The organism is Pseudomonas sp. LARHCG127, from assembly GCF_052871455.1.
This window is the reverse complement of sequence record NZ_JBIXJT010000003.1, coordinates 64632-121059: the sequence shown is the minus strand read 5'-3', so window position 1 is coordinate 121059 and position 56428 is coordinate 64632. Positions and strand designations below refer to the sequence as shown.

The 56428-nt window shown below is 61.6% G+C and carries 53 protein-coding genes and 3 tRNA genes (2 of these 56 only partly in view); 21 read left to right on the top strand and 35 right to left on the bottom strand.

Features of this window, described 5'->3' with window-relative positions:
* Window positions 1-2248 carry the 5' portion of a nitrite reductase large subunit NirB gene (gene nirB / locus ACIPQ1_RS06400; RefSeq protein WP_411384615.1) on the bottom strand. The gene continues 314 nt to the left of window position 1, outside the view, so the window shows 2248 of its 2562 coding nt (coding positions 1-2248); its start codon is at window positions 2246-2248; its stop codon lies beyond the left edge, outside the window.
* Window positions 2249-2806: 558 nt separating this feature from the next.
* Between nirB and ACIPQ1_RS06395 the strand changes: the two genes are divergently transcribed.
* Window positions 2807-3220: a CBS domain-containing protein gene (locus tag ACIPQ1_RS06395; protein ID WP_411384614.1), complete on the top strand. Its 414-nt coding sequence runs from the start codon at window positions 2807-2809 to the stop codon at window positions 3218-3220.
* A 29-nt stretch (window positions 3221-3249) separates the two neighbouring features.
* Window positions 3250-4233, top strand: coding sequence for an SDR family oxidoreductase (locus ACIPQ1_RS06390; RefSeq protein WP_411384613.1), 984 nt, complete (start codon window positions 3250-3252; stop codon window positions 4231-4233).
* Here ACIPQ1_RS06390 and ACIPQ1_RS06385 read toward each other — a convergent pair.
* The 3 genes from ACIPQ1_RS06385 to ACIPQ1_RS06375 all read right to left on the bottom strand — a co-directional run bounded on the left by ACIPQ1_RS06385 (window position 4222) and on the right by ACIPQ1_RS06375 (window position 8362).
* Window positions 4222-5829: an alpha-amylase family protein gene (locus tag ACIPQ1_RS06385; protein ID WP_411384612.1), complete on the bottom strand. Its 1608-nt coding sequence runs from the start codon at window positions 5827-5829 to the stop codon at window positions 4222-4224. The two genes, ACIPQ1_RS06390 and ACIPQ1_RS06385, sit on opposite strands and share 12 nt — an antisense overlap.
* 10 nt (window positions 5830-5839) lie before the next feature.
* On the bottom strand, window positions 5840-7366 hold the full coding sequence (locus ACIPQ1_RS06380) for an alpha-amylase family glycosyl hydrolase (RefSeq protein ID WP_446533771.1): 1527 nt from the start codon (window positions 7364-7366) through the stop codon (window positions 5840-5842).
* A 324-nt stretch (window positions 7367-7690) separates the two neighbouring features.
* The gene (locus ACIPQ1_RS06375) at window positions 7691-8362 is read right to left on the bottom strand and encodes a Bax inhibitor-1/YccA family protein (protein ID WP_014338124.1); all 672 of its coding nucleotides are present in this window, start codon (window positions 8360-8362) and stop codon (window positions 7691-7693) included.
* Between the two features lie 124 nt (window positions 8363-8486).
* Here ACIPQ1_RS06375 and ACIPQ1_RS06370 point away from each other — a divergent pair.
* The 3 genes from ACIPQ1_RS06370 to ACIPQ1_RS06360 all read left to right on the top strand — a co-directional run bounded on the left by ACIPQ1_RS06370 (window position 8487) and on the right by ACIPQ1_RS06360 (window position 11614).
* Window positions 8487-8574, top strand: a tRNA-Ser gene (locus ACIPQ1_RS06370).
* Window positions 8575-8698: 124 nt separating this feature from the next.
* On the top strand, window positions 8699-9553 hold the full coding sequence (locus ACIPQ1_RS06365; RefSeq protein WP_250964684.1) for a prohibitin family protein: 855 nt from the start codon (window positions 8699-8701) through the stop codon (window positions 9551-9553).
* 264 nt (window positions 9554-9817) lie between these two features.
* Complete coding sequence (locus ACIPQ1_RS06360) at window positions 9818-11614, top strand: DAHL domain-containing protein (RefSeq protein ID WP_446533770.1); 1797 nt, start codon at window positions 9818-9820, stop codon at window positions 11612-11614.
* Window positions 11615-11783: 169 nt separating this feature from the next.
* Here the strand turns inward: ACIPQ1_RS06360 and ACIPQ1_RS06355 are convergent, their stop codons facing one another.
* Both ACIPQ1_RS06355 and ACIPQ1_RS06350 read right to left on the bottom strand, forming a co-directional pair.
* Complete coding sequence (locus tag ACIPQ1_RS06355) at window positions 11784-11975, bottom strand: DUF2188 domain-containing protein (protein ID WP_411384609.1); 192 nt, start codon at window positions 11973-11975, stop codon at window positions 11784-11786.
* 85 nt (window positions 11976-12060) lie between these two features.
* Window positions 12061-12960: a polysaccharide deacetylase family protein gene (locus ACIPQ1_RS06350; protein ID WP_411384608.1), complete on the bottom strand. Its 900-nt coding sequence runs from the start codon at window positions 12958-12960 to the stop codon at window positions 12061-12063.
* 238 nt (window positions 12961-13198) lie between these two features.
* On the opposite strand from ACIPQ1_RS06350, the gene ACIPQ1_RS06345 reads away from it, so the two are divergent.
* The 3 genes from ACIPQ1_RS06345 to ACIPQ1_RS06335 all read left to right on the top strand — a co-directional run bounded on the left by ACIPQ1_RS06345 (window position 13199) and on the right by ACIPQ1_RS06335 (window position 14381).
* Window positions 13199-13453 carry a DUF6555 family protein gene (locus ACIPQ1_RS06345; RefSeq protein WP_047226592.1) on the top strand — a complete coding sequence of 85 codons (255 nt, stop codon included), beginning with the start codon at window positions 13199-13201 and terminating at the stop codon, window positions 13451-13453.
* 150 nt (window positions 13454-13603) lie between these two features.
* Window positions 13604-13834: a hypothetical protein gene (locus ACIPQ1_RS06340; RefSeq protein WP_057450824.1), complete on the top strand. Its 231-nt coding sequence runs from the start codon at window positions 13604-13606 to the stop codon at window positions 13832-13834.
* Between the two features lie 121 nt (window positions 13835-13955).
* Window positions 13956-14381, top strand: a complete 426-nt coding sequence (locus tag ACIPQ1_RS06335) for a hypothetical protein (RefSeq protein ID WP_250964679.1) — start codon at window positions 13956-13958, stop codon at window positions 14379-14381.
* A gap of 29 nt (window positions 14382-14410) precedes the next feature.
* Here the strand turns inward: ACIPQ1_RS06335 and ACIPQ1_RS06330 are convergent, their stop codons facing one another.
* Both ACIPQ1_RS06330 and ACIPQ1_RS06325 read right to left on the bottom strand, forming a co-directional pair.
* On the bottom strand, window positions 14411-14638 hold the full coding sequence (locus ACIPQ1_RS06330; protein ID WP_207965897.1) for a PLD nuclease N-terminal domain-containing protein: 228 nt from the start codon (window positions 14636-14638) through the stop codon (window positions 14411-14413).
* 85 nt (window positions 14639-14723) lie between these two features.
* Entirely contained in the window at window positions 14724-14909 is a 186-nt protein-coding gene (locus ACIPQ1_RS06325) for a hypothetical protein (protein WP_186705734.1), read from the bottom strand.
* Window positions 14910-15190: 281 nt separating this feature from the next.
* Between ACIPQ1_RS06325 and ACIPQ1_RS06320 the strand changes: the two genes are divergently transcribed.
* Window positions 15191-15553, top strand: a complete 363-nt coding sequence (locus tag ACIPQ1_RS06320; RefSeq protein WP_250964678.1) for an NUDIX hydrolase — start codon at window positions 15191-15193, stop codon at window positions 15551-15553.
* Between the two features lie 93 nt (window positions 15554-15646).
* On the opposite strand, the gene ACIPQ1_RS06315 is transcribed toward ACIPQ1_RS06320, so the two are convergent.
* The 3 genes from ACIPQ1_RS06315 to ACIPQ1_RS06305 all read right to left on the bottom strand — a co-directional run bounded on the left by ACIPQ1_RS06315 (window position 15647) and on the right by ACIPQ1_RS06305 (window position 16689).
* Entirely contained in the window at window positions 15647-16114 is a 468-nt protein-coding gene (locus tag ACIPQ1_RS06315; RefSeq protein ID WP_250964701.1) for a hypothetical protein, read from the bottom strand.
* Window positions 16115-16342: 228 nt separating this feature from the next.
* Window positions 16343-16429 (bottom strand) — tRNA-Leu (locus ACIPQ1_RS06310).
* Window positions 16430-16615: 186 nt separating this feature from the next.
* A tRNA-Cys gene (locus ACIPQ1_RS06305) sits at window positions 16616-16689 on the bottom strand.
* Window positions 16690-17051: 362 nt separating this feature from the next.
* Here ACIPQ1_RS06305 and ACIPQ1_RS06300 point away from each other — a divergent pair.
* The 3 genes from ACIPQ1_RS06300 to ACIPQ1_RS06290 all read left to right on the top strand — a co-directional run bounded on the left by ACIPQ1_RS06300 (window position 17052) and on the right by ACIPQ1_RS06290 (window position 20122).
* Window positions 17052-17873 carry an SRPBCC family protein gene (locus tag ACIPQ1_RS06300; protein ID WP_446533769.1) on the top strand — a complete coding sequence of 274 codons (822 nt, stop codon included), beginning with the start codon at window positions 17052-17054 and terminating at the stop codon, window positions 17871-17873.
* The gene (locus ACIPQ1_RS06295; RefSeq protein ID WP_411384606.1) at window positions 17873-19045 is read left to right on the top strand and encodes a zinc-dependent alcohol dehydrogenase; all 1173 of its coding nucleotides are present in this window, start codon (window positions 17873-17875) and stop codon (window positions 19043-19045) included. Before ACIPQ1_RS06300 ends, ACIPQ1_RS06295 begins: the two co-directional genes overlap by 1 nt.
* A 297-nt stretch (window positions 19046-19342) precedes the next feature.
* A complete protein-coding gene (locus ACIPQ1_RS06290; protein WP_250964675.1) occupies window positions 19343-20122 on the top strand; it encodes a TSUP family transporter in 780 nt (259 codons plus the stop codon).
* Here the strand turns inward: ACIPQ1_RS06290 and nudC are convergent.
* The 23 genes from nudC to ACIPQ1_RS06175 form a co-directional block, all read right to left on the bottom strand.
* The gene (nudC, locus tag ACIPQ1_RS06285) at window positions 20090-20920 is read right to left on the bottom strand and encodes an NAD(+) diphosphatase (RefSeq protein ID WP_411384605.1); all 831 of its coding nucleotides are present in this window, start codon (window positions 20918-20920) and stop codon (window positions 20090-20092) included. The genes ACIPQ1_RS06290 and nudC overlap by 33 nt on opposite strands.
* 6 nt (window positions 20921-20926) lie before the next feature.
* The gene (locus tag ACIPQ1_RS06280; protein WP_411384604.1) at window positions 20927-21739 is read right to left on the bottom strand and encodes a crotonase/enoyl-CoA hydratase family protein; all 813 of its coding nucleotides are present in this window, start codon (window positions 21737-21739) and stop codon (window positions 20927-20929) included.
* Window positions 21740-21970: 231 nt separating this feature from the next.
* On the bottom strand, window positions 21971-23452 hold the full coding sequence (locus ACIPQ1_RS06275; RefSeq protein ID WP_446533768.1) for an efflux transporter outer membrane subunit: 1482 nt from the start codon (window positions 23450-23452) through the stop codon (window positions 21971-21973).
* Window positions 23449-26553, bottom strand: a complete 3105-nt coding sequence (locus tag ACIPQ1_RS06270) for an efflux RND transporter permease subunit (RefSeq protein WP_411384602.1) — start codon at window positions 26551-26553, stop codon at window positions 23449-23451. The genes ACIPQ1_RS06275 and ACIPQ1_RS06270 overlap by 4 nt, the downstream gene beginning before the upstream one ends.
* A gap of 151 nt (window positions 26554-26704) precedes the next feature.
* Window positions 26705-29800: an MdtB/MuxB family multidrug efflux RND transporter permease subunit gene (locus tag ACIPQ1_RS06265; RefSeq protein WP_434706263.1), complete on the bottom strand. Its 3096-nt coding sequence runs from the start codon at window positions 29798-29800 to the stop codon at window positions 26705-26707.
* The gene (locus ACIPQ1_RS06260) at window positions 29797-31113 is read right to left on the bottom strand and encodes an MdtA/MuxA family multidrug efflux RND transporter periplasmic adaptor subunit (RefSeq protein WP_446533767.1); all 1317 of its coding nucleotides are present in this window, start codon (window positions 31111-31113) and stop codon (window positions 29797-29799) included. Before ACIPQ1_RS06260 ends, ACIPQ1_RS06265 begins: the two co-directional genes overlap by 4 nt.
* A 191-nt stretch (window positions 31114-31304) precedes the next feature.
* On the bottom strand, window positions 31305-31805 hold the full coding sequence (tpx, locus tag ACIPQ1_RS06255) for a thiol peroxidase (RefSeq protein ID WP_018602018.1): 501 nt from the start codon (window positions 31803-31805) through the stop codon (window positions 31305-31307).
* Between the two features lie 254 nt (window positions 31806-32059).
* A complete protein-coding gene (locus tag ACIPQ1_RS06250) occupies window positions 32060-32731 on the bottom strand; it encodes a DUF3313 domain-containing protein (RefSeq protein ID WP_446533766.1) in 672 nt (223 codons plus the stop codon).
* A 119-nt stretch (window positions 32732-32850) separates the two neighbouring features.
* A complete protein-coding gene (locus ACIPQ1_RS06245; RefSeq protein WP_250965827.1) occupies window positions 32851-33345 on the bottom strand; it encodes a hypothetical protein in 495 nt (164 codons plus the stop codon).
* A gap of 97 nt (window positions 33346-33442) precedes the next feature.
* A complete protein-coding gene (locus tag ACIPQ1_RS06240) occupies window positions 33443-33940 on the bottom strand; it encodes a GNAT family N-acetyltransferase (RefSeq protein WP_434570597.1) in 498 nt (165 codons plus the stop codon).
* Window positions 33941-34222: 282 nt separating this feature from the next.
* Window positions 34223-35203, bottom strand: coding sequence for a LysR family transcriptional regulator (locus ACIPQ1_RS06235; protein WP_446533765.1), 981 nt, complete (start codon window positions 35201-35203; stop codon window positions 34223-34225).
* Window positions 35204-35294: 91 nt separating this feature from the next.
* Window positions 35295-36239 (bottom strand): peptidylprolyl isomerase, encoded by a 945-nt coding sequence (locus ACIPQ1_RS06230; RefSeq protein ID WP_446533764.1) that lies wholly within the window; start codon window positions 36237-36239, stop codon window positions 35295-35297.
* Window positions 36236-36715, bottom strand: a complete 480-nt coding sequence (locus tag ACIPQ1_RS06225) for a YbjN domain-containing protein (RefSeq protein ID WP_446533763.1) — start codon at window positions 36713-36715, stop codon at window positions 36236-36238. Before ACIPQ1_RS06225 ends, ACIPQ1_RS06230 begins: the two co-directional genes overlap by 4 nt.
* A gap of 22 nt (window positions 36716-36737) precedes the next feature.
* Window positions 36738-37385: a DNA repair protein gene (locus ACIPQ1_RS06220; protein ID WP_446533762.1), complete on the bottom strand. Its 648-nt coding sequence runs from the start codon at window positions 37383-37385 to the stop codon at window positions 36738-36740.
* 15 nt (window positions 37386-37400) lie between these two features.
* Window positions 37401-39092 (bottom strand): putative porin, encoded by a 1692-nt coding sequence (locus ACIPQ1_RS06215; protein ID WP_411384595.1) that lies wholly within the window; start codon window positions 39090-39092, stop codon window positions 37401-37403.
* Between the two features lie 39 nt (window positions 39093-39131).
* Window positions 39132-39836, bottom strand: coding sequence for an energy transducer TonB family protein (locus tag ACIPQ1_RS06210; protein ID WP_446533761.1), 705 nt, complete (start codon window positions 39834-39836; stop codon window positions 39132-39134).
* Window positions 39837-39838: 2 nt separating this feature from the next.
* Complete coding sequence (locus tag ACIPQ1_RS06205; protein WP_003201710.1) at window positions 39839-40264, bottom strand: ExbD/TolR family protein; 426 nt, start codon at window positions 40262-40264, stop codon at window positions 39839-39841.
* Between the two features lie 10 nt (window positions 40265-40274).
* Window positions 40275-42074, bottom strand: coding sequence for a DUF2341 domain-containing protein (locus ACIPQ1_RS06200; protein WP_446533760.1), 1800 nt, complete (start codon window positions 42072-42074; stop codon window positions 40275-40277).
* A gap of 17 nt (window positions 42075-42091) precedes the next feature.
* A complete protein-coding gene (locus ACIPQ1_RS06195) occupies window positions 42092-43654 on the bottom strand; it encodes a ShlB/FhaC/HecB family hemolysin secretion/activation protein (RefSeq protein WP_446533914.1) in 1563 nt (520 codons plus the stop codon).
* A 68-nt stretch (window positions 43655-43722) separates the two neighbouring features.
* Window positions 43723-44325, bottom strand: coding sequence for a transposase (locus tag ACIPQ1_RS06190; protein ID WP_411384592.1), 603 nt, complete (start codon window positions 44323-44325; stop codon window positions 43723-43725).
* Between the two features lie 548 nt (window positions 44326-44873).
* The gene (locus ACIPQ1_RS06185) at window positions 44874-45671 is read right to left on the bottom strand and encodes a transglutaminase family protein (protein ID WP_250965476.1); all 798 of its coding nucleotides are present in this window, start codon (window positions 45669-45671) and stop codon (window positions 44874-44876) included.
* Window positions 45668-46618: an alpha-E domain-containing protein gene (locus ACIPQ1_RS06180; RefSeq protein WP_003201699.1), complete on the bottom strand. Its 951-nt coding sequence runs from the start codon at window positions 46616-46618 to the stop codon at window positions 45668-45670. The genes ACIPQ1_RS06185 and ACIPQ1_RS06180 overlap by 4 nt, the downstream gene beginning before the upstream one ends.
* 3 nt (window positions 46619-46621) lie before the next feature.
* Window positions 46622-48031, bottom strand: a complete 1410-nt coding sequence (locus ACIPQ1_RS06175) for a circularly permuted type 2 ATP-grasp protein (protein ID WP_411384591.1) — start codon at window positions 48029-48031, stop codon at window positions 46622-46624.
* 719 nt (window positions 48032-48750) lie between these two features.
* Between ACIPQ1_RS06175 and ACIPQ1_RS06170 the strand changes: the two genes are divergently transcribed.
* The 7 genes from ACIPQ1_RS06170 (at window position 48751) to ACIPQ1_RS06140 (ending at window position 54115) form a co-directional block, all read left to right on the top strand.
* Complete coding sequence (locus ACIPQ1_RS06170; protein ID WP_003182108.1) at window positions 48751-49341, top strand: amino acid synthesis family protein; 591 nt, start codon at window positions 48751-48753, stop codon at window positions 49339-49341.
* Between the two features lie 45 nt (window positions 49342-49386).
* Complete coding sequence (locus ACIPQ1_RS06165) at window positions 49387-50220, top strand: alpha/beta fold hydrolase (RefSeq protein ID WP_250965473.1); 834 nt, start codon at window positions 49387-49389, stop codon at window positions 50218-50220.
* Window positions 50217-51698 carry an aldehyde dehydrogenase gene (locus tag ACIPQ1_RS06160; RefSeq protein ID WP_411384589.1) on the top strand — a complete coding sequence of 494 codons (1482 nt, stop codon included), beginning with the start codon at window positions 50217-50219 and terminating at the stop codon, window positions 51696-51698. Before ACIPQ1_RS06165 ends, ACIPQ1_RS06160 begins: the two co-directional genes overlap by 4 nt.
* Before the next feature lie 12 nt (window positions 51699-51710).
* Complete coding sequence (locus ACIPQ1_RS06155; RefSeq protein ID WP_186710455.1) at window positions 51711-52196, top strand: flavin reductase family protein; 486 nt, start codon at window positions 51711-51713, stop codon at window positions 52194-52196.
* A 135-nt stretch (window positions 52197-52331) separates the two neighbouring features.
* Window positions 52332-52736 (top strand): carboxymuconolactone decarboxylase family protein, encoded by a 405-nt coding sequence (locus ACIPQ1_RS06150; protein ID WP_003201685.1) that lies wholly within the window; start codon window positions 52332-52334, stop codon window positions 52734-52736.
* A 60-nt stretch (window positions 52737-52796) separates the two neighbouring features.
* Window positions 52797-53549, top strand: coding sequence for a GntR family transcriptional regulator (locus tag ACIPQ1_RS06145; RefSeq protein ID WP_039589596.1), 753 nt, complete (start codon window positions 52797-52799; stop codon window positions 53547-53549).
* A 2-nt stretch (window positions 53550-53551) separates the two neighbouring features.
* The gene (locus ACIPQ1_RS06140; RefSeq protein ID WP_446533759.1) at window positions 53552-54115 is read left to right on the top strand and encodes an NUDIX hydrolase; all 564 of its coding nucleotides are present in this window, start codon (window positions 53552-53554) and stop codon (window positions 54113-54115) included.
* A 116-nt stretch (window positions 54116-54231) separates the two neighbouring features.
* Here ACIPQ1_RS06140 and ACIPQ1_RS06135 read toward each other — a convergent pair whose 3' ends face one another.
* Window positions 54232-54528: a DUF1330 domain-containing protein gene (locus tag ACIPQ1_RS06135; protein ID WP_250965470.1), complete on the bottom strand. Its 297-nt coding sequence runs from the start codon at window positions 54526-54528 to the stop codon at window positions 54232-54234.
* A gap of 80 nt (window positions 54529-54608) precedes the next feature.
* Between ACIPQ1_RS06135 and ribBA the strand changes: the two genes are divergently transcribed.
* Complete coding sequence (ribBA, locus tag ACIPQ1_RS06130; protein ID WP_411384587.1) at window positions 54609-55718, top strand: bifunctional 3,4-dihydroxy-2-butanone-4-phosphate synthase/GTP cyclohydrolase II; 1110 nt, start codon at window positions 54609-54611, stop codon at window positions 55716-55718.
* A 333-nt stretch (window positions 55719-56051) separates the two neighbouring features.
* On the top strand, window positions 56052-56428 hold the 5' end (the start) of the coding sequence (locus tag ACIPQ1_RS06125; RefSeq protein ID WP_446533758.1) for an ABC transporter substrate-binding protein. It continues 649 nt past the right edge of the window; only the first 377 of its 1026 coding nucleotides appear in the window; the start codon lies at window positions 56052-56054; the stop codon falls past the right edge of the window.

Genomic DNA, 56428 nt, shown 5'->3' with positions numbered 1-56428 from the left:
CGGTGCGGATGTAGAACATCAGGAAGCGGTCGATGTAGCGGATCAGCGTGGCGTCGTCCAGGTCCGTGGCGAACAGCTCGGCGTGACGCGGACGCATGCCACCGTTGCCGGCCACGTAGAGGTTCCAGCCCTTCTCGGTGGCGATCACGCCGACGTCCTTGCTCTGGGCCTCGGCGCACTCGCGGGTGCAACCGGATACCGCGAACTTGAGCTTGTGCGGCGAGCGCAGGCCTTTGTAGCGGTCCTCGATGGTCAGTGCCATTTGCACGCTGTCTTGCACGCCGTAGCGGCACCAGGTGCTGCCCACGCAGGATTTCACCGTGCGCGTGGATTTGCCGTAGGCGTGGCCGGTTTCGAAGCCCGCTTCGATCAGCTCGGACCAGATGTCCGGCAACTGGTGCAACTGGGCGCCGAACAGGTCGATGCGCTGGCCGCCGGTGATCTTGGTGTAGAGGTCGTATTTCTTGGCGACCACACCGATGGCGATCAGTTTGTCAGCGGTGATCTCCCCACCGGCAATCCGCGGCACCACCGAGTAGGTGCCGTTTTTCTGCATGTTCGCCATGAAAGTGTCGTTGGTGTCCTGCAACGGCACCAGGGACGGGTCCATGATCGGCTGGTTCCAGCACGACGCCAGGATCGAGCCCACCGCCGGTTTGCACAGGTCGCAGCCGGTGTGGCCACGGCCGTGCTTGGCCAACAGTTCTTCGAAACTGATGATGCCTTCCACCCGCACCAGTGCATACAACTCCTGGCGGGTGTAGGCGAAATGCTCGCACAGGCTCTTGTCGACACTGACGCCACGGGCAATCAATTCATGCTCGAACACCTGCTTGACCAGTGCCGCGCAACCACCGCAACCGGTACCGGCCTTGGTGTCGCATTTGAGCTGGCCAAGATCGGTGCAACCGCCGTCGATGGCCGAACAGATCGAGCCCTTGGTGACGTTGTGGCACGAGCAGATAGTAGCGGTTTCGGGCAGCGCCGCCGGGCCCAGGGTCGGAGCGCCCTCGGACGATGGCAGGATCAGGCTGGCGGCATCCTTGGGCAAGGCGATGCCGTTCTGCATGTATTGCAGCAAGGTGTCGTAGTAGCTGTTGTCACCCACCAGCACTGCGCCGATCACGTGCTTGCCGGCGGCGTCCACCACCAGTCGCCGGTAGCTGGCGCTGGTTTCATCGATGAATTGGAAGCTGCGCGAACCCGGCGTGTTGCCATGGGCATCGCCAATGGAGCCGACATCCACGCCGAGCAACTTGAGTTTGGTGGACATGTCGGCACCGGTGAAGGCTTCAGCGCTTGCGCCGCACAGGGTGGCCGCGACATTGCGGGCCATCTGGTAGCCGGGGGCGACCAGGCCGAAAATGCTGCCGTTCCAGGCCGCGCATTCGCCGATGGCGTAGATGTCCGGATCGCTGCTCTGGCAATGATCGTCGATCACCACGCCACCGCGTGGACCGATCTGCAGGTCGCTCTGGCGAGCCAGGGCATCCTGGGCGCGGATACCTGCGGAGAACACAATGAGGTCGGTTTCCAGGAAATCGTCGTCACCGAAATTCATCCGATAACGGTACTGCTCACCGGCACTGATGGACTGGGTGCCCTTGGACAGGTGCACGCCGACGCCCAGGCTTTCGATGCGTGCCTTGAGGGCCAGGCCACCCTGCGGATCCAACTGCACCGGCATCAGCCGTGGGGCGAATTCCACCACATGGGCTTCCAGGCCGAGGGTCTTGAGGGCGTTGGCCGCTTCCAGGCCCAGCAAACCACCCCCCACCACCACGCCACGGCGGGCATTGCTGGCGGCGGCGCGGATCGCGTCCAAGTCTTCCAGGGTGCGATAGACCAGGCACGAATCGCCTTCAGCGCCCTGGATCGGCGGCACGAAGGGATAGGAACCGGTCGCGAGCACCAGTTTGTCGTAGCTGACACGCTCGCCGGCTGTCACGACTTCACGGGCCTGGCGGTCGATTTCCAACACAGGTACACCCAGGTGCAACGTGACGCCCGGGGTCTGGTACAACGACGCTTCGCCCAAGGCCAGGGACTCGGCATCACGCCCGGAGAAATACTCGGACAGATGCACGCGGTCATAGGCACGCATCGGCTCTTCGCTGAACACATGCACGCGGTAATGATTGAGGGCACCGCGCTCGATCAACTGTTCGACGCAGTGATGGCCGACCATGCCATTGCCGATCACGATCAGCGTTTGCAGCTTGTTCAGGGAAGCAACGTTGGAATTCATAAAAAGCACCCGACAAAAGCCCATCACGATGTTGAAAGCAAAAAAAAGACGCCTGAAACCTTGCGGTTCCAGGCGTCTTTGCCTGTTCTGTGCGGTATCGGCCCGGCGACTGCGCCCCGACCTACCGTTATCCCCCGGCCTGCTGGCACTCGATCTTCGTTGACCGACGGGGCTGCCCACTCGACTGTGTTCACGGCGGGCCTGGATAGCCTCTTGCAGCGAGCGTGCCAAACCTCATCGGCAACCCTGTCCACGCCCTCCCCGCCACCGACGATCCCCTGTGGGAGCGGGCTTGCCCGCGAAGACGCCCGCTCAGTCACCGCAAGCCGAGCGGTATTCGCTTCGGTCTCGCAAGCGCCAACAACTGCCTTGCGATGGTGCGAGCCTGCACGAGCGGCTTCATAAAAGTGCAGCCTTTCAACCCCTCCAGCAAAAATCCTGAACCATCGCCAACCCCGATTTTCACAATAAGTGAGGAGCCCGTCCGGTCGCCGTAAAACCACTCACGACGCCCGGGCCGTGGCTTGCTGTCAAACCCGAGAGAAAGGAGATTCAACGATGAAAATCAATGAAATCATGAGTCGGGAAGTACGCACGATCTCTCCCGATACCTCCCTGAGCGAAGTGGCGCAGATCATGCGCCAAGCCGACATCGGCGCCTTGATCATCAACCAGGACGACCGCATGGCCGGGATGATCACCGACCGCGACCTGGTGGTCCGGGCCATGGCCGACGGCATGGACCTGAGCACGCCCGTCAGTCGGATCATGAGCGATGAGGTGCGCTACTGCTTCGACGACGAAGAGATCGACCATGTGGCCAAGAACATGGCCCAGATCGAAAAACGCCGCCTGCCGGTGGTCAATCGCGACAAGCGCCTGGTGGGCATGGTCTCGCTGGCCAATGTCGCCAGTTGCAACGCCGACAAGCTCAGCGCCAACCTGCTGCGCGGCGTCGCGCGGCCTCACTGACTCAGCCAAGGAACTGCGGAGCGAGCGCCATGGAGGAACAAAGCCCACCTGTCGTGGTGATCTGTGGTGCCACCGCCGGCGTCGGCCGCGCCACGGCGCATCGGTTTGCCGTCGCCGGCTACCGGGTTGGGCTGCTGGCCCGGGGCGAACAGGCGCTGGCGGCCACGGCAGAAGAGTTGACGCAATTGGGGGCGACCTGCCTGGCAATCAGCGTCGACGTGGCCGATGCCCAGGCGGTAGCCGACGCCGCACAGCGAATGGAGCGAGAACTCGGCCCGATCGGCGTCTGGGTCAATTGCGCGATGGTCACTGTGTTCTCTCCCATTCGCCAACTGAGTGCCGACGAGATCCATCGGGTTACGGACGTGACCTACCTGGGCACCGTGCACGGCACCCTGGCGGCGCTGCAGCTCATGGCCCCGCGTAATCGCGGCGTGATCATCCAGGTCGGCTCCGCGCTGGCCTACCGCGCCATTCCGCTGCAAGCAGCGTATTGCGCGGCCAAGTTCGCGGTGCGGGGCTTCACCGACTCACTGCGCTGCGAACTGCTCCACGACCACAGCGACATCCGGGTGTGCATGGTGCAACTGCCGGCGATCAACACACCGCAGTTCGATTGGGCACGCAACAAGTTGAGCAAGCGCGTGCAGCCGGTGCCGCCGATTCATGATCCGGACGTGGCCGCCCGGGCGATTTTCAGCGTGGTCAAGCGCACACCCCGGGAGCTGTGGCTCGGCGCCGCCTCCGTGAAGGCCATCGTTGGCACCTGCCTGTTGCCGGGGCTGTTGGACCGCCTGATGGCTCGCAGCGCCTATGCCGGACAAAGGACCGACGAAGATGACAACAGCCAACGGCCGGACAATCTGTTCGAATCGCAGGAATCCCTGCACCGCACCCGTGGGCGGTTCATTGGCCGCTCGCGAGATTCGGCGCTAGCCCTCAGTTCTACCCAAGTGTCGGCGCTGTTGCTGGCTATCGGCGGGGTGTTGGCCGTAGTGCTGCTATTGTTCTGATCCGGTGCGGCGCCACCACCGATAGCCATAGCCATTCAAGGTCAGTTGCCGATCGATGGCGGCCGGGTATTGGCTGTCCGAAATGATTTCCTTGAAGCCTTGCAAGTCCAGGCCGTCCAGCTTCACGGTCAGCGTGTCGTTGCTCAGGTTGGCCAACATCACCGAGGTGGCCTCGCCCACATGGGCCACGGCGAATACCGCCGGGTGATCGACCGTCAGCAGCCGGGCTTCGCCGTCGCCCACCTCAGGCAGGCCGGCACGGGCCAACAGCAATGGCCGCACCCGGCTCAACAACGACTCAGGTGCATTCAGCTGGTCCTCGACATTGAGCTGGGTGTAGGCGAAGGCGCCTTCATCGATCACCGGAGCGACGAGGCGCTGGGCCGATGAAAAGCCGGCGTTGGCCTGGCTGTTCCACTGCATGGGCGTGCGCACAGAGAGCCGCTCGGGACGGGACAAATCGTCGCCCATGCCGATTTCTTCACCGTAACGCACGATGGGCGTGCCGGGCAGCGACAACAGCAAGGCCTGGGCCAGCGCTTGATGGCGCACATCGCCGTCCAGCATCGGCGCCAGGCGTCGGCGAATACCCCGGCCATACAGGCGCATGTCCGGCTCCGGGGCGAAGACTTGCATCACTTCCTCACGTTCCTCAGCGCTCAAGCGCTCCAGGTCGAGTTCGTCATGGTTGCGCAGCCACACCGCATAGCTGGCACCGTCCGGCGGTGCGGGACGCCGGGCGATGGCACGCTGTAAGGGTTCGGCCTGGCCGCGAGCCAACGCCAGGAACACATGGTTGTTGACCCAGAAATCCAGCACCAACCCCAAGCGTTCGCCGTTTCCGAAGTAATGGCTATAGCGCTCCGGTTCGACGTCGACCTCCCCCAGCAACACGCCTTCGGGGTTGATGGCGGTCATGCACTTGAACAGCCGGTCCAGTACCCAGACGCCCTTCTCTTCATCTTCGCCACCGGCCTGTTCCACCAGGTGCGAAGCGGCATCCAGGCGAAAACCGGCGATGCCGAGCTCGAGCCAGTGGACCATGATGCGCTCGATTTCCTCGACCACACGTGGGTTCGCCAGGTTGAGATCCGGCTCATGGCGATAGAACAGATGGCGGTAGTACTGCCCGGCTTGTTCGTCCCATTGCCAGATGCTGTCTTCCACCGACGGAAAGATCGGTTGGTTGCCGTCGTCCACCGGAGTGTCGGACCACACGTAATAATCCCGGTAGACGCTGTCCTTGTCGCGCCGCGCCCTCTGGAACCAGGGATGTTGGTCGCTGGTGTGTTGCGCCACCAGTTCAAGGATGACGCGCATGCCGCGCTCCCCGGCCTGGACAATCAACTGGCGCAGGTCTTCTTCGCTGCCGAAGCGTGGGTCCAAGGCCATGAAATCGCTGACGTCATAACCCGCGTCCTTGAATGGCGAGCGGTACACCGGCATCAGCCAGAGCGCGCCAACGCCCAGTGCCTTCAGGTAATCCAAGCGCTGGATGATGCCCTTCAGGTCGCCGCGGCCGTCGCCATTGCTGTCGGAAAACAAGGACGGATCGATCTGGTAAATCAGGGTCTTTCGGTGCCAGTTGGCTTTCATCGGTCACTCCTCATCGGCACAGGATCACAGCCTGCTCGGCAGCCAGTCGGCCACTGAATACTTGACCTTCGCCCGCCCCGTCGCTGGCGATTTCGACCTGCCAGGCGTCGGCCAGGGGGAACGTATGTTCGCTGTCGGCGAAGTTGATGCAGACCAGCCGCTCATCGCCCTCACAGTGGCGACGATAGGCCAGCACTTGTGGGTGCGATGGCAGTTCCTCCCAGGCGCCCAGGCGCAACGCCAGGCTGGCGCGACGACAGGCCAGCAGGCGCCGGTACAGCGCCAGGGTGGAATCGGCGGCGCCTTCCTGTGCCTCGACGGCCAACGCGTCGGCATCCGGCGCGAAGGGCAACCACGGCGCGGCCCCGGCCCAGCCATGGGGCGCCTGGACGGTCCAGGGCAACGGCGCCCGGCTGCCATCCCGGCCGCCCGGATCGACGCGGGTCTGGGCCGTGACCACGGTGTCTTCCAGGCCCAGTTCTTCGCCTTGATAGATAAACGGCGTGCCGCGCAGTGTCAGCAGCAGGACCGCAGCGGCTTGGGCCCGGCGTAGCGAACCGCCGTAGCGGCTGCGGTGTCGGCTATTGTCGTGATTGGACAGCACCCAGGTTGGCCACGCCTGCAACGGGCCAAGATCGTTCTCCACCTCGCGTATGCACATGCGGAATACCACCGGATCCCAGGGGGCGTCCAAAGGCGGGAAATTGAACGACATGTGCAGTTCGTCACTGGCCCCATAATAGGCCGCCACCTGGGCCGTGGAGCGAATGTTCACCTCGCCGATCAACACCCGCTCGCCGGAGTAGCTGTCCACCAACCGGCGCAAGCCACGCAACACTTCGTGGCTGTACGGCTGGTCGTTGATCTTGACCATGGTTTCACCGGCCATGCAGCGCGGATCATCGGCAAAGCTCGGGTCCTTGCCGACGCAATGCACGACATCGACACGGAACCCGTCCACGCCTCGCTCCAGCCAGAAATGCAACACCTGGTGCATGGCCGCCACCACGTCGGGGTTGTGCCAGTTGAGGTCGGGTTGTTGCGGCAGAAAAAAATGCAGGTAGTACTGCTGGCTGGTCTCGTCCCAGGTCCAGGCGCTGCCGCCGTCGATCGAGGCACGCCAGTTGTTCGGCTGGTCGCGCCAGATGTACCAGTCGCGCTTGGGGTTGTCGCGGCTTGCGCGCGACTCGATGAACCAGGGATGTTGGTCCGAAGTGTGGTTGGGCACGAAATCCAGCAACACCTTCAGGCCGCGCGCGTGGGCTTGGGCGATCAATTCATCCAGGTGAGCCAGGGTGCCGAACAGCGGGTCGACATCGGTGTAGTCGCAAATGTCGTAGCCCGCGTCGCACATGGGGGAACGAAAGACCGGGGACAGCCACAACGCGTCGACGCCCAGGAGTTGCAGATGATCCAGGCGTGCGGTCAAGCCGGAAAGATCGCCGATGCCGTCGCCGTTGGCATCGGCAAAGGAACGTGGATAAACCTGGTAGATCACAGCGTTCTTCCACCAGGGCGAAGGGAAGGAGTTGGGCATGTCGCCTCCTTTGATCGCAGTGTTTGGTGGGCAAGACCGCAGCCCCGCCGGACGCCCCGTTTATCGCGGAACATAGTGTAAGAACCCGATAAATCACTTGGGGTTCGTTTTTTCTTGCGGGGCCAGGCGACCCTACAGTCGGCTGGGGGTTGTTGACGATGTTGCTGCGGCCCCCTGAGCGGCCGTTACCGAAAAAACGGATATACCCGTCATTCCTTCCAAAATGCGCCAAAAAAAACGGCGCTTCCCATTGCTGAAAGAAGCGCCGTTGTCTCTATGTGAACAGCATCACGCCAAAGCGGACTCTTCACTCATCGCATGCAATCAGTCGTCACGCCCCATCAGGCCAAACAGCTGCAGCAAGCTGACGAACAGGTTGTAGATCGATACATACAGGCTGACAGTCGCCATGATGTAGTTACGCTCACCGCCATGAATGATGGCGCTGGTCTGATACAGGATGCAGACCGACGAAAACAGCACGAAGCCGGCGCTGATCGCCAGTTGCAGGCCGCTGATCTGGAAGAAGAAGCTGGCCAGCACCGCGCCCAGCAGGACGAAGAAACCTGCGGTGATGAAACCGCCGAGGAAGCTCATGTCCTTGCGGGAAATCAGCACGTAGGCCGACAGGCCACCAAATACCAGGGCGGTCATTGCAAAGGCCGAGCTGACCACTTCGGCGCCGCCCTGCATTTGCAGGTAGCGATTGAGGATCGGGCCGAGCAGGAAACCCATGAAACCGGTCAGGGCGAAAGCCGACACCAGGCCCCATGCCGAGTCACGGAGTTTGTTGGTAAGGAAGAAAAGGCCATAGAAACCGATCAGCACGACGAAGATGTTCGGGTAACCCACCCGCATCTGTTGTGCGACGTAGGCCATCACACCGCTGAAAGCGAGCGTGAGTGCCAGCAGGCCATAAGTGTTGCGCAGGACGCGGCTAACCTCTAGCTGCTCAGCCTGCACGCTGTTGTTCACTGCGTAATCCTGTTCGCGCATGGCGACACTCCTCCGGTTTTGAAACATTCAGTGGCAAGGATCATAACAGACGCTCTGTAACAAGCTACGTAGAGAGTTTGACAGTGTGTTTCATTCGGGTATTATGGCGCCCGCAACGCAATACGGAGGTGTGGCCGAGTGGTTTAAGGCAACGGTCTTGAAAACCGTCGACTGTAACAGGTCCATGAGTTCGAATCCCATCGCCTCCGCCATCTTCTAACGTTAAAGCCCTGATTTATCAGGGCTTTTTCGTGTCCGGCATTCAGAATGCCTATTGCAGCTTCAGCATCGGACAACGCTATGGCCAACCCCACCCCGCCACTCAAGGAAAGAAAAGTGACCAGCAAAACCATCGGCTCCATCGTTGCTGCAATCATGGGCATCGTCCTGTTGTGTGTATTGTTCGGCAGCTGGTACACCGTCGACGAGACCGAGCGCGGTGTACTGCTGCGCAACGGTGCGCTGGTCGGGGTGGTTGAACCGGGCCTGTCCTTCAAGACGCCATTCATCGAATCCGTACGCATGATCAGCGTCCAGAGCCAGGTCACGGCCTACGAAGACCTGCAGGCCTACAGCAAGGATCAACAGTCCGCCGAGCTCAAGGTGTCCGTGTCCTGGCATATCGCGCCTTCCGATGTGGCGAAGGTCTACACCCAGTTCAAGGACCTGGAAGGCATCCGCGACCGAATGATCAGCCGCCAGGTGCCGACCCAGGTGGAAAACGTCTTTGGCAAGTTCAACGCCGTGGCTGCCGTGCAGAACCGCGTCCAACTGGTCAACGATATTTCCACGGCTATCAAGGCCACCATTACCGGTCCGGTCATCATCGACAGTGTCCAGGTCGAGAACATCGATTTCAGTGACGCCTACGAAAAGGCCATCGAAGCGCGCATGGCCGCGGAAGTCCAAGTCAAGACCCGCGAACAACAGCTCGCCACCGAGCAGGTCCAGGCGCAGATCCGGGTAACCCAGGCCCAGGCCGAAGCTGACTCGCAAGTGGCCCAGGCCAAGGCAGACGCGCTGGCGACCGAACTGCGCGGCAAAGCCGAAGCCGAGGCCATCAAGGCGCGGGCCCAGGCCCTGGCCAGCAACCAGAACCTGGTGGAGCTGACCAAGGCCGAGCGCTGGAATGGCGTGCTGCCAACCACCGTGCTGCCGAACAGCGCCCTGCCCTTCATCGACATCAAGTAACGCCATCGGCGCGGCCTGCCTGGCCGCGCCTGCTCCATCCCGGGAGCGCCCCCGACAGACATCATCCCGCTCGTTAGCGCTACACTCGGCAATGAACCCGACGTTCATCGTTAGCAGGGAGCTCAACGTGCATCCAGGCAAAAGCAGATCGACACGACCCACCGTACGACGATTACCTCGCCTCCCCTTCGGCTCAAGTCTTGAGCATCTCCCGCCTCGGGAATTCACCTACGCATTGATCAGCACCCCGCATAGGAGAACAGCGTGACCACGCTTATAAAAAAATATAAATGGCCCGCCCTGTTGGCCGTCGCGCTTATTGTGTTTTCTGCGCTGATATTCTTTCTGATCAAGTCATACACGTACGACTCATCGACCTACTTCGAATCCCGCGACTTCATTCGCCAACTCAAACAATCCGATGCGAACTGGAACAGCAAGATCCTGAGGAAAAAGATCGGCATCAACAACAACCTCTCCCTGGCCCCGCCACCAGAGGCCGACAGTCGCTGGCAGCAATTGGAGCAGCTCAACAACACCGGCCCCTTGGCGACACTTTGGATGTCCCGTCGCCAGGGCTATGTGGAAGCCGTCAAGAACAAATCCTTGCTGGTGGAGCAATTCGAACGACACAACGCCCATCTACGCACCTCCCTGGATGCGCTGCCGCAGGTTGAAGACCAGATACAAACGCGGCTCACGGACATGAATATCGAAAGCCCGCTGGAACGCATGACCGTGGCGTCCAATGTGCTTGAGTTGACCCTGACAACATTGGAGTTCGCGCTTTATGTCACGACGGACAAAGCCAGGGAGTTGCAAGGCAAGTTAACTGAGCTGGAGCCTTACATCGAACGATTGCCCGCGACTGACCAGGCGCCCTTCATAACCCTGACCCAGCACGTCAAGACCATCGTTCAGGAACAACCGGTCGTCAATGACCTGCTTGACCGCATCAGCGTCATTCCGGTTGCCCAGGAACTGGACAGTATCAATGAATTGTTGAACGAGACACAGCGCAGGACCGCCGCAACGGACCGTCAATACCACATCTACCTGGCCGTGTGCGCAAGCCTGATGGCGCTGTTGATGATCTACCTGGCGGTGCGGTTGGTTCGCAGCTACGCCACGATCAACCAGATCAACCAGGCGCTGCAATCGTCCAACGAACGCCTCGAAGAGCGCGTGCAGGAGCGCACGCGTGAGCTGATGGAAGCCGAACGCGAGCTGGTGGAGGCGGCCCGGATGGCGGGCATGGCCGAAATCGCGACGAACGTGCTGCACAACGTCGGGAATGTGCTCAACAGCGTCAATATTTCAGCCGAGGTGGTAACCCGCAAGTTGAGGCACAGCAAGACGCTCGGGCTCACCAAAGCGGTCAATATGATGAATGAACACGCCGAGGACCTTGGCCACTTCATTAGCCACGATGAAAAAGGCCGCTTGCTGCCACGCTATTTCAACGAGTTGGTCGACTCCATCGCCGCCGAACAGGCGCTGCTGATCGATGAATTGGCGCAGTTGACCAAGAGCATCGATCACATCAAGGAAATCGTCACGACCCAACAAACCTATGCGGGCGCCGCCAGGCTGATCGAACCGCTCAAGGTCAGCGACCTGTTCGAAGATGCCCTACGAATGAATTCGGGCGCCCTCAGCAGGCACCACGTCACCGTCATCAAGGATTACCAGGACGTTCCCATGATCATGGGCGACAAGCACAGGCTGTTGCTGGTCCTGATCAATCTGATCAGCAATGCCAAGTTTGCGATGTCGCACACTGAAGGGTATCCGCGTGAAATGACCTTGGGAATCCGCATTCTCGACGAAACGACGCTTTGCCTGAGCGTCAAGGACCGTGGCGAAGGCATTTCCGCAGAGAACCTGGCGCGCATCTTCAATCACGGTTTTACGACACGCAAGGACGGCCACGGGTTTGGCCTGCACAGCTGCGCCCTGGCGGCGGTAGAAATGAATGGCCGCTTGCATGTCCACAGCGATGGGCCGGGGCAAGGTGCGCTGTTTACCTTGGAGATCCCGTTGGAGTTGGCGCGTACCTGACTGCCGCCTCGCGAACAAGCTCGCTTCCACAGGTGAAACTGGTGGACACGCTACTCATGAACACCCGGGAAAAACTGTGGGAGCGAGCTTGCTCGCGATAGCGGTGTGCCGGTCACCGGGACGTTGGATGTACCGGCCCAATCGCGAGCAAGCTCGCTCCCACAGGGCGCTATTTCGTGTTCCCAACGCGGCCGCTACGGTTTCTCCGAGTCGGCAACGCGGCGGCGAAGGCCAGCGCTTCCTCGCGGGAAGCGAAGGAGCCCAACCGGTCAGCCTGGGTGCAGACTCTCCACGGACCGCTGTTTACGCTGAGCACGTCATAACCATTGATGTGCATTTTCGTCATCATCGCAGTACTCATAGTCACCTCCGACTTCAACCAAGGGTGCATCGCCTACCATACACGCTGATTGTCCAGGGGTAGCGACCGGACGTCGGTCGCGACCTCAGTGGGCGTCGGAATTCCACAACCAGTCCCACAGCCCCGGCAAACGTACAGGCTCAGTGCTGTGATCGACCGTCCGGGCCAGCGCCGCTCGCTCCAGCGCCTGGCGGTCATCATAGAATGGCCTGGCGGCGGTCCTCATGCCGGTGGCGTTGGCGCTGTCGAGCAGTATTTGCAGGTATTCGCGGGCATGCCGGGCGGTATAACGATTGATGTCATGAAACGTCACCACCACCGGGATCACCCCGTCCACCGCGGGCAGTTGCCCGGCCGCGATGCGCTCGCGCACCTCAGAGAGTTGTCGGACCAGGTTGATGCGCCGCCGGGGGCTCATCGTGATACCCCAGACCTTGCCATCATTTGCGCTCAAGTCGGTCAGCAGAATGTGCAGGCCATGTGCTCGGTAAGCCGCCGCAGTGCGCCTGTCGAAGCTCCAGAACGGTGGCCTGACCAGGGACGGCGCCGCGCCGGTCATGGCGGCAATATCATTGCCACCGTGGGTGAGCGATTGCTCCAGCTCATCAGGGCTCAGGAACCGGTGATTGGTGTGCCAGTAGGTGGCCGTATGAAAGGCCAACACATGGCCCTCCTCCTGCTGCCGATGCATTATCGAGCGGCCAATATCGCTGCCACCGGCGCGTGGCGAGCGGGTCTGCAGGAAAAACACTGCCTTGATGCCGGGCTGTACCGGGTTGTCCACGAGGGCGTCCAGCACCGCCAGGCTAGGGTTCCAGAAAGACGATGCGCTGGGCCCATCATCGAATGTCAGCAGGAAACGGATCGGGGGTTGTTCACGCAAGCGTTGCTCGGTTTGCGGCGTCAGTTCGATGGGGGCGCCAATGCAGCCCGACAAACCGATGGCGAGGGCTGCGATGAACAGCACCCTGGCGATGTTTTTCATGTTTTGCCTTTAATTGATGCCGCGTTGCCTCGCCTTAGATCCCTGGCCGACGGTGTTGAAGCCCACCTTGGAGAAGGGTAACCGGGTTTGGTTCCTTGCTGTGAATAATGGCTGCTCGCAAAGTTTGCGCTTGCCCCGCGCTTGAGCCTCGGCGGCATAAATTTGACCGTCTGGAAATTCGATGGAATTTTCCGAATGCCTTTGTATCCATCCGTATAGGACTAATTAGGGAGGATTTATGGGCGGGCCATCGCTTTACATCATTGACTACATGCTTCATGGCGAACCCAAGTCATTCATTATTCGTGCAGAAGTGATGAATAACTCCGAGGCTTGGCATTGGGCCAGCTGCGATGCGGGGGTCGGACGCATACCGAAATTCGGCAGGGAGAAGGTCAAGCGGGTTTCCAAGCCCCTTGCGGAAAAATACGGCATTACCGACGTGCGCTGGCGGGCGAGCGTCGCGCCGGCCTGGGTCAAGGAATCCGGCTGAAATATCACGCACCGTTTCCGGCCACCGGTTGTCCGACCGGGCGCCGGTTTCTTCGACAGATCCGAAATAACTCAACTACGCTTAAATCACAGCAAGACCCGCCCATGGCGGGTCTTGTGCTGCCTCATCAACCCTGAATGGAGGTGTGACATGTCCGAAAAAGAGTCCATCACCACCCTGCTCACCTTGCTGGAATCGCGTCAGGCCAGGCTCACGGCAGCCTGCAAGGAAATCGCCGACTGGGTCGACCATCAAGGCGGGCACCCCACCGCCGTGCGCATTCGAGACCGGCTCAACGACATCGACAAGGACGCGCCGTCGATCCAGAGCGCACTGACCTCGCTCAAGCCCACTGAACCGCCGCTGCCCAAGTTCCGCTGACGCGCCATGCCAGCGATGTTTCCCCCTGAGTTCTACCGGTTGGAAAACTGATGGAACGCGGGCTTTTTTTGCGCCTCGAAATGGATAGGCACCGGTGCAAATGCCGCAAAGGGAGAATCATATGAATGCCAGAATCCTGCTATTGATCGCTTGTGCGAGCCCCACCGCCGTCATGGCCCAAGGCTGCGACGTCATCACCCGATCCCAGAGCCAGTCGGTTCCGGTAATCGAAAGCCATAGCTGCTACGAATACAAAGGCGTGCCCGCCGAAACCCTGGACTGGTCTTGCAGCAATGAAAGCAAGGGAACGGTCAGTACCCAGAAGCGCAAAGTCGAGCGTTGTGACGAGGGGTATGTGGCGACATGCCAAGCCAGGCTGACCCAGGAAGCGTTGGCCAACCCGCGCTCAACCAGTAAAGACAAGAGCGGTGGGTCGGCCAACCTTCCCGACAACGCCAAAGTGACGTGGTACTACTATGGGGTCGAGCAGTTGCAGCAGGCTCAGCAAGACTGCGAAACCACCGGCGGCGAGTGGAAGAACCAGTGACAGGCCGGCCACGCAGCGCAGTGTTCTCGCTAGCCCTTGCTGTGCTCCGGTGACGACGGTGGTTCCTTGACGCCGCGCGGCCCGGCCACGCCCCAGATGACCAGACCCAACACCGGCAGGATGATCAGCAGCAGCGCCCAGCCAGCCTTGGTTCCGGCCGACTTGTCGCTTCGAAATACGCTGATGATCGCCCATAGGTCCACGAGCAGCAGAAGCACCGCGACGGCGATCCAGAAGTAACTGGCTAATTCAGACATGGCTCAATCCTCTTGGCGGTTTAAGGATTAGGCACAGACGCTCAAGCGCCGTTCAAAGAATTTGCGCCCAGGCCGGGCGTGGCGCCTATTCCCGCCCATTCAGATAAGCGACCCATTGCTCATAGGCTTCATGCTGACGCTGGACCGCCTCATCCCAGGTCGATCCGCTCATTTGATGGACACATATGAGCTTCATCATTTCCGCTGTGGCCGTATCGAGCTCCACCAGGAGCTCATGGGATTTGATCTTGAAGTCTTCAACGGTGGTCATCTGTCGGTCCTTCCCCTGCCGGGGCCAGCCATTGCACCCAACATGGATTCATTTTTTTGCAGCTGATTCAATTTGAGGCGATAACCGGTCGAAAGCCCGGCGCTGGCGGTCGAGCAGACCGATCAGAAGGATGACAGCGCAAATGAACTCAGTCTTTCCCACCCCGCCACGGTCGTACTGATAAGACTCTGAAAAAATCACATTTGAACGAGCAGGTAATGCCAGGCTCAAATATTGCAGATATATTTCAGTTTAATGACAGTCACAGATCGAGTACCGCCATGAAAATTCGAGCGACCGTCATCTGCGAGGACAATCGCCACATTTTGCTGGTTCGCAAAGCCAACAGCCGCTGGGCCCTGCCAGGCGGTACCGTTGAACGCGGCGAAACCCATGCCGGGGCAGCCATCCGGGAACTGGCAGAAGAAACGGGCCTGGACGTCGAAAACCTGCTCTACCTGATGCGAATCAATGACGGGCAAACCGAGCATCACGTATTCGAAGCGTCGGTCAGCGACTTGACCGCGGCCAGGCCACAGAATGAAATCAGCGATTGCCTCTGGCATCCGCTGGATGCCATTGCCCAACTGCAAATGAAAAAGGGCACGCGGGATATTCTTGAGGCGTTTCGCCGACGATTGTGAAAGCCGGCACCGATGGTTTACACCTGACAGGTTGCATGAGAATACTCACACAACCTATTGTTTAGGCTGGTAAACAGATTTTTTACGCCGGATTCACTGCTTGCGCCAAGCGGTACTGATGGGATTGAGCACCGTATTCTTTTCCTGCGTATAGGTCCCGTTCTGCTGCGCTATGGCCTCGCCAGTGTCGACAATCGCGTTCTGGATAAACACGTTCTGCCCATCACCTCGAATGAAGGTGAGCTGGTGAAACGCAGTTTTATTTCCCCAGTCCGGGGAAGGCAGCGAGATAAACTTCACCGTGTAGGTCTCGTCAGTGTGTTGACCCTGCAAGACGTAGACACCGTAGTGGTTCTCTCCCTGGGAGATGATTTTGTACAAACCGTTGCTGTAGTAATAAATTTCCGCATCGGGAAAGGGCTTCTTGTCGTACATTTTCCGATAGTGCAGCACTTGCTTGACGGTCGGCTCGCCAAAGTTAACGGCAAGGGTTTTCCCATCGGCGGACGTTGTCTCCCCAGCGTATGCGGCGCCGCTGCTCATCAAGGCCAACAGACTCATCGTTGCGATTGTTTTCACTTGATACCTCTCCATGGTCAAAGGATTAGCGCACCGGGCTGGCCTGGACGGAAGCTACCGCCTGGCCACACCTTGCTAATCTCAACGCCGAGTGTAGAGGTTTGCCCACGAAAATACCCGGAGGCTGGGCTCCGTTTTTTCGGCAGTTTTCAGCAGCAGAAACAAACAAGGGTTTGCATTAGCTTTCGCCCGCAAACCCTTGATTTTAGATGGTGCCCGAAGCCGGAATCGAACCGGCACGCCCTTACGAGCGGGGGATTTTAAGTCCCATGCGTCTACCAGTTTCGCCATTCGGGCGGTAGCGCGGTTAGCCTTGGGGGCATCGGCAGAATCCGATGGCCTGGCTGGTGCAGCAAGAGGGGGAATATATACATCCCTCCTCTTTGAAGCAAGGCAGCTTATGCCCTTTTCAAGACAAAACCTTTCAATGCTTCGAAAATAAAAAAGCTCTGTAAATCATAGATCTACAGAGCTTTTTAATAGTGGAGGCCGAAGTCGGAATCGAACCGGCGTAGGTGGATTTGCAATCCACTGCATAACCATTTTGCTATTCGGCCTCAAGACGCTTGATGCGATGTCGCTACATCAACCGCGGTACAAACCTGGTCAGGAAACAGGACACTTACTCAGCGCTATCTCCTTGAAAACATTGAGATTTTTTACGTCCCAGTGCGTTCGATGGGCGCAATTATGTACTCATTTGCCTAGGCTGACAACCCCTTGATTTCAAAAAAAAATCGTCGAACGGTCGGCCTGCCCTTCCCTGGCTAAACCTGCCGGCGAATCCCGGACTGTCCTGGCGAACGCTTTAACCGTAGCGCCAGGATTCGCCTCATCGGAAAGCCCGTACGTTGATGGAACAACCGCGCCTCCCCTCGGTTCATTCCTTATGTCGCCCCTGGAGAATGAGGAAACCATCATGTCCGAACGACCCCAACTGGTTGCGAGCCGGGCTACGGTGCCGACCCCGTCGCACCCCAATCTCGGCACGCCGGAACGTGCCGTATCGCTACTGGCCGGCACGTTGTTGATCGCTAAAGGCCTACGCCAAGGCGGGCTCCAAGGCTGGCCGCAGGTGCTGCTCGGCGCCTGTGCCGCCTGGCGCGGCTATTCAGGCACATGCAGGATCAAGCACGCGCTGACCCATAGTCCGTTCGAACAAGCCTTTGAACAGGATCGGGACTGGAGCGGCAGCAAAGTGATTTCTCGCAGCATTACCGTGGGCAAACCCAGGGATGAGGTCTTCGCGTTCTGTTGCAACCCGGGCAACCTGGGTGCGCTGGTGCCCTGGGTCGATGCCATCGAACAAACCGGTGAAGGCACTTACCGCTGGATCGCCCACGGCCCGATGGACAAGACCCTGCACTGTGACATCCAACAGGACGAGCCCAAGGACGGTCGCAAGCTGCACTGGACTGCCGGCCCGGAGACACGATTCAAGCATGACATCCAGATGCACTTCAGCGACGCGCCGGCCGGCCGTGGCACGCAGCTAAAGGTCATCGTCGCCTGCCAAGCGCCCCTCGGTGCCGCCGGTTATGCCTTGGCCGCGGCGATTTCCAAGTTTTCGGACAAAGCCTTGTTGCACCTGCTGCGCAGCATCAAGCAACAACTGGAAACCGGCGAGGTGAGCACCAACCGCATGCACGCCGCTGGCACGAAGGATTTCCTGTTCGTTCATCCGGCCACAGAGGCCCCTCACACATCCGCCCACACGCCTTCCACCGGAGGTAACGCCTGATGCGCGCATTGACTTGGCAAGGCCCGAACAAGCTACAAGTTGAAACCGTCGATGATCCGTCCATCCTCAACCCACGCGACGCGATCGTGCGGGTGCAGATGTCGTCGGTGTGCGGGTCAGACCTGCATTTGCTGGGCGGCTATGTGCCGACCATGCAGGCCGGCGACATCATTGGCCATGAATTCATGGGTGAAGTCGTGGAGATCGGCTCGGCCGTCAGGTCTTTCGGCAAAGGCGACCGGGTTGTCACCGTTTCGATCATCGGTTGCGGAGAATGCGAACATTGCAGGCGCTCGGATTTTTCCTGCTGCGACAACTCCAACCCCAATCCCAGCGCAACGGACATCGCTTACGGCCAACCGGCGTGCGGCATCATCGGCTACAGCCATGCGTTTGGCGGTTATGCCGGCAGTCACGCAACCTATATCCGCGTGCCGTTTGCTGACGTCAACCTGTTCAAGATCCCCGAGGGCATCACTGACGAACAGGCAGTATTCGTCTCCGATGCGGTGCCCACTGGTTATTTCGCCGCCGATAACGCCGACATCCAACGGGGCGATACCGTGGCGGTATGGGGTTGCGGCGGGGTCGGGTTGATGGCGATTGCCAGTGCCTATCTGCTGGGGGCCGAACGAGTGATTGCCATCGACCGCCTGCCTGATCGCTTGCAATTGGCGGAAGAAAAGGCCGGTGCCATCGCCCTTAACTATGAAACGACTGACGTGCATGCCGCCTTGCTGGAACTGACCGGTGGTCGGGGCCCGGATCGCTGCATCGACTGCGTGGGCATGGAGGCCCATGGCACAGAGATCGACTATTTCTACGACAAGACCAAGCAAATGATGCGTCTGCACACCGAACGCGGGACGGTGCTGCGCCAGTCGATCCGCGCCTGTCGCAAAGGCGGCACTGTCTCGGTGGTCGGTGTCTATGGCGGCCTGCTGGACAAATTCCCCATGGGGGCCATCGTCAACAAATCCCTGACCCTGCGCTCCGGCCAACAGCCTGGACAGCGTTATGTGGGACGGTTGTTCGAGCACATCCAGAAAGGTGAACTGGACCCGTCCTATCTGCTGACCCATCCGATGGGGCTGGAGCAGTCGGTGGAAGGTTATGCGATGTTCAAGGAGAAGACGCAGAACTGTCTGCGAGCGGTGTTTCGGCCGGAGTGACGATCGAACCTGTGGCGAGGGAGCTTGCTCCCGCTGGCTGTAGGAGCTGGCGAAGCCTGCGATCTTTTGATCTTTCGCTTGAGACTCAACTGGATGGGGGAAGATCGCAGCCTCGTTGCACTCGACAGCTCCTACACAGCTCCTACACGCTCCTACGCGGTTCCTACAGGCCCAGCGGGAGCAAGCTCCCTCGCCACGGGAATGTCACAGGCCTTAGACAGTCGCAGCCCTGCACCATTATGGGTAACATACCGGCCTTCCCGCAGCCCTTCTGCGTCCTGCCAAATAAGCCATTCCATGCCTTTCGAACTCAGCGTTGACCTCACTACCCTCGCTATCCTCGCCGTTGTCGCCTTCATTGCCGGTTTTATCGATGCCATTGCCGGCGGCGGTGGGCTATTGACCACGCCTGCGCTGCTAACTGCGGGTTTGCCGCCCCACCTGGTCCTGGGGACCAACAAGCTCAGCTCGACCTTTGGCTCGGCAACGGCCAGCTTCACGTTCTACAAGCGCAAGTTGTTCCACCCAAGGCAGTGGACTCATGCCCTCGTCGGCACACTGGTCGGCGCCCTGGCCGGCGCCATCGTCGCCCACTACCTGCCAGCCGAGTGGCTGAACAAGATGTTGCCGGTGATCGTCTTCGCCTGCGGCCTGTACCTGTTGTTTGGCGGCACGCCCAAGGCGCCGCTGGACAGCGATGCGCCGATCAAGAAGACGTGGCAGTCGACCCAGGGTTTCAGCCTGGGTTTCTATGACGGCGTGGCCGGGCCGGGTACCGGTGCGTTCTGGACCGTCAGCAGCCTGCTGCTCTACCCCATCGACCTGGTCAAGGCCAGTGGCGTGGCTCGCAGCATGAACTTTGTCAGCAACATCGCGGCGCTGTCGGTGTTCATTTTTTCCGGGCAGGTAGACTGGGTCATCGGCCTGAGCATGGGCCTGTCGGTGATGGTTGGCGCGTTCTTCGGCGCTCGCACCGCCATCAGCGGCGGCGCGAAGTTCATCCGACCGGTGTTCATCACCGTGGTGCTGGGCTTGACCGTGCGCCTAGCCTGGCAGCACTGGTTCAGCGTGGCCTAAGCGCCGCGCCACGTACAGGTCGATCAGGTAGCGGGCGATCGAGCGCGAGGCCGGCAACGGTGGCAGGTCGTGGACGTTGAACCATTGGGCGTCCTCGATCTCATCTTCCTGGGGCACGATGTCGCCGCTGGCATATTCAGCGTGGAAACCGAGCATCATCGAATGGGGAAACGGCCAGCACTGGCTGCCCATGTACTGGATGTTCTTCACCTCGATACTGACTTCTTCACGCACCTCGCGGACCAGGCAATCCTCGGCCGACTCGCCGGGCTCGGCAAAACCCGCCAGGGTGCTGTAGACACCCGTGACGAAACGCGGCGAACGAGCCAGCAGGACTTCATCGCCACGGGTAATCAACACGATCATGCTCGGTGAAATCCGCGGATAGTGACGCAGGTCGCAGGCATCGCAATACATCGCCCGCTCCAGTGGAATCTGGCTCATGGCTTTGCCGCAACTGCCACAGAAGCGATGTTCCCGGGCCCAGGTGCCAATCTGTGCCGCATAACCCAACACCTTGTACAACGTGTGGTCGTCCTCGAGCATGAACGCCCGCAGGCCTTTCCAGTTGCAGCCGGGGATGTCCAGCGGGCTGTGCAATTCCAGCAGGTAGACCGGCTCGCCATCCAGGTGACCGATGCCGTGTTCGGCGAGGATCGACAGGTCCTGGCGCTTGAGCCATTCGCGGGGAAACAGCGCGCCGTTGTCATCGAACAGAAAGCCTTCCGGGCTGCGGGCCACGGCCCAGCCGCCGGGAACGTCGGTGTCGAGTACTGCGGTGGTCCAGCGTGAAATCATGGTCAGTCAATCCAGAAATTCGGGTTTCTGTTTGCTCATATGGGCGGCCATGGCCACGCGCAGGTCGGTCGATTGCAACATGGCGGCGTTCCAGGTGGCGACGTATTCCAGGCCGTCATCGATGCTGTGGTCGCGCATGTAGCTGATCATTGCCTTGGTGCCGGTCACGGCAATCGGCGACTTGGCGGCGATGTCCCGGGCAATGCCCATCACACCGTCGAGCAGCCTGGCGGAGTCGCTGTAGACACGATTGACCAGGCCGATGCTGCGCGCTTCGTCGGCACCAAAAGTGCGCCCCGTATAAGCGAGTTCACGCAGCATGCCGTCCCCGACGATCCTCGGCAAGCGTTGCAATGTGCCAACGTCGGCGGCCATGCCGATATCGATTTCCTTGATGGAAAATTGGGCGTCCTCGGTGGCATAACGCATGTCGCAAGCAGAGATCAGGTCAATGGCACCGCCCAGGCAATAGCCCTGGATGGCCGCGAGCACCGGCTTGCGGCAATTGTCCACGGCATTGAACGAGGCTTGCAGCTGCAGGATCTTGCGCCGCAGCAACCGCGCATTGCGCCCCACGTCCTTGCCCAGTTCGTTGGCCACGCCTGCCAGCATCATCAGGTCGATGCCGGAGGAAAAATGCTTGCCGGCACCGCTGAGCACCACCACCCGCGCTTCATCGGTGTCGTCGATCCATTGGAAGATCTCGATGATCTCGCGCCAGAAGGCAGCGTTCATCGCGTTGATCTTTTCCGGCCGATTGATCTGCACATGGGCGATGTTGTCTGCAAGTTCGACGTTGAACGCTTGGTATTGCGACATGGCAGTGATCCTTTACCGGCTGAAAAGAGGCCTGAACTATAACAAGCCATCGCGATGGGACGTAGGCAGTGCATCGGCCAAAAGCGGGACTGTTTGACAGCCATTAACTCTGTGGCGAGGGAGCTTGCTCCCGCTGGACTGCGTAGCAGTCCCCTATTTTATGAGCGCTGCGCACTCAAGCGGGAGCAAGCTCCCTCGCCACAAAAGCATTTTGCGGCGCTACCCAATCACTCAGGGTTTCTCCTCCGCCTGCAACTGCCCATCCCAGCCCCCGCCCAGCGCCGCAATCAATTGCACACTGGCAATCAAGCGGCTCTGTTGCAGGCTCAGCACGCTGCGTTCGTTGCTCAGCGCCGTGGCCTGGACAGTCACGACGTCGAGGTAGGCGATCAGCCCGGCCCTGTACTGGTTCTGCGTCAGGCGCAGGGATTCCCGGGCGGCGTCCAGGGCTTCCTGGCGCACGCGGGCTTCGTCTTCCAGCACCTTGAGTTGGATCATATAGTTTTCCACCTCCCGCAGGCCGTCGAGCACCGTCTGGCGGTAGGTGGCGACGGTCTGGTCATAGGCCGCGACGGTGCGGTCGACTTCCGCCGAACGCTGGCCGCCATCGAACAATGTCATCGCCAGTTGCGGGCCTACCGACCAGAAGCGGTTCGGCACGCTCACCCAGTTGTCATAGGTACTGCTGCTGTAGCCGCCGCTGAGGCTCAGGGTCAGGTCCGGGTAATACGCGGCCTTGGCGACGCCGATGTTGGCGTTGGCGGCCATCACCGAGCGCTCTGCCGAGGCGATGTCTGGCCGGCGTTCGAGCAGTTGCGAGGGCAGCGCCACCGGGATCTGTGGCAGTGTCGGGATGTCTTGGGTCTCGGCCAGGTTGAATTCGGCCGGTGGCAGGCCGATGAGCACGGCGATGGCATTTTCAAACTGGGCCCGTTGCCAGATCAGGTCGATCAGGTCGCCTTGGGTGGTCTTGAGCTGGTTCTGCGCCTGGGCCACCGCGTCCTTGCCGGACACCCCGGCGCGGTACTGGTTTTCGGTCATTTTCAGGGAGCGCTGGTAGTTGTCGACGGTGGTCTGCAACAAGCGCTTCTGTTCGTCGATCACCCGCAACTGCAAGTAATTCTGCACCAGTTCCGATTGCTGGCTCAGGCGCATCGCCGCCAGGTCGGCGAAACTGGCTTGGGCGCTCGCCTCGTCGGCTTCCAGGGTGCGGCGCAACTTGCCCCACACGTCTGCCTCCCAACTGACACCGGCCTGGGCGCTGTAGGTGTCGCGAATGCCGCTGGACGAACTGCTCAGGCTTGAACTGCTGCTACCGGTGCCCTGGCTGGAGCGCGTCTTGCCAACGGTCAGGTCCACGGTGGGGAAAAAGGCGCCACGGGCATTGCGTACCAATGCCCGGGCCTGCCGGTACTGGGCTTCGGCCTGGGCCACGGTCTGGTTGGATGCGTTGAGCGTGTCCACGAGGCCATTGAGTTGCGCATCGCCGTACAGCTCCCACCAGGCGCCCCGGGCCATCGCATCGCTGGGGTTGGCCTGGCGCCAGCCCTGGGCCTCCTTGTACTGCACCGGGGCGGCCGCCGCGGGACGCTGGTAATCCGGGCCGATGGCGCAGGCGCTGAGCATCGCCACGCACAGCGCCAGGCTCAGCACCCGCGAGCCACGGGCGGTCGCCAGCACGGCGGCAAGATTGAAAGGCGAACGGTCGGTCATAGCGGAGTTTCCAGGGCAGCATCAGTGCGCACGCCACGCCAGCGGTTGAAGCGATGGCGCAGCTTGTCGAGATAAAGGTAAACCACTGGCGTGGTGTAGAGGGTCAGGACCTGGCTGAACACCAGGCCCCCGATGATGGTCAGGCCCAGCGGCTGGCGCATTTCCGAGCCTTCGGCGGCGCCGAGCAGCAACGGCAAGGCGCCAAGGATCGCCGCCAGCGTGGTCATCAGGATCGGTCGCAACCGCAGCAGGCAAGCGCTGCGGATCGACTCCAGCGGCGTCTGCCCGGCACGTTCCAGTTGCAAGGCCAGATCGATCATCAGGATGGCATTTTTCTTCACCACGCCGATCAGCAGGAACAGCCCCAACAACGAGATCAGGCTGAACTCGCTGCCCAGCGCGTAGATCGACAGCAACGCGCCGACCCCGGCCGACGGCAACGTGGACAGGATGGTCAGCGGATGAATGTAGCTTTCATACAGCACCCCCAGCACCAGGTACACCGCAAGCAACGCGCCCAAAATCATGAACGGCTGGCTCTTCTGGGTGGCGGCGAACGCGTCGGCGGTGCCAGCCATTTTCACGATGACATCCTCGGGCATCCCGAGCTTGGCGATCGTCCGCTCGATGGCCGCGGTGCCCTGCTCCACCGTCACGCCTTCGGCCATGTCGAAGGAGATGCCCTCGGAGGCGAACTGGCCTTCATGGCTGACCCGGTCGTCCTCCAGGCTGTTCTCGTAATGGGCAATGGCCGACAACGGCACCCGCGCGCCATCGGCAGTGATCACCTGGACCTGTTCGAGGGTGCTCGGGTCCTGGGCATACTTGGGATTGACCTCCATCACCACCTGGTACTGGTTGAGGCTGTCGTAGATGGTGGAAATCTGTCGTTGGCTGTAGGCGTTGTTGAGCACCGCCGTGACCATGTCCATGTCGATGCCCAGGCGCTTGGCCTGGTCGCGGTCCACCACCAGTGTCACCTGCTGCGCCCCGCCACCGTCGCGGGCGTCGATGGCGGTCAGCTCCGGCAAGGCCCGGAAGGCCGCCACGACCTTGGGGTACCAGGTGCGCAGCGACGCCAGGTCGGCGCTTTGCAGGATGTAGGAATATTGGGAGGTGGTCTGCTCGCGACCGCCACCGAACTGCAGGTCCTGGTCGGCCATCAACATCAATTGCGCACCGGGAACCTTGGGCATGTCCTTACGCAGGCGCTCGATGACCTTTTGCGCGGAAATATTACGTTCCTTGATCGGCTTGAGACGCACCAGCATGAACGCGTTGTTGGTGCCGTTGTTGCCGCCAATGAAGCCGGCAACGCTTTGCACGGCCTCGTCCTTGAGCACGGCGCGGCGGAAGATTTCCATCTTCGGCTGCATCACGCCGAACGACAGCCCATCGTCGCCACGGACAAAACCGATCAGTTGGCCGGTGTCCTGCTGGGGCATGAAGGTCTTCGGCACCACCACATACAACGCGACGTTCACGCCGATGGTCACCAGCAGGCTCAGCAAGGTCAGGCGTCGATGGCGCAGCACCCAGTCCAGGCTGGTGGCGTAACCACGGACCATCCGTTCGTTGATCCCCTGGCTCCAACGCTGCAAGCGGTTTTCCTGCCCGGGCACATGGGGCTTGAGCCAGCGGGCGCAAAGCATCGGCGTGAGGGTCAGCGAGACCACCAGCGACACCACGATGGACGCCGCCAGGGTGATGGAAAATTCACGGAACAGGCTCTCGACGATGCCGCCCATGAACAGGATCGACAGGAACACCGCCACCAGCGAGACGTTCATCGAAAGCAGGGTAAAGCCCACCTCCTCGGCCCCCCGGTACGCCGCCTGCATCGGTGGCACGCCTTCGTCGATGTGCCGGGAAATGTTCTCCAGCACCACGATGGCGTCGTCCACCACCAACCCGGTCGCCAGGATCAACGCCATCAGCGACAGGTTGTTCAGGGAAAAACCGTACAGGTACATCACCGCAAACGTGCCCACCAGGGACACCGGCACCGCCAGGGTCGGGATCAGCGAAGCGCGGAAGTTGCCGAGAAACAGGAACACCACCAGCACCACCAGGGCCACGGCGATCAGCAAGGTCATTTCCGCTTCATGCAGGGTGGCCTTGATCACGGGCGAGCGGTCCATCGCCAGGTTCAGCTTGACGCTGGCCGGCAGCACCGCCTGTAACGCCGGCAGTTGCGCCTTGATCTCGTTGACCGTCTCGATGATGTTGGCGCCTGCCTGGCGGTTGATCACCAGCAATACGGCGGCATCGTCGTTGAAGAAACCGCTGTTGTAACGGTCCTCGACGCTGTCGGTGACTTTCGCCACGTCCTTGAGCCGCAGCACCGAGCCATCCTGGTAACGGATGATTAGCGTTTCGTAGTCCTTGGCCTTTTCCAACTGGTCGTTGGCCTGGACTTGCCACATGCGCCGGTCGTCCTCCACCGAGCCCTTGGGCCGGCGCACGTTGCTGTCGGCAATGGCGGTGCGTACATCGTCCAGGGCGACGCCGTACTGATTGAGCAACTGCGGCTCCAGTTCGATGCGCACCGCCGGCAACGAGCTGCCGCCAATCTGCACCTCACCCACGCCCGACACCTGGGACAGGCTCTGGGACAGGATGGTCGACGCCAAGTCGTAGAGCTGGCCTTTTTCCAACACATCCGAGGTCAGCGACAGCACCATGATCGGCGCCTGGGACGGGTTGACCTTCTTGTAGGTGGGCATGCTGCGCATGCCGCTGGGCAACAGGTTGCGCGAGGCATTGATGGCCGCCTGCACCTCCCGGGCCGCGCCGTTGATGTCGCGGTCCAGGTCGAATTGCAGGATGACCCGCGTGGAGCCCTGGCTGGAACGGCTGCTCATGGTGTTGACCCCGGCGATGGCGCCGAAGGAACGCTCCAGCGGCGTGGCCACCGTCGAAGCCATCACCTCGGGGCTGGCGCCTGGCAGGTTGGCCTGGACCACGATCACCGGGAAATCCATTTGCGGCAGGGGCGAGACCGGCAGCAGGCCGAAGCACACGCCACCGAGCAGCATGATCGCGAAGCTCAGGAGCATGGTCGCTACGGGGCGGCGGATGAAGGGGCCGGAGAGGTTCATCGGCCACAGCCCCTTGCTTCAATGGACAGGCTTTTGTGGCGAGGGAGCTTGCTCCCGCTTGAGTGCGCAGCGCTCACAAAAGGGGCCGCTACGCGCCCCAGCGGGAGCAAGCTCCCTCGCCACAAAAGCCCGCTACATTCCAGGGAAGCGGTCATACCCGCACCTCATCCGCCTCAGGCCTGGCAAACCGACGCCCCAGTCGATCGAAATACAGGTAGATCACCGGCGTCGTGAACAGCGTCAATACCTGGCTCACCAACAACCCACCCACCATCACCAAGCCCAGGGGCTGGCGCAGTTCGGCGCCGGAGCCGGTGGCGAGCATCAGCGGTACGGCACCGAACAACGCCGCCAGGGTGGTCATCAGGATCGGGCGGAAGCGCAGCAACGCCGCCTGGTAGATCGCCGTCTGCGGGTCCATGCCCTGGTTGCGTTCGGCGTCGAGGGCGAAGTCGATCATCATGATCGCGTTTTTCTTGACGATGCCGATCAGCAGGATGATGCCGATGATCGCGATCATGCCCAGGTCATTGCCGCTGAGGATCAACGCCAGCAAGGCGCCGATAGCCGCCGAGGGCAAGGTGGAAAGGATGGTGATCGGGTGGATGTAGCTTTCGTACAACACGCCCAGGACGATGTACATGGTCACCACCGCCGCCAGGATCAGCAGCAAGGTACTCGACAACGACGCCTGGAATGCCTGGGCCGCGCCCTGGAATTCGGTCTGCACCCCCACCGGCATGCCGATGTCCTGCTGGACCTTTTCGATCACCTCCACCGCATGCCCCAGGGCCACCCCCGGTGCGAGGTTGAACGACATCATCACCGCGGGAAACTGACCAATGTGGGCAATCGCCAACTGAGCCTGACGCTCTTCGACCCGGGCCAGGCTCGACAGCCGCACCTGCCCGCCATCGGTGGTCTTGACGTGAATCTGGTCCAGCGCCTGCGGACCGATCCGTTCCCCGGCCTGGGCTTGCAGCACCACGCGGTACTGGCTGGCCTGGGTGTAGATAGTGGAAATCTGCCGCTGGCCGAAGGCGTCATACAGCGCATCGGTGATGTTCGACACCGAGACGCCCAGGCGTGACGCCGCGTCGCGGTCGATCACCAGGTAGACCTGCAGGCCCTTGTCCTGCAAATCGCTGGCGACGTCGGTGAGTTCCGGCTGGCGGCCCAGGGCCTCGACCAGGCGCCCGCTCCAGAGACTGAGCAACTCGGCGTCCGGCGAAGACAGGCTGAACTGGTACTGGGTACGGCTGACCCGGTCTTCGATGGTCAGGTCCTGCACCGGTTGCATGAACAGGCGAATGCCCACCAGCCGGTCCAGTTGTGGCTGCAAACGGGCAATGATTTCGGTGGCGCTGTCATCCCGCTCGCTATGGGGCTTGAGGTTGATCAGCAGGCGCCCGCTGTTGAGCGTGGCGTTGTCGCCGTCCACGCCGATGTAGGACGACAGGCTCTGCACCGCCGGATCGGCGAGGATCACCTTGGCCAGTAGCTGCTGGCGCTCGCTCATGGCGGCAAAGGAGATCGATTGCGGCGCTTCGGAAATGCCCTGGATGACCCCGGTGTCCTGCACCGGGAAAAAGCCCTTGGGCACGGCCAGGTACAGCACCACCGTCAGCACCAGGCTACCCACGGCCACCAGCAGGGTCAGCGGCTGGTGCTTGAGCACCCATTGCAACTTGCGCCCGTAGGCGGCGATCAGCCAGTCGATCCAGGCGCCGCTGGCGCGATAGAAACGGCCCTGCTCTTCTGCCTTGGGCTCGCGCTTGAGCAAGCGAGCACACATCATCGGCGTCAGGGTCAGGGACACCACCAGGGAAATCAGGATCGCCACGGCCAGGGTGATGGCGAATTCGCGGAACAAGCGCCCGACCACGTCGGCCATGAACAACAGCGGGATCAGCACGGCAATCAGCGACAGCGTCAGGGAAATCAGCGTGAAGCCAATCTGCTTCGCGCCCTTGAGCGCAGCCTGCATCGGGCTGTCGCCCTCTTCGATGAAACGGGCGATGTTCTCCAGCATGACGATGGCATCGTCCACCACGAAACCGGTGGCGATGGTCAGGGCCATCAAGGTCAGGTTGTTGATGGAGAAACCGGCCAGGTACATCACGCCGAACGTGCCGATCAACGACAACGGCACGGCCACCGACGGAATGATCGTGGCACTGACGCGACGCAGGAACAGGAACGTCACCATCACCACCAGAGCGATGGCGATCAGCAATTCATGCTGCACATCGGTGACCGAGGCACGGATGGTCTGGGTACGGTCGGTCAGCACAGTGACGTCCAGGCCGGCCGGCAGGTTGTCGGTAATGCTCGGCAGCAGGGCCTTGATCCGGTCCACCACCTCGATGACATTCGCGCCGGGCTGGCGCTGGATGTTCAGCAGCACGGCCTGGTTTTCGTTGGCCCAGGCGGCAAGGCGTTCGTTTTCGGCGCCGTCGACGATCTGCGCCACGTCCTTGAGCCGCAACGGCGCGCCGTTGGCGTAGGCCAGGATCAGTTCGGCGTAGTCCTTGGGCGACGTCAACTGGTCGTTGGCGTCGAGCATCGAGACCCGCGTCGGGCCGTCGAAATTGCCCTTGGGCTGGTTGACGTTGGACGCACCGATCAGCGTGCGCACATCCGCCAGGTTGAGGCCGTTGGCCGCCAGGGCCTCGGGGTTGACCTTGATGCGCACCGCCTGGCGCTGGCCGCCAGCGATGGTGACCATGCCGACGCCACTGATCTGGGCGATTTTCTGCGCCATGCGGGTGTCCACCAAGTCATTGAGCTTGGGCAGCAGCATGGTCTTGGACGTGATCGCCAGCGTCAGCACCGGGGTGTCGGCCGGGTTGACCTTGTTATACACCGGCGGCGCCGGCAGGTCCGTGGGCAGCAGGTTGGTGGCCGCGTTGATGGCGGCCTGCACCTGCTGCTCGGCGACGTCCATGTTGATGTCGAGGTTGAAGCGCAGGGTGATCACCGAGGCGCCGCCGGAACTGGTGGAGGCCATCTGCGTCAGGCCTGGCATCTGCCCGAACTGCCGCTCCAGGGGCGCGGTGACCGCGCTGGTCATCACGTCGGGGCTGGCGCCCGGGTACAGGGTCATCACGCGGATGGTCGGGTAATCGACCTGGGGCAACGCCGACACCGGCAGCAGCCGATAGGCGATCAGGCCGGCCAGGATGATCGCCAGCATGCTCAGGGTGGTGGCGACCGGGCGAAGGATGAACAGCCGCGAGATATTCATGCGCCGCCCTTGTTCGCCTTGTCGGCCGCGGCCGGCTCAATCGGTGCTGCCGCGGACTTGCCCTGCAGGTGCTCGGTGGGCGTGGTGGGCACGTCCTGGCTGTCGTTGACCACTTCCACTTCGCTGCCCTCCTTCAAGCGATCGGTGCCTTCGAGCACCACCCGGTCGCCGGCGGCCAGGCCTTCGGTGACCACGGTGTTGGTGCCGTCGCTGGCGCCGATCTTCAACTGCTTGATGGTGACCTTGTTGTCACCTTCCAGGGCATAGACGAAGGTGCCGTTGGTGCCGAACTGGATGGCGGCCGTCGGCGCCAGGGTCACGCCTTTGAGGGTGTCGGCCAGCAGGTGGACATTGACAAACTGGTTGGGGAACAGCGACTGGTCGCGGTTCTCGTAGCGGGCCTTGAATTTCAGGGTGCCGGTGGTGACGTCGATCTGGTTGTCCAGGCTCTGCAACACGCCACTGGCCTGGCGCTTCACGTCGCCGCGATCCCACGCTTCGACGGGGAGTTTCGCCCCGCTGCGGTAACGGGCGAGCACCGTGTCGAGGTTGTTTTCCGGCAAGGTGAAGACGACGCTGATGGGTTGGGTCTGGGTGATGACCGCCAGGGCGGTGGTGTCGTTGGCCGACACCAGGTTGCCGACGTCCAGTTGACGCAAGCCGACGCGGCCAGTAATCGGTGCGCGGATCTTGGTGAATTCGAGGTTGAGCTTGGCGTCGTTGACGGCCGCCTGATTGGTCTTGACCGTGCCTTGGTACTGGCCCACCAGCGCCGCGGCGGTGTCGAGGGTCTGCTTGGCAATGCTGTCTTCGGCGTACAGGCCGCGATAACGCTCAAGGTCTACCTGGGCATTTTTCAGCTGGGCCTGGTTCTGCAACAGCGTGCCTTCGGCCTGGAGCAAGGCGTTCTGGTACGGGCGTGGATCGATCTCGGCCAGCAAGTCCCCGGCCTTGACCATTTGCCCCTCTTCGAAGGCGATCTTGACCAGTTCGCCACCCACGCGACTGCGCACGTTGATGGTATTGAGGGCCGTGACCGTACCCAGCGCCTTGAAATACAGCGGGAAGTCCCCGGTCGCCACCGGCGCTACCCGCACTGGAATCGGGCCCGTCGCCCCACCGAACCCCGGGCGCATGCTGCCGGAGCGTCCCACATGCCCCGCGGCTGCTTTCTCCCCTGCCCCATTTTTTTCGGCCGAGCCACTGGGCCAGAACTTCCAGGCCAGCGCTGCGATGACCAGCAGGACGAACAAGCCAAACAGCCAGCGACGGGAATTGCGGGAAACAGAGGATTGCATGGAGTGATCAACCATTGGGCGCGTGGGCTTCTTTTACGGGAGGCTGAACGATAAGCACTGGCGGCTATTTAGCAAAGCGCCTTTACCGGCAATTTACCTTGGGCTTACCTTTCGGATAGTCGGCTAACGCCTTGAAGCACAAAAGAAAACGGCCTGGGCAAGGCCAGGCCGTTAACAATTGTAATAAATACTTTATTTCAATCCACTTATTTCAGGACAGCCAGGGCCGCGTCGTAGTTCGGCTCTTCCGCGATTTCCTTGACCAGCTCGCTGTGCAGCACGGTGTCGTTTTCGTCCAACACCACCACGGCACGGGCGGTCAGGCCTTTCAGTGGGCCGTCGGCAATCGCCACGCCGTAGTCCTGGATGAATTCGGCACCGCGCAGGGTCGACAGGTTCTGGACGTTTTCCAGGCCTTCAGCGCCGCAGAAACGCGCCTGGGCAAATGGCAGGTCGGCGGAGATGCACAGCACCACGGTGTTGTTCAGCTCGTTGGCCTGGGCGTTGAACTTGCGCACGGAGGTGGCGCAGGTCGGCGTGTCGACGCTTGGGAAAATGTTCAGCACTTTGCGCTTGCCGGCGAAGTCCTTCAGGGAAACGTCCGACAGATTGCCGGCAACCAGGGAAAAGGCTGGCGCCTTGGAACCGGCTTGTGGCAACTGGCCGTTGACTTGGACCGGGTTGCCTTTGAGAGTGACTTGAGCCATGAACGGATTCCTTCTGACAGGTTTGAAAATGGTGAGGCCGGAGTTAACCACGAAATGCTTCTGCCCGGACATAAAAAGACGTGGTGCCGACACCTGCGTAGGAGCTGGCGAAGCCTTCGATCTTTTGATCTTTTGATCTTTTGATCTTTCGCTTGAGATTCAAGTGTCTGGGGAAAGATCGCAGCCTCGTTGCACTCGACAGCTCCTACGCTTCTACGCTTCTACGCTTCTACGCTCCTACGTGCCCCTACATGTTATTTGGCTTTGAGTTTCAGGAATGACTGATGCAGATCCGACGCCCAGCCATCGATGACGCCTTTGACGTCATCGGGCTTCATGACCTGGGACTCGTTGGACAGCGGCTTGCCGGTGCCTTTGCGCACGACTTGGGCGACCACCGCGTGAGTGCCACCGTCGAGGAAAACCGCTTCGGTGCCCAAGGTGGTTTCCTGGTCGCGAATACCACTGGCGGTGCTGACAGCCGCCGCCACCAGCGCAATCGGGATCACCTCATAAGGTTTCAAGCCTTCGGTCTTGCTGCTGACAGCCGTGATCGCCGCGCGCACCACGAGAACACCCGGCCCCGGAGCGGTCGCCAGGGGCAAGGATTTTTCCGCTTCCCGCTTGAGGGCCTGATCGTAGTATGCGGTGATACCCGACAGCGTGACCTGGGGGATTTTCACGGTCGGCTGCGGCTTGGGGTAAAGCTGCGTCGGCTCGATGTAGAGATGGGTATACTTGCCCGGATCAATCTTCGGATCGATCCAACGCATGACCACGGCCCCCGACGGTGACTTCTCTTCCTTGAGCCGGCTGTAATCGCCTAGGAATCCGGAATACTCATCCGGCTGGGTCACTTTGCTCGAGCAACCCGCCACGGCGAGCGAGGCGATGCAAACACAGCCGATCATGGACGAAAACTTCATGTTGTCACTCCTGTAAGCCACACGAGGCGGGGCCGGAACTACAGGTATAGCCAATGGGCGGTTTTTTGCCTGTCCCGCAAGGAAGAAGGCTATGGCGATAACGTTCCTCGCCTATGCCCTCAGCCCCGATCACGTGGTATCAAGCTCTGTAATTGTTGTGCGAGAAAGTCTGCGTCGAAAGCGAACGTGTCAGCGTCCTTCAGTCCATTGGTCCGCCGCCATTGCCATTGCACCGATGGCGGCTGGCAAACCAGGGAGATACTCCCGTGACGGGTCGAGGCCAGGCCGATGATCGACAAGGAAACCAAGCCGCCCACACCCATCACTTCAGGCACGAACTCCACCGGCTTACCGGTAATGGTCAAGATCAGTTTTTCAGTCTTGAAACCAGACGTCTCTATCGGAACGCTCGGCCCGTGAGCCACATACGTCTCACGGTTCAGCGTCAAAAGGCCGGGCGCCACGACGGGCGCCAACCATTGTTCGATTTGTCCGTACAACACCTTGATCTGTTCTGACCAAACCAGTGATTGAGCCTGGTGCTGTTGCTTCTTGTGCGCTTCGCTGTCTGCGTAGTGACGAAGCATCTCGCCCAATTGCCGTATATCGTCCATGGGCCGTTCCTCGATTAGGGAGTGCTGCGAGGCTGGATGATGACAGGTCCAGAACGTCGGCGTACGTAAAAGCCACTTTGCCTGCGTGGTCGATCCTTCAGCGCAGCCGCGCCATGGCCAGTGTGTCCACCCAGCGACCGTCACGCACGGCATAGTCGCGCAACAGGCCTTCGGTTTCGAAGCCGAACTTGCGATACAGCCCGATGGCCGCTTCGTTATCGGCGTACACCGTCAGCTCGACTCGCCGCAGGTTCATCCAGTTGTCCGCGACATCCAGCGCGGCAGCCAGCAACATCGAACCCACGCCCTTGCCCTGCCAGGCGACGGCCACGCCCATGCCGAGGCTGCCGCAGTGAGCCCGACGCACCCGTGTGAACTGCTCCAGCCCCAGGTTGCCGATGACTTCCCCCTCGTGCAGGGCCACCAGTTTCAACAGGCGCTCGTCATCCATCGCCAGGCGCTTGCGCCAGACTTCGGCGGACTGGAAAGGCATCTGCAGTACCTGGCGCGTCACCGCCGGGTCGTTGTAGAGCGCGGTGACGCCGGGGATATGAACTTCAGTGAAGCGTTCGAGGGTGATCGAAGAATCGGACATGGGGCTCCTTCCTGGAGGCGCGACAAGGCCAAGCACTATAAGCCGCGTCAGTCTGCCGAGGGAACCTGTGGGCCAATTGTTGTGATGCCAGATGTGCCGGCCTCATCGCGAGCAAGCTCGCTCCCACCCTGGACCTTCAGTGAGGATAAATCTTGTGTCCGGTACGCGACTCATTGTGGGAGCGAGCTTGCTCGCGATGAGGCCCTTTCAGCCAGCATTGATTTTGAATGAACAACCGCTATCGCGAGCAGGCTCGCTCCCACAAGGTTACTGTGATGCCAGTCAGGCCTGGAACCAATCCCGGCGCTCATCCAGTGCGTGTTGGATCAGCTCACGCAGCATCTGCACCTCTGGCGAGCCTTCGGCCTGGGCATTGACGGCCATCCACAAATGCCGCTGCATGGGCAGGCCGAACACGTCAGGCAGCGCCACCAGGCCTCGGTCGAAGCGGCTCATGTACTGTGGCAAAAGGCCGATGCAGGCGCTGCAGCGAATCATTTCCAGCATCAGTTCGTAGGATTGCACCTGTACCACACCGGCCCGGCGCTGTTCTATCAGGGCGTTCCACGGTGCGAAATCGTCCACGTGCCGATCCGCCTGCCATTGCACCAGCATGTAGTCATTCAGGTCGTCCAGGCAGTCCGGGCGCGTGGCCGGTCGTGAGTAACGCTTGGCGATGTGCGGTAGATAATCCAACCGCGCCAGTCGATCCGTGGGCAATGTGGCGAAGCTCGGCCCCGGCGCCGACGCGTGGGCATCACTCAACCACAGCACCAGGTCGGCGCTGACGGCTTGCAGCGCCAGTTCACTGTCCAGGGTGATGATCTGCAATCGCACGCTGGCGTTGCGCCGCAACAACGAAATCAGGTCACGCCCAAGGATGTCATGCAGAATCGACTCGGCCACGGCCAGGCGAATCAAGGGCTGATCGTTCAGCGGCGGCGAGTTTTCATGGGCCAGGCCGATCAATCGCGCCTGCAACTGCCGGCCTTCGCGACTGAGGGTCAAGGCGCTGCCCTGGAAGCTGAACAATGATCGTTGCAGCCGCCCCTCCAACTGCGCCAATTGCTTGCGCAGCCAGGTCGCCTTGACGTTAAGGCTGCGGGCCGCTTGCATGAAGCAGCCGCAACGGGCACTGACCAGGAAACACTGCGCCACCTGCGGCTCGATATCGCCGGCAATGGCCAGCCAAGGGTCGGGGGCACGCAACGGTGTGCGGTATGGGCTGACAGCCTGGCGTCCTGCGGGCTCGATGAAGGTCATGGGTGACTCCCTGTCGGTGATACGAATACATGAGGCTGCGCGGGGTCTTCGGCCAGGCAAGCTCCCTCGCCACGGGTGGGTATGGACTCCACTAGAGCCCCTCCTCCAACACCTTGCTCAACTGCGCGCCATCGATGCTCAACGTCGCCGTGTCGAGCATGCCGTCCAAGTACGCCTTGGCGATCTGCTCCTGGCGTTCGGCGCGCAGGGCCTGGGTCAGGCGTTCGCGGACTTCGTCCAGGGTCACTTCCCGGGCCGGTTGCTGTTCGGTGAGTTTGATGACATGGAAGCCCGCCGGGCTCTGCACCGGGTCCGACACCGCGCCGACTTTCAAGCGCGCCACTGCCTCACGCACAGGGGGAACCAGTTGCTGCAACGGCTGATAACCACTGTCCCCGCCCCGTTCGGCACTGGTGCGGTCCTGGGAAAAACGACTGGCCAGGGCGCCGAATTCGGCCGGCGACGCCTGGGCCTTCTTGCTCAGTTCCAGCGCTTGTCGGCGCACCGCCTCCACGGTCTGCGGCTCGGTGGCTGCCAGGAAAATCTGGCTGACGCGGTACAGCGCCGGCGCCGTCCAGTTGGTTTTCCCTGCGTCGTAGGCCTGCTTCAACTCGTCTTCACTGGGGTAGCCGGCCGGCACCTGGCTAACCGACTGCAAGTAGTCCCGAAACACGATCTGCTCAGCCGCCGCTCGGGTCTGGCGCTCCACCTCGGGGCGCTGGCGCCAGCCCTGGGCATCGGCCTGTTCCAACACGGCTTTTTCCGCCAGGCGCGCACGGATCCAGCCTTCCAGCGCAGCCCGATTGCCACGCATTTGCTGGCGAACCTCGGGAGCCAGCGCAGCCAGCAAAGCCTTGAGTTCGTCGGGGCTGACCTGCTGGTTGCCCAAGCGGGCCAGACTCGGCGTGTCGGCCGAAACAACACTGGCGGTCTGCACCGCGGCGACCGGATCGCTTCCCGGCCTCAGGCCCAGCACCAGCGCCACGGCGATCAGGCCCAGCGCCGCGGCGCTGATGACGAAGGTCGGCTTTTTCACGATGCAACGGCCTCCTCCAACGGCGCCTGGACGGGCTCGGCCGGGGTTTGCACCCCCGCCGCGTTCTGGCTGTATTCCCGCAGGAAGACAATGAACTCCTGCAACAGGCGGTCCCACAGTTCCAAGTGGCTGCGCAGATGATCGGCGTTCACGCCCGCCGCGACGACCACGTCCATTTCCATCACCAGGAATTCGCCCTGCAGCGACAACCGGGCAAAGCGCCGCGACGCGTTCCACCGTTCAGCCAGCCCGGCCGGCAATTCGCCCTGCACCCGCAAGGCACAGCTGAAGGTGAAGTCCAGGTATTCGCCCGGCGTCGCTGCCGGATTGCCGAATCGCACGGCAAAGCCGATGCCCTGGCTGGCGCTGAGCAACTGCACAATACCGTTCTGCTCGGTTTCGTTGACCCGGTAACCGGCGGCCTGCAACAACTCGGTAAGGGATTTTGCGCCGACGTATTCAATCATTGCGGTCATGTTCGGTTCTTCCTTGTGCTGTTCAGTGAGTGATCGAGGCCTGGGGCGCATCGAAACGGTTCTTGTAGAGATCATCGCCAAACCCTTGGGCCAGCTCTTCGAAACGCACCCGGGCCTTGGCGGCGAACGGCTGGCGGATCTTCACGATGTCGGTCACATCGATGGTTTCGTAGGCATGCAGCAGCGTCTTGGCGACTTCGTACATCTGCTGATTCTTGACCGAACATTGCTGCACTTGTGTGTCACGCTCGGTCAATTGCCCTTCCAGACGGGCGCGCTCGGCCTCTTTGCCACGGGCCAGGACCAGCAGTTCTTCATAGGCCTTCTTGAACTTGCCAACTTGCTCGTTGCTGGCCACCACCTGGGCCTGGGCCTGGCTCTGCAGGCTTTGCTGGTGCCCGGCCAGTTGTTCGGTGAGGGCCTGGGCCTTGCTCAGTTGCGCGGTCAATTGCTTGATCTGCGCCTGGGCGTCCTTGGCCTGATTCTCAGCAGCCTGGCGGGCAGCGCTGGCCTGGGCCTGCTCGCTCTGCAGGGCTTGCAACTGCGCGGTAGTGCTGCGCAATTGTGCCCGCAGGCGCTCTTCCAGGCCTTCGCCATGAGCCATGCCGCTGAGCACTAGGCCCAGCATCAGCAACGCGGCCGGGCATTGATAATTGGCTCGCCTTTTCATGAGGCCTCCCAGCGCTTAGAAGCGCGTGTTGATTTCAAGCTGCAATACATCGATGTCGTACGGCGCGCCGTACACCGCTTCGGAACTCAACCAGCGGCCGGTGGCAAAGACGTTGCTTGCCAGGCCATAGTTGCCGCCCAGGAAATACCCCTTGGCATTGGTGCCCCCCAGATGGAATGACGAATCGTTGAAGCCGTCCGGCAAGGCGTCCGGCTGGATGTACTTGTAGCCGGCGAACAGGTTCCAGTCGCCCTCGCGCTTGAGTTCCAGGGAGTTGCCAAGGGTGAACTGGAGCATCCAGGCGTTGGCGCCGCTTTCCACCTCGCCGTTTTCGTCCAGGTTGTTGGCGAACTGCCCTTCGGAGCGCTTGCGCATCTCGCCTTCGTCGTAGCCCAGGTTGTGGACGTAGTGGGCCTGGCTGCGCAGCTTGAGGTCTTCAGGCAAATCGGTGTCCCAGGCGACGTTCAGGTCCAGCAGGTTGAACTCCGAGGCCAGGCCGACGTATTGCGGCTGCGGCGTGGCGGACGGGTTGAGCGGATTGGGCGTGATGTCGCGTAGCAGGAACACGGTGTTGCCCTTCTGCATGAACGCCACCCGCGAACCGTCGCTGTCGCAGCCTGGATCACCGGCCCAGGGCTCGCACGGCGAGGAACGCTGGCCTTCGATGTCGTCGAAGCGGTAATAGGCCATGGCCCCCTTGATCCGGTTGCTGTCGTTGATGGCCCAGTTGGCCCCCAGTTGCGCACCGTACAGCCACTTGTTGTCGCTCTCTTCCTTGTCGCTGCCATTGCTGGTGCTGGTGTCGTTGGTGTACTCCACCGGGAACGCCCCGACAGTACCGAACACGCCCCAATCCTGATTGAGCTTGTGGTTGAAATTCGCCGCCACGCCATCGAAGTTCAGGTCACCGGAATACAGCAGGTCGGTGGAGAAAAACGGGTTGGCGAAACGCCCGCCGGTCAGGGTCAATTCGTCCGACGGTTTCCAGTTCAGGTAGCCCTGGTCGAGCCAGATGTCTTTCTTGCCAAAGCCGCCGCCCAGGGTCTGGGTGGTGGACACCGGGTTGTTGTCCGAGCCGGTGCCGATGCGGATGCCCGCCGTCCATTGCGGGGCAATCACGGCCTTCATGCCCAGGCGGGCGCGCAGGCGGAACAGGTTTTCCCGGTCTTCGCGGGTGTTGAGCAACGGCGGCAGGCTGGAGCTGCTGTTGGGATTGACGTCGTAAGGCCCTCTGTCATTGAGTCGGGCAAAGTCGACGATCTCGTTGCTGTTGGTGCCCGAGTAATAGCGCGACTCATCCCGCAGGCGAATGTCGCCATCGAAACTGATGCGCGAGACCCAATCCGGGAAAGTGTTGGGCTGAGCCCAGTTTTCCTGCTTGGCGGTGGCCATGACTTCAGCCTTGACCTGGTCGCGGATCTGCTCGCGGACGATGTTCGGCACGTATTGCACCCGCACATCCCCCGGCGCACCGGCCGGGGTTGCGACAACTGCCGTAGCCGCCTGGCGGGCCTGCACGGCTTCCCGTTCGGCCTGGGCGATCAGGCCATCGGCCTGGTCCTGCTTCAGCACGCCCTGCTGCACCAGCAGGCGGATCAGATTGATCGTGGCGTTTTCCGACGGCGCCGAGGCGGCGGCCGCTTGTCCAGCCAGGCTCAAGACCACCAGGCCGATTGCCCACGACAATCGATTCACATTGGAAATCATCTGCACACAACTCCTGTTGGCAAACTGTCAAATAGTCGGTTAACCCGGCCGCCGTCCCTGCAAGGACAGGCGCACGGGCAAGGTCAGGGAGGCCGGCGGCCGCTCGGTCAAATGGGGTGCGGCACGCAGGGCGGAAATCACTTGCTCGTCCACCTGCGGGTTGCCGCTGGACTTGACCAGCTCGACCCGGGTGATTTCGCCCACGGCACTGAGCCAGACATCGGCCTGCAGCGAGAACGCCAGGCTGCGCAAGTCGGGGTTTTCCCGCAGCAAGCGCTGGAAGGTGAACGCCAGGAACTGGCTGTAGGTGCCATTGCCCAGACGGCCGCCCCCTGCCCCGGCCATGCCGCCGCCCTTGCCGGCGCCGATGTTGAAAGCGTCGTTGCCGGACTGGGCATCGCCGTCCATCTGCATCGGGTTCGCCAGGTCATCGACCGGCGACGGCGGCGCTTCTTCTTCGGGCTTGACCTCTTCAGGTTCCGGGGTCGGTTCGGGCTCGACCACCTTCTCCTCGACTTGGGGCTCCGGTTCCTTGGGTTTTTCCGGCGGCGGCGGGGGCGGCGGGGGCAGCGGGATGATGGTCGGCACCTTCGGTGCTTCGCGGCGCACGCCACTCATGTCGTTGGCCCACTGCCACAGCAACCAGGCCGCCACAGCGCCCAACAGCAGGCCGGCGGCCCACTTGAGCAGACGCAACGGCGCGGTCTTCACCGGGGGCGGATCGATGGGAAGTCTGGCGGTCATGATCAGCCCTGGCTCGGTTTGCCGGTCACGAGACCGACCTGGGACAGTTCCAGGCGCCGCAACAGGTCCAGCACTTCAATGACTTTCTGGTACTGCACCGTCGCGTCGCCGCGCACGATCACCGGGAAGTCCGGGCTCTGGGCCTTTTCGATGCGCAGGCGCTCTTCCAGCTCGGCCAGGGTCACCGGATAGGCATCGAGGAACACCTGGCCGCCATCGTTCACCGAAATCGCCTTGGTCTTGGCTTCGGACAACGACACCGAGGCGCTGGCCTTGGGCAGGTTGATCTGGATACCCGACACTTGGGCCGTGGCCGTGAGGATGAACATCACCAGCACCACCATGAGCACATCCACCAGCGGCGTGATGTTGATGCTGTCGACGGCCGCATCATCGTCGTCATCGTGTGAAGCGTTTACGCTAGCCATGGCGATTTCCTCAGGCCGGTACGGACGATTGGACGTGATGATTACGGCGATGCGCCGCTTCACCGGACTGACCTTCGCCGTGCATCTCCGCCAGGCGCGTGATGAACTCATCGACGAAGACGCGCATGTCGGCGCTGACTTCCTTGTTGCGGGTGATCAGGCGGTTGTAGCCAAACAGCGCCGGGATCGCGACGAACAGGCCCATGGCGGTGGCGAGCAGGGCCGCAGCCATGCCCGGGGCGATGGCGTTGATGTTCACGTCACCGGCCATGGCGGTGCCGAGGAACACCACCATGATCCCCAGCACGGTGCCGAGCAGCCCAATGTACGGACCGCCGGCGATGGCGTTGGACAGGGTCGAGAGCTTCGAACTCAACGCCTGGTTCTCGCGGGTGCGCACGCCGTCCATGGAGCAGCGGATCGCTTCGATGGTGGCCGCCGACACTGACGAGGTGTCAGCGCCCTGCTCGCGGCGGGTGCGGATTTCCTTGACCGCCACCAAGTACAAGCGCCACAACGACGAGTGTTGCAGGCGCTGGGCGAGGTCCTGGTCGTCGGCGAACATCTCCAGCCGCGTACCGATCCGGGCGAATTGCTCGCGGAAGGCTTCGTTGGCGGCGCTGAGGCGGCTGACCATGCGATTCTTGCGGATCATGATGATCCACGACTGGAACATCATCAGCACCAGTACGCCGATGATCACCCACGCATCCAACGGCACGGCGTTGAGCAGGAAACCCAGGCTGCCGAAACCGAAGCCGGACTGTTCCTCATCGACGCCGTAGGCCACCAGTTTCGACTCGGCGCCCTGGGCATTGGCGTCGGCCAACAGCAGCGGTGCCGGGCGGGCGACCTTGGACAGCCGCGCTTCGTCCATGGCGCCGCTGAAAGGCGCGAAGGTGCCGGCGGAAACGTCAGCGCCCAAGGCCATCGGCGAACTCAATGCCGGCATCGCCATGGCGAGGCTCGCGGTTTCGCGCCCATTGACGTACAGCACGACGCGGTCGCCCGAGGCGGTCAACGCCAGGTGCTGCCACTGGCCGGGGTTCAGTGGTTGGGTCGAGACCGCACGCTGGTCGTTGATCGCTACGAACGGCACACCCTGGTTGACACCCACCAATAGACTGGTGGCGGCTTCGCGACGGGCCAGGATGATCTGCTCACCACTGGCCTGGTCCTGGCGCAGCCAGGTGCTGAAGGTGAATGCCGCACCGGCGCTGTGTTGCAACGATGGGCTGGCGGGCAACAGCAGCGGCTGGCCATTGAACTGCAAGGCACGCCCGATCACCCCGTCGATGCTGACGCCGGCCGCGCCCTGGGCGTTGTTGCCGTAGGCCGTGGTATCCCGGGGCGGTACGCCAGTGGCGCCGTCGAAGTGGTACAGCGCGGTGTAGTCCGGGTCGAAGGTCAACTGACCGCTGCTCGTGGCCGGCGCCTTCTGGTTGCCGTAGTACATCCACAGGTCCTGGCGTTGGCCACCCTCCACATTCGGCACGTCGACCCAGATCAGTGCCATGCCCATCAGCGGGTCGAAGCTTTCGATCTGGTGATTGAGCACGGTCTTGTCATCGGCGCTGACGAAACGCAGGTCCGAACCGTCGTCGTTGACGCCGTCGAAGGTGAAGTTGCCGGTGTGCAGGCGCACCAGCAGCGCCGTGCGGCCCAAGGCCTGGGCGATGGCGGCGCCCTGGGGCGTGGTGTCCACGGAAATCTGTTTGCGATAGTGCCAATCGTCCTGCCACCAGGCATTGGCGGTCGCCGGAAGCACCAGCCCCAGGCAGATCAACAGGGATAACAATAAGCGTTGCATGGACATGACTCCTGGGTTCAAAACGTCGCTTGCAGGTTGAAGTGCAGGCGCGATTCCTGTTTCGAGGTGTTCGGCCCGTCGAGCAGCGGATAGCCCCAGTCGAGGCTGCCGGACAGCCATTTGCTCAGGCTCGCGCGGGTGCCGAGGCCGACGCTGGCGAGGCTGTAGTCGGCTTCCTGGTCGGGCAGCTCGTCCCGTAGATACAGCTGCGCGCCTTCGGCGAAGGCATAGAAGCGCCACTCCTGGACATAACTGCCGAGGAACTTGGCCAGGGACGGCGTGCGCAGCTCCTGGGACAGCAGGTAGCCGTCATCGCCGGTGCGCTCGGCGGCCAGGTAGCCGCGCACCGAGGTGGCGCCACCGGCGGAAAATTGTTCGTTGGAAACCAACGGCCCGGAGGCCAGTTGGAAGGCAGCCTTGGAGGCGGTCTGCCAGTCGTTGCCGAAGGTGAAGGTGTAATTGCCGTCGCCCTTGAGCACGGCGAAGCTGGGGCTGGCGCGATAGCGCTTATAGTCGAACTCTTCGTCGGAACTGCCATAGCCCAGCAGGCTGCGGGTACCCGCCACCAGGCTCAGGCCGAGGCCCAACTGGCTGTGTTCGGTGTAGCGGAAGCCGTTGTAGGCGAAGGTGAACGGCGCGTACTTGAGCGGCGCCTTGTCGCTGGCGCCGCCGAGGTTGAGTTCCTCCTCGAAGTCCTTGAAATCCACCCCGACTGAAAAGCTGTTGGCCCATGCCCCCGTGGATGGCAGGCTGTAGATCGCCGACACCCCATAGGAATGGCCTTTGCCCAATACGTTGCTGCCGCCGACGGTGGCCACGTTGCTGTCGGATTGGTAACCGGAGAATTGCACACTCCAGCGTTCGCTCAGCGGCGCGGTGTAGGAACCCGACCAGACCTTGGCGTTTTCGGTGTCCTGGGGCGCGGTGAAGAACGTCAGGGAAACGCTGTGGCCCAGTTGCCAGAGGTTGTTGTAGCCCAGGCTCGCGACGGTGCGCAGTTTTTCGGTGTCGGCGCTGTAGTCGTTGTTCAGGCCCAGGCTGGCTTGCCAGGGGTTCTGGTCTTCGACCTGCAAATCCACGTCCATGGTGCCGGGGCGCTGGCCTTCGCGCACCAGCGGCATGACCTGGCGTCCCGGGGTTTTGTTCAACTGCGCCAGTTCCGTCTGAACCTGGGCAAAATCCGGCACCTCGCCTTCCTTGAGTGCCGGCACGTCCTCGCGGATTTCCACGGGAGAATAGTGCTTGGCTCCCACCACACGGACCCGGCCGACCTTGGTCTCGCTGACTTGCAGGTAGACGATGCCGTCTTCGACTTTCTGCTCCGGCAACTCGACGAAGACCGATTGATAACCACGTGCCTGATAGGCTTTCTGCAGGGCTTCCCGGGCGCCCTCGATGTCGCTCAAGGCCTTTTGCGGACCGAGGAACGGGTACACCGCTTCCTCGATGGCCCGGGCATCGAGCACCGTGTTGCCGCGCACGAAATACTCGTTCACGTCCACCAGGCGCGCCGGCGCCGCTTCGGCCTCCTGCCCTCCTTCGGCGGCGATTGCCGACGGTCCCCCGACCGCCAACAGCAGCCAGCCCCACAGCGCTGGCCGCGATTTGAAGAAATGCTCCACACCACCCCCTGAATTCAAAGTACGGCTCAATTGCTTGCGGTCGATGTCGTGGCGTGCCGGGCCAGCCAGGTGTGCAGCAGCGCGAAGTTCAAGGAGAACTCCGGCATTTGCAGCAAGGCGCCACAGAACACTTCACCGATGATTTTCTGAATGAGCCGCACCGCCTGCGCATCGCCCAGCAGCGTGGCGAGGTCCTTGCTCAGGACGTTGAAGCTCCAGACCTTCTGGTTCAGGTCCAGGCCGACGAACCAGCGAAACAGCAGGTTGTAATTGAGTTGTTCGTAGAGTTGCTGCTCGCTGGGCACCGAATAGAGCAGTTGCAGCAGGAGGATGTGCATGGCGGTTTGCGGTGCGATCAGCATCTGGGCGCGGGCATTGAGGCCCTGCAGCACATCGCGATGGTCGTCCAGCAGGTCGTCGATCTGCGGACGCAGCAAGACCAGTGAATGGCCTTGCGGAATGTAGCTGGACACTTCCTTGAGCGCGCCCTGCCAGTCATCCTGGGAAACGATCCAGACCCAAGGTGCGCCGTAGCGATACACCGAGACCGGCTGCTTGCGCGCCGCCTCGACGATCTTCGACAGCCGCTGGTCAAGCTCCTGCATGCCCACTTTCGAATAACGTTCCATAGTCCCCATCGCCTCACTCCCGGCTTCGCGCCCCGGCTCCAAACGACCTGAAAGGTCCTCTCGAACACGTCACACAGGCATGACGGGAATGGCGATGTGCTACCGAACTTTTGTCATGAAAGCTTCATTTGAGAGGGTTTGGAGTGAGTGAGCTTTTTGTGGGAGCGAGCTTGCTCGCGATGGCGGTGGGTCAGTTGGCGGTGATGTCGGCTGGGCAACCGTCATCGCGAGCAAGCTCGGCTCCCACAGGGGACTCGGGTGTTTCCAGACCTGGTGCCGGGCACTCAACCCCGTGGCGAGGGAGCTTGCTCCCGCTGGGGCGCGAAGCGGCCCCAATAAGCTGCATGCGATCTGCCTGACGCCACGCGGTGCTTGTTTTTGGGGCTGCTGCGCAGCCCAGCGGGAGCAAGCTCCCTCGCCACAAAGGCAGTTTGGTTGAGGCTACAAAACCCTATGGCCCTCCCACTGGGTCCTCGAGTGGCCACAAGGTTTGTGTCCACCGTCAATTTCCGTGTGGGAGCGAGCTTGCTCGCGATAGGTCTTGTGCCTTATTGGTGCTGCACCTGCACCATCGAGCTCACCTGCACCCGCGCCTGCATCTGTTCCGCCCCGCCACCGCGGCGCATGCCGCGGACCGGGCAGGCGTCGAGGTAGTCCAGGCCGACCGCCAGTTTCAGGTGGCGGTCTGGAAGGGTCAGGCGGTTGGTCACGTCGAAGCTGTACCAGCCGTCATCGAGCCAGGCTTCCGCCCAGGCGTGGCTCGCCAGGTGGCTTTCATCTTCGGTGCACAAGTAGCCAGATACATAACGCGCGGGAATACCCAGGCTGCGGGAGCAGGCCAGGAAGGCGTGGGTATGGTCCTGGCAAACCCCCGTTCCACCGGCAAACGCCTCGGCGGCAGTGCTGTTGACCGCCGTCGTGCCGGGGCTGTAGGGCATCCGCGCGGCCAGGCCATTCATCAGATCGGTCAAGGCCGAACGATCCCGTCGTCCTGCGCATTGCTCGACGGCGAAGGCGCTGAGGGTCTCATCCGCCTCGGTGAGACGGCTGGTGCGCAAGAACGGTAGCGGCGACTGGCTGTCCGGCTCCATCGCTATCGACTGATGGATTTCCACCTCGCCATAAGCCGTCAAGACCAAGGCGCCGTGGGGCTCGTCCATGGTCATGACGTGAAGGATGTTGCCGTAAGGATCAAGCTGGCTGCGCACCAGTCGCGGCAGTTCCAGGTGCCACTCCAGGATGCGCTGGCGCTGGGTGTCCCGAGGCGTCAGGCGCAGGAACTGGATGCTGGTGCAGACTTCATCGGCGTAGCTGTAGGTGGTGTCGTGGCGTATGGACAGTTTCATACGACCTCCAGGTAAGACTCATGGACCGTCTGGCCCAAGTGGCGAATCTGCCCGATCAGGTCCGTCAGCCATTGATGCAGGCCCGAGGCCAGGATCTCGTCGATTCCGGAATAACGCAGTCGCGCATTCAATTCGGCGGCCAGGCGTTGCGCCGGCCGGCCGTTGTTGCCCGGCAAACTGGCGAGGATATGGTCCAGTTCCTCGATACAGGCATGCAGCGAACGCGGGACGTCGGCCCGCAACAGCAGCATCTCGGACACCTGCTCGGCATTGGGCGCGTTGCGATAGATCTCGTTGAACGCCTCGAACGAAGACAACGCCCTCAGCAAGGCACTCCACTGGTAATAACCACGGGCCGAGTTGTCACTGACCTCCTCCGACTCCTCGCCGAACATCTCGTAGCGAGCATCCAGCAGGCGCAGGGTGTTGTCGGCCCGTTCGATAAACGTCCCCAGGCGAATGAAGCAGTAGGCATCGTTGCGCATGATGGTGCCCGACGTTGCGCCCCGGAACAGGTGAGAACGCTCCTTGACCCACTCGCAGAAATGGCTGATGCCATAGCGCCCCAGGCCGTTGCTGGCGATGTTGCGCATTTCCAACCAGGTGGCGTTGATGTTCTCCCACATATCGGCCGTGATGCGCCCGCGTACCGCATGGGCATTGGTCCGCGCGGCGCGCAGGCAGCTGTAGATACTGCCGGGGTTGGTTTCATCCAGGGCAAAGAAATGCAGCATGCGCTCGGTGTTGAGCGCGTCATAACGGGCGTTGTAGTCATCCAGCGTACCGGCCGCCAGCAGCGACATCGCCAACTCGGCATGGCCATCGCTGCGGCCGGCCTGGGGCATCAGCGACAGCGAATAGCTGACTTCGAGCATGCGCGCCAGGTTCTCGGCGCGCTCCAGGTAGCGGGACATCCAATAGAGGTCCGAAGCAGTTCTTGAAAGCATGTCTTAGTCCTCCACTACCCAAGTGTCTTTGGTGCCGCCGCCCTGGGACGAGTTCACCACCAGCGAGCCCTCGCGCAGCGCCACACGGGTCAGCCCGCCGGGCACCAGGCGCGTTTCCTTGCCCGACAGCACGAACGGACGCAAGTCGATGTGGCGCGGCGCAATGCCGCTCTCGACAAAGGTCGGACACGTGGACAGGCTCAGGGTCGGCTGGGCGATGTAGGCTTCGGGACGGGCCTTGAGACGCGCGCGGAAATCCTCGATTTCCGCGGCAGTGGCGGCCGGCCCGACCAGCATGCCGTAGCCACCGGAGCCCTGGGTTTCCTTGACCACCAGGTCCGGCAGGTTGGCCAGCACATGGGACAGGTCCTGGGGCTTGCGGCATTGCCAGGTGGGCACGTTCTTCAGGATCGGCTCTTCGGTGAGGTAGAAACGGATCATTTCGTCGACGTAGGGGTAGATCGACTTGTCATCGGCCACGCCCGTGCCGACCGCATTCGCCAGCACCACGTTGCCGGCGCGGTAAACAGCGATCAGCCCGGGCACGCCCAACATCGAATCGGGGTTGAACGACAGTGGGTCGAGGTAGGCATCGTCGAGGCGACGATAAATCACGTCCACCTGCCGGGGGCCAGCGGTGGTGCGCATGTACACGTGGTCGTCGCGCACGAACAGGTCGGCCCCCTCCACCAGCTCCACGCCCATTTCACGGGCCAGGAACGCGTGCTCGAAATAGGCGCTGTTGAAGCGTCCCGGGGTCAACACCACGGCGGTAGGGTTTTCCAGTGGGCTTGAGGTCTTGAGGGTATCGAGCAGCAGGTTCGGGTAATGATCGATGGGGGCCACGCGCTGGGCTGCGAAGAGTTCGGGGAACAGGCGCATCATCATCTTGCGGTCTTCGAGCATGTAGCTCACGCCGCTGGGGGTGCGCAGGTTGTCTTCCAGCACGTAGTAGCTGCCGTCACCGTCGCGAACCAGATCGACACCGGCGATATGGGCGTAGATGCCCCGATGCAGGTCCAGGCCCTGCATCGCGATCTGGTAACCCTCGTTGGCGAGCACTTGCTCGGCCGGAATGATGCCTTCCTTGAGGATGTGTTGGCCATGGTAGATGTCGGCCAGGAACATGTTCAGGGCCTGGACCCGCTGGATGCAACCACGCTCGACCGTTTGCCATTCACTGGCCTTGATGCTGCGCGGGATGATGTCGAACGGAATCAACCGTTCAGTGCCCTGCTCGTCGCCATAGAGGGTGAAAGTGATACCGGCGCGATGGAACAGCAGGTCGGCTTCGCGGCGGCGTTGCTCCAACAGTTCCAGCGGTGTGTCCGCCAGCCAGCGCGAGAAGGCTTGGTAGTGCGGGCGGCAGTCACCCTGGGCGTCATACATTTCATTAAAAAAAGCGTGGGGCATAGCCAACTCCCTGCCGCGTTCTACACGGCATTTCTTATTACGTCGTCATTCCACTCAGTGCGGCCTTGCCTTTTTATGAGCCCTGGTTCTCTTGAATACCTCTTCGGCATGGGTCTCTGATCAGGCCTTTGCGTCCGGATGACGTGCGCCCCCCTATTTATCTACGTATCGAATACCTCTGGCTGGCTCTCTGGTCCTGGAGTCGTAGCAAGGGCTGTGCCTAAGTGCGGTGCATCAAGCCAATGCTGGAAAAACCGTCGCAGAACGACATAAAAGCGAAATTTATTTTCGATTTTGCGACGAAAAGCGATATGAAGGCTTAAACGTTTATTTCAGTTTCGTGCGTCCAAGCCACAAACGGGTCGAATCGGTGCATGCAGACGGGAAGCCAGGGGCAAATGCCCTGAAAAGGGGAAATTTATACCCATTCACTGTAGGCACATTCATATGTGGCGAGGGGATTTATCCCCGTTGGGTTGCGAAGCATCCCCTGCCTCCTGTCTGACACATGACAATAGCTGATAGATCTTGGGGCTGCTTCGCAACCCAGCGGGGATAAATCCCCTCGCCATAAGAGCGCATCGGTCTCGCAGCAACCTCAGCGCACCTGTCGCCTTCCGTCGCCTCCCCTCGAACAAAATCAATAGCAACTCTTGCACCGACAGTATTATGGTATACCATCATACGCAAAGACCTATTCATCCTCCTGGGAGCAACTCATGAGTTTCGAAATTCGCAAGATCGTCAGCTATGTCGAAGAAACCTTCATCGAAGGCGGCAAAGCCACCGACAAACCGGTAACCATGGTCGGGCTGGCGGTCGTCATGAAGAATCCTTGGCTAGGCCGCGGTTTCGTCGAAGACCTGAAGCCGGAGATCCGCGCCAACTGCTCCGATCTCGGTGCACTGATGGTCGAGCGCCTGGTGGGCATCATAGGCGGCGCCGAGAAAATCGAAGCGTATGGCAAGGCCGCGGTGGTGGGGGCCGACGGCGAAATCGAGCACGCCTCCGCCGTGATTCACACCCTGCGCTTCGGCAACCACTACCGCGAAGCGGTCAAGGCCAAGAGCTACCTGAGCTTCACCAACAAGCGCGGCGGCCCTGGCACCTCGATCCAGATCCCGATGATGCACAAGGACGACGAAGGCCTGCGCTCGCACTACATCACCTTGGAAATGCAGATTGAAGACGCCCCGCGCGCCGACGAAATCGTCGTGGTGCTGGGCTGCGCCGATGGCGGCCGCCTGCACCCGCGCATCGGTAACCGTTACATCGACCTGGAAGAACTGGCCGCCGAGAATGCGCAGTGATCCAGCTTGGGCAACCACAATAAAAAACCCATGCAGGAGCGCTCCATGATTCGGCCCACCGCTGAACTCACCCCGGCCGGCACCAGCTACCTGGCCACCGGCCAAGGCCAACCCGTGGTCTTGATCCATGGCGTGGGCCTGAACAAAGAAATGTGGGGTGGCCAAGTCGTTGGCCTGGCCACGCAATACCAAGTGATTGCCTACGACATGCTCGGCCATGGCGCCAGCCCGCGCCCACCCAGCGGTACCGCGTTGCTGGGCTACGCCGACCAGTTGCTGGAGCTGCTCGATCACTTGCAACTGCCCCAGGCGACGGTGATCGGCTTTTCCATGGGTGGTTTGGTGGCCCGGGCGTTTGCCTTGCATTACCCGCAGCGCCTGCAAGGCCTGGTGGTACTCAACAGTGTGTTCAACCGCAGCGCCGAACAGCGTGCCGGCGTCATCGCCCGCACCGCTCAGGCCGCCGAGCATGGGCCGGACGCCAATGCCGAGGCGGCGCTTTCGCGCTGGTTCAGCCGTGAATACCAGGCCGCCAACCCCGCGCAGATCGCCGCGCTGCGCCAGACCCTGGCAGGGAATGACCCCCAGGGTTACCTGACCACCTATGAGCTGTTCGCCACCCAGGACATGTACCGCGCCGATGACTTGGGCAATATCCAGGTTCCGACGCTGATCGCCACCGGTGAACTGGACCCCGGCTCGACGCCTGAAATGGCCCGGCAACTGGCCGAGCGTATTCCCGGCGCCAGTGTTGCGGTGCTCGCTGAACAGCGGCATATGATGCCGGTAGAGTCGCCGCGCCTGGTCAACCAGTTGTTGCTGGAATTCCTCGACACGGCAAGCGCCCGACAAAACCAAATAAAGGGGATCGTTGCATGACACTCGCACGCTTTTCGATGTGCATCGGCGGTGAATGGGTCGATGCCTTGTCCGGCAAGACCTTCGAAAGCCTGAACCCGGCCCTGGCCCAACCTTGGGCCGAGTTGCCTGACGCCGGCGAAGCCGATGTGGACCGCGCCGTCCAGGCAGCACAAAGCGCTTTCGACAGCCCGGCCTGGCGCGGGCTGACCGCCACCGCCCGTGGCAAATTGCTGCGTCGCCTCGGTGACCTGATCGCCGAAAACAAAGAACAATTGGCCCAGTTGGAAAGCCGCGACAACGGCAAACTGATTCGCGAAACCCGCGGCCAGGTCGGCTACCTGCCGGAGTTCTTCCACTACACCGCAGGCCTTGCCGACAAGCTCGAAGGCGGCACCCTGCCCCTCGATAAGCCGGACATGTTTGCCTATACGGTGCATGAAGCCATGGGTGTGGTGGCGGCGATCATTCCCTGGAACAGCCCGCTGTACCTCACCGCAATCAAACTGGCGCCGGCCCTCGCGGCAGGCAATACCATTGTGATCAAACCGTCCGAGCACGCCTCGGCAACCATTCTTGAGCTGGCTCGCCTGGCCCTGGAAGCCGGGATCCCGCCGGGCGTGGTCAACGTCATCACCGGCTACGGCCCGAGCACTGGCGCCGCCCTCACCCGCCATCCGCTGGTACGCAAGATCGCCTTCACCGGCGGCGCGGCCACGGCCCGCCATGTGGTGCGCAGCAGCGCCGAGAACTTCGCCAAGCTTTCGCTGGAGCTGGGCGGCAAATCACCGAATATCATTTTCGCCGACGCCGACCTGGACAGCGCGATCAACGGGGCAATCGCCGGAATTTATGCGGCATCCGGTCAAAGCTGCGTTTCTGGCTCTCGGTTGCTGGTGCAGGACGAGATCTACGATGAGTTCGTCTCGCGGCTGGTCGAGCGCGCCCAGCGCATCCGCATCGGCAATCCTCAGGAAGACGCCAGCGAAATGGGCCCCATGGCCACCGCGCAGCAACTGGCCGTAGTCGAGGGCCTGGTGGCCGACGCGATTGCAGAAGGTGCGCGCCTGCGCTTGGGCGGCAAGCGTCCGCCGAACCTGGGCGACGGCTGGTTCTATGAACCGACGCTGTTCGAATGCGACCGCAACTCGATGAAGATCATGCAGGAAGAAGTCTTCGGCCCGGTGGCCTCGGTGATTCGTTTCAAGGACGAAGCCGAGGCCTTGGCGATCGCCAACGACTCGCAGTTCGGCCTCGCCGCCGGCATCTGGACCCGCGACCTGGGCCGCGCCCATCGCCTTGCCCGGGATGTGCGCTCCGGGATCATCTGGGTCAACACTTATCGCGCGGTGTCGGCCATGGCGCCCATCGGTGGTTTCAAGAACAGCGGCTATGGACGCGAGAGCGGCATCGATTCGGTGCTGGCCTATACCGAACTGAAAACGGTGTGGATCAACCTGTCCCAGGCGCCCATGCCTGATCCGTTCGTGATGCGCTAGGAGTCCTGAGAAATGATCGAACCCGGCATCTACAAAGAAGTCATGAGCTCCTTCCCGTCCGGCGTCACGGTGGTCACCACCCTGGACCCTGAGGGCAATATCGTCGGCATCACCGCCAGCGCGTTCAGCGCGCTGTCGATCGACCCAGCGCTGGTACTGTTCTGCCCCAACTATGCGTCTGACACCTACCCGGTGCTGCGCGACAGCAAGCAGTTCGCGATCCACCTGCTGTCCGCCGACCAGACCGCCGAAGCCTACGCCTTTGCCGGTAAAGGCAAGGACAAGGCCAAGGGCATCGATTGGCACCTGAGCGAGCTGGGCAATCCGTTGCTGGGCAAAGCCACGGCGATCATCGAATGCGAGCTGTGGCGCGAATACGATGGCGGCGACCACGCGATCATCGTCGGCGCGGTGAAGAACCTGATCCTGCCCGCGCAGCCGGTGACGCCGATGATCTACCACAAGGGCAAGCTGGGCCCACTGCCCGCGCTGGCTTGATGACCCTACACATCCCCCAGTGGGAGCGAGCTTGCTCGCGATGACGGCAGCACATCCAATATTACTGTGACTGATACACCGCTATCGCGAGCAAGCTCGCTCACACAGGTTCAGCACTTTTTCCAGGGATCGCCCATGAGCAATGACAAATACGAACAAGGCCTGAAGATCCGCACCCAGGTGCTGGGCCAGGACTACGTGAACCGTTCCATCGAGAACGCCGACGATTTCACCCGGCCGCTGCAGGAAATGGTCACCGAGTATTGCTGGGGTCATGTCTGGGGTCGCGAGGGTTTATCACTCAAGGAGCGCAGCATGATCAACCTGGCGATGATCTCCGCGCTCAATCGCCCACACGAACTCAAGCTGCATGTGCGTGGCGCCTTGCGTAACGGCTTGAGTCGTGAGCAAATACGCGAAATTCTGCTTCAGGTCGGTATCTATTGCGGCGTTCCCGCTGCCGTGGACAGTTTCCGGCTTGCCCGTGAAGCCTTCGCCGAAGCCGATGCCGAGGCCTCCAGTCAACCCTCGGCTGTTTGATCTGAACGTGCACGGATGTTGCCCGTTTGGCATGGACAGCCATATTACAGAGCGGACCCCATGAAACGCCTGCCACTCGACGACAGCTTCAAGGTCAATCGCAACCCCGTTACCCTGCGCGAGATCGTGCTGGATAAATTGCGAAGCGCCATCATGAACTTCCAGCTCCTGCCGGGCGATCGCCTGGTCGAACGGGATCTGTGCGATCGCCTGGGCGTGAGCCGCACGTCGGTGCGTGAAGCCTTGCGCCACCTGGAATCCGAAGGCCTGGTGGAGTTTGCCGATGCCAAGGGCCCACGGGTCGCCATCATCACGTTGGCCGATGCCGTGGACATCTATGAGCTGCGTTGCGTGCTCGAAGGCCTGATCGTCCAACTGTTCACCTTGCGTGCCAAGGCCAAGGACATCAAGGCCCTGGAGAAAGCCCTCGAGGAAAACCGCAAGGCCCTCAAGGAAGGCGAGCTGCAACAGGTCATCGATTCGGTGCAAGGCTTCTACGACGTGTTGCTCGAAGGCTCCGGCAACCACGTGGCCGCCACCCAGTTGCGCCAGTTGCAGGCGCGCATCAGCTATCTGCGGGCGACCTCGGTGTCCCAGGAAAACCGTCGCGGCAGCAGCAACCAGGAAATGGAACGGATGGTCGAGGCGATCAAGAGCGGCGACCCCCTGGCCGCCCACCAGGCCTGCGTCGACCATGTGCGCGCTGCCGCCAAGGTTGCCCTGGAATACCTCAAGCGCAAACAGGAAGAGACCGGTGAAATCCCCGAGATCATCCCGCCCATCGCCCTCAAAGAACCTCGCATAGGCCGCTAGCCATGTTCAGCCCGAGCTTTTGTCCAAAGTGCGGCGGCAGTGACCTCGATCAGCGCCTGCCAGCGGGCGATACCCATGAGCGACTGATGTGTGGTGGTTGCGGCTACATCCACTACGTCAACCCGAAGATCATTGCCGGCTGCATCATCGAGCAGGACGGCAAGTACCTGCTGTGCCAGCGCGCCATCCCGCCGCGCCCGGGCACCTGGACGCTGCCGGCCGGCTTCATGGAAGGCAACGAGACCACCGAACAGGCCGCGCTGCGGGAAGTCTGGGAAGAAACCGGTGTGCGCGCCGAAATCGTCTCGCCCTACTCCATCTTCAGCGTGCCGAAGATCAGCGAGGTGTACATCATCTTCCGCGCCACCGCGCTGGAGATCACCGGACAGTTCGGCCCGGAAACCCTTGCCTACCGGTTCTTCGCCCCGGATGAAATTCCATGGGACAGCATCTACTACCCGGCCATCCGGCAGATCCTCGAACGTTATATCGAGGAACGCCAGGCCGGGGTCTATGGCATCTACATGGGCAACGACGACAGCGGCAAGATCCACTTCATTCGCTGACGCCCCTGTAGGAGCTGGCGAAGCCTGCGATCTTTTGATCTTGGTCTTTCGCTTGAGACTCAACTGTCAGGGACAAGATCGCAGCCTCGTTGCACTCGACAGCTCCTACACAGCTCCTACAGTGGAATAACACCCTCGACGATGATCACCTCGGCCCGGGCCACGCCTTCACGGTGCGTCTTGGCCTCCTGATACTGCGCCGAGTGGTAGCAGGCCAGCGCCTGTTCGTAGGAATCGAACTCGATCACCACACTGCGCTGCGGCGTGGCCCTGCCCTCCATCGCTTCGCTGCGCCCGCCCCGGGCCAGCATCCGACCGCCATACAAGGCGAACGCCGCTGGCGCCCGTTGGGTGTATTGGCTGTATTGATCGGGGTCGGTGACATCCACATGAGCAATCCAGTACGCCTTCATAGTGACCTCTCGGTTTGTGTTGTATTATGGTATACCACAACGTCATTCCAGCAAGCCCTTCAAAACAAAGAGAGCCCGACATGGCCTTTAACAGCATTCAGGAAATCATCGAAGACTACCGCCTGGGCAAGATGGTGTTGCTGGTGGATGACGAAGATCGGGAAAACGAAGGTGACCTGCTCCTGGCCGCCGACTGTTGCAATGCCCAGGCCATCAGCTTCATGGCGCGCGAAGCCCGGGGGCTGATCTGCCTGACGTTGACCGACGAGCACTGCCAGCGCCTGGGACTTGAGCAAATGGTACCGAGCAACGGCAGTGTGTTCAGCACCGCGTTCACGGTGTCCATCGAGGCTGCCACCGGCGTGACCACCGGTATTTCCGCCGCCGACCGGGCGCGCACCGTCGCCGCCGCCGTGGCCGTCGATGCGGGGCCCAACGACATTGTGCAACCGGGGCATATCTTCCCGCTGCGGGCCAAGGAAGGCGGCGTGCTCACCCGGGCCGGGCACACCGAAGCCGGTTGCGACCTGGCGCGCCTGGCGGGTTTCACACCTGCATCGGTAATCGTCGAAGTGATGAACGATGACGGCACCATGGCCCGCCGCCCGGACCTGGAGATTTTCGCTCGCAAGCACGGCATCAAGATCGGCACCATCGCCGACCTGATCCACTACCGCCTGAGCACCGAGCACACCGTGGCGCGCATCGGCGAGCGGGAACTGCCAACGGTGCATGGCACCTTCCGCTTGTTCACCTTCGAAGACCGCATCGAAGGCGGCGTGCACATGGCGATGGTGATGGGCGACATTCGTCGGGAAGAACCGACCCTGGTGCGGGTGCACGTGATCGATCCACTGCGGGACCTGGTGGGTGCCGAATACAACGGCCCGTCCAATTGGACGTTGTGGGCGGCCCTGCAGCGGGTGGCGGAGGAAGGTTGCGGCGTGGTGGTCGTGCTGGCCAACCACGAGTCGTCCCAGGCGCTGCTCGAGCGTGTACCGCAACTGACCCAGCCGCCACGACAGTTCAGTCGGTCGCAATCGCGCATCTATTCTGAAGTAGGTACCGGCGCGCAAATTCTCCAGGACCTGGGCGTCGGGAAATTGCGGCACCTGGGACCACCGCTCAAGTATGCGGGGTTGACTGGCTATGACTTGGAAGTGGTGGAAAGTATTCCTTTCACTGGATAAACCCGAGGCCACGCACAATCCCCTGTGGAAGCGAGCTTGCTCGCGATAGCAATTAACCAGCCGACATGAATGGAGACTGATACACCGCTATCGCGATCAAGCTCGCTCCCACAAGGATTCGACTCAGGAATGGAAGGGAAAATATCCCCCGGACAGATAGCCGGTACGGCAAAACCCTTGCAGAATGTTTGGAATACCATAATATGATATTCCATAGACCGAGCGCTTCAGCCAACCGTTGGCACGGTCCCCCGCAAGGCCAGTTGGACCAATGCTCCCGATAAGTGGGCGAACAAAAGCCCGCTCAATAAACACAACAATGAGGGCGTGAAAATGGTGTTGAAGAAACGTGCAGCCGCAATTCTTTTTGCCGGCGTGCTGAGTATCACCAGCCAGGCGACGATGGCCGCTGAAAGCGTCAACTTCGTCAGTTGGGGCGGCAGCACCCAGGACGCGCAGAAGCAGGCCTGGGCCGACCCATTCAGCAAGGCCAGCGGCATCACCGTGGTCCAGGATGGCCCCACCGACTACGGCAAGCTCAAGGCCATGGTCGAAAGCGGCAACGTGCAGTGGGACGTGGTCGACGTCGAGGCGGACTTCGCCTTGCGCGCCGCAGCCGAAGGCCTGCTCGAACCCCTCGATTTCTCGGTCATCCAACGCGACAAGATCGACCCGCGTTTCGTCTCCGACCACGGTGTCGGCTCGTTCTA

Coding starts and splice junctions, on each gene's coding strand:
- ACIPQ1_RS06395 (WP_411384614.1), top strand. CDS start 2,807: ATGAAAATCAATGAAATCATGAGTCGGGAAGTACGCACGATCTCTCCC.
- ACIPQ1_RS06390 (WP_411384613.1), top strand. CDS start 3,250: ATGGAGGAACAAAGCCCACCTGTCGTGGTGATCTGTGGTGCCACCGCC.
- ACIPQ1_RS06385 (WP_411384612.1), bottom strand. CDS start 5,829: ATGAAAGCCAACTGGCACCGAAAGACCCTGATTTACCAGATCGATCCG.
- ACIPQ1_RS06380 (WP_446533771.1), bottom strand. CDS start 7,366: ATGCCCAACTCCTTCCCTTCGCCCTGGTGGAAGAACGCTGTGATCTAC.
- ACIPQ1_RS06375 (WP_014338124.1), bottom strand. CDS start 8,362: ATGCGCGAACAGGATTACGCAGTGAACAACAGCGTGCAGGCTGAGCAG.
- ACIPQ1_RS06355 (WP_411384609.1), bottom strand. CDS start 11,975: ATGAGTACTGCGATGATGACGAAAATGCACATCAATGGTTATGACGTG.
- ACIPQ1_RS06350 (WP_411384608.1), bottom strand. CDS start 12,960: ATGAAAAACATCGCCAGGGTGCTGTTCATCGCAGCCCTCGCCATCGGT.
- ACIPQ1_RS06345 (WP_047226592.1), top strand. CDS start 13,199: ATGGGCGGGCCATCGCTTTACATCATTGACTACATGCTTCATGGCGAA.
- ACIPQ1_RS06340 (WP_057450824.1), top strand. CDS start 13,604: ATGTCCGAAAAAGAGTCCATCACCACCCTGCTCACCTTGCTGGAATCG.
- ACIPQ1_RS06335 (WP_250964679.1), top strand. CDS start 13,956: ATGAATGCCAGAATCCTGCTATTGATCGCTTGTGCGAGCCCCACCGCC.
- ACIPQ1_RS06330 (WP_207965897.1), bottom strand. CDS start 14,638: ATGTCTGAATTAGCCAGTTACTTCTGGATCGCCGTCGCGGTGCTTCTG.
- ACIPQ1_RS06325 (WP_186705734.1), bottom strand. CDS start 14,909: ATGACCACCGTTGAAGACTTCAAGATCAAATCCCATGAGCTCCTGGTG.
- ACIPQ1_RS06320 (WP_250964678.1), top strand. CDS start 15,191: ATGAAAATTCGAGCGACCGTCATCTGCGAGGACAATCGCCACATTTTG.
- ACIPQ1_RS06315 (WP_250964701.1), bottom strand. CDS start 16,114: ATGAGTCTGTTGGCCTTGATGAGCAGCGGCGCCGCATACGCTGGGGAG.
- ACIPQ1_RS06300 (WP_446533769.1), top strand. CDS start 17,052: ATGTCCGAACGACCCCAACTGGTTGCGAGCCGGGCTACGGTGCCGACC.
- ACIPQ1_RS06295 (WP_411384606.1), top strand. CDS start 17,873: ATGCGCGCATTGACTTGGCAAGGCCCGAACAAGCTACAAGTTGAAACC.
- ACIPQ1_RS06290 (WP_250964675.1), top strand. CDS start 19,343: ATGCCTTTCGAACTCAGCGTTGACCTCACTACCCTCGCTATCCTCGCC.
- nudC (WP_411384605.1), bottom strand. CDS start 20,920: ATGATTTCACGCTGGACCACCGCAGTACTCGACACCGACGTTCCCGGC.
- ACIPQ1_RS06280 (WP_411384604.1), bottom strand. CDS start 21,739: ATGTCGCAATACCAAGCGTTCAACGTCGAACTTGCAGACAACATCGCC.
- ACIPQ1_RS06275 (WP_446533768.1), bottom strand. CDS start 23,452: ATGACCGACCGTTCGCCTTTCAATCTTGCCGCCGTGCTGGCGACCGCC.
- ACIPQ1_RS06270 (WP_411384602.1), bottom strand. CDS start 26,553: ATGAACCTCTCCGGCCCCTTCATCCGCCGCCCCGTAGCGACCATGCTC.
- ACIPQ1_RS06265 (WP_434706263.1), bottom strand. CDS start 29,800: ATGAATATCTCGCGGCTGTTCATCCTTCGCCCGGTCGCCACCACCCTG.
- ACIPQ1_RS06260 (WP_446533767.1), bottom strand. CDS start 31,113: ATGGTTGATCACTCCATGCAATCCTCTGTTTCCCGCAATTCCCGTCGC.
- tpx (WP_018602018.1), bottom strand. CDS start 31,805: ATGGCTCAAGTCACTCTCAAAGGCAACCCGGTCCAAGTCAACGGCCAG.
- ACIPQ1_RS06250 (WP_446533766.1), bottom strand. CDS start 32,731: ATGAAGTTTTCGTCCATGATCGGCTGTGTTTGCATCGCCTCGCTCGCC.
- ACIPQ1_RS06245 (WP_250965827.1), bottom strand. CDS start 33,345: ATGGACGATATACGGCAATTGGGCGAGATGCTTCGTCACTACGCAGAC.
- ACIPQ1_RS06240 (WP_434570597.1), bottom strand. CDS start 33,940: ATGTCCGATTCTTCGATCACCCTCGAACGCTTCACTGAAGTTCATATC.
- ACIPQ1_RS06235 (WP_446533765.1), bottom strand. CDS start 35,203: ATGACCTTCATCGAGCCCGCAGGACGCCAGGCTGTCAGCCCATACCGC.
- ACIPQ1_RS06225 (WP_446533763.1), bottom strand. CDS start 36,715: ATGACCGCAATGATTGAATACGTCGGCGCAAAATCCCTTACCGAGTTG.
- ACIPQ1_RS06220 (WP_446533762.1), bottom strand. CDS start 37,385: ATGAAAAGGCGAGCCAATTATCAATGCCCGGCCGCGTTGCTGATGCTG.
- ACIPQ1_RS06215 (WP_411384595.1), bottom strand. CDS start 39,092: ATGATTTCCAATGTGAATCGATTGTCGTGGGCAATCGGCCTGGTGGTC.
- ACIPQ1_RS06210 (WP_446533761.1), bottom strand. CDS start 39,836: ATGACCGCCAGACTTCCCATCGATCCGCCCCCGGTGAAGACCGCGCCG.
- ACIPQ1_RS06205 (WP_003201710.1), bottom strand. CDS start 40,264: ATGGCTAGCGTAAACGCTTCACACGATGACGACGATGATGCGGCCGTC.
- ACIPQ1_RS06200 (WP_446533760.1), bottom strand. CDS start 42,074: ATGCAACGCTTATTGTTATCCCTGTTGATCTGCCTGGGGCTGGTGCTT.
- ACIPQ1_RS06190 (WP_411384592.1), bottom strand. CDS start 44,325: ATGGAACGTTATTCGAAAGTGGGCATGCAGGAGCTTGACCAGCGGCTG.
- ACIPQ1_RS06185 (WP_250965476.1), bottom strand. CDS start 45,671: ATGAAACTGTCCATACGCCACGACACCACCTACAGCTACGCCGATGAA.
- ACIPQ1_RS06180 (WP_003201699.1), bottom strand. CDS start 46,618: ATGCTTTCAAGAACTGCTTCGGACCTCTATTGGATGTCCCGCTACCTG.
- ACIPQ1_RS06175 (WP_411384591.1), bottom strand. CDS start 48,031: ATGCCCCACGCTTTTTTTAATGAAATGTATGACGCCCAGGGTGACTGC.
- ACIPQ1_RS06170 (WP_003182108.1), top strand. CDS start 48,751: ATGAGTTTCGAAATTCGCAAGATCGTCAGCTATGTCGAAGAAACCTTC.
- ACIPQ1_RS06165 (WP_250965473.1), top strand. CDS start 49,387: ATGATTCGGCCCACCGCTGAACTCACCCCGGCCGGCACCAGCTACCTG.
- ACIPQ1_RS06160 (WP_411384589.1), top strand. CDS start 50,217: ATGACACTCGCACGCTTTTCGATGTGCATCGGCGGTGAATGGGTCGAT.
- ACIPQ1_RS06155 (WP_186710455.1), top strand. CDS start 51,711: ATGATCGAACCCGGCATCTACAAAGAAGTCATGAGCTCCTTCCCGTCC.
- ACIPQ1_RS06150 (WP_003201685.1), top strand. CDS start 52,332: ATGAGCAATGACAAATACGAACAAGGCCTGAAGATCCGCACCCAGGTG.
- ACIPQ1_RS06145 (WP_039589596.1), top strand. CDS start 52,797: ATGAAACGCCTGCCACTCGACGACAGCTTCAAGGTCAATCGCAACCCC.
- ACIPQ1_RS06140 (WP_446533759.1), top strand. CDS start 53,552: ATGTTCAGCCCGAGCTTTTGTCCAAAGTGCGGCGGCAGTGACCTCGAT.
- ACIPQ1_RS06135 (WP_250965470.1), bottom strand. CDS start 54,528: ATGAAGGCGTACTGGATTGCTCATGTGGATGTCACCGACCCCGATCAA.
- ribBA (WP_411384587.1), top strand. CDS start 54,609: ATGGCCTTTAACAGCATTCAGGAAATCATCGAAGACTACCGCCTGGGC.